The organism is Nibrella saemangeumensis (assembly GCF_039541915.1).
Lineage (GTDB): Bacteria > Bacteroidota > Bacteroidia > Cytophagales > Spirosomataceae > Nibrella > Nibrella saemangeumensis.
Genome location: NZ_BAABHD010000029.1, coordinates 115,343 through 173,013, shown reverse-complemented (window position 1 = coordinate 173,013; position 57,671 = coordinate 115,343). Strand labels below are relative to the sequence as shown.

Sequence of the window (57,671 nt, the reverse complement as noted above, 5' to 3'; positions counted from 1 at the left end):
GGGGCGGTGGCTTTTTACGGCTCGTATCTGCTGGGGGCCAATAATTTCTGGCTTTCTTTTGTGCTGCTGATCATTGCCGGTGGGGCTATGTACGCGCCCTACGGGCCTTTCTTTGCCATCATTCCGGAGATCCTTCCGAAAAACGTAGCGGGTGGTGCCATGGCGCTCATCAACAGCTTCGGGGCGCTGGGTTCGTTCGTTGGCGCCTATATCGTCGGCTACCTGAACGGCACCACCGGTGGCTTCGGTGCTTCGTATATCTTTATGGCTGGCTCGCTGTTGCTGTCGGCCCTTATCACGCTGGTGGCGGTAAAGCAACCCGGCGCGGCCGCCAAACCGGAGCCGGTCAAAGTGAGTATGCCGTAAATAAATAGCTGGTTAGCCGGGTAGCCGCTGATAACCTTGGCCGGAATTCGCGATAGACAGGTACGAAACGCATAACGCTGTCGAACCTTCTAATCGCGAACGGTCATGAATAAGCTTCTTTTACTAACCTTTGGCACCCTGCTGTGCGGCCTGTCGGCTCTGGCTCAAACTAAAACGAACACCTACCTCCGTGCCAAACTGAAACTCTCCCAAACGGCTCCGACTTCAGGGTCAACTACGGCTCCGTCCGCCGATGATGCGATTACCAGCCTGCCAATACTGACCCGGCAAACCTGGAAATACCTCGACGACGGCAACGATCCCGGCACGGCCTGGCGCCTGTACGACTACAATGACCAGTTGTGGAAAAAAGATACGACCCGGCTGGGCTATGGCGAACCGGGTGATCCCACCGCGGCCAATCCACCTTTTGTCAGCTATGGCGATCCCACCAACAAGCACATCACCACTTATTTCAGGAAAAAAATATCGGTGGATGATGTCAATGCCTATAATGGTTTTGAGCTGAAGCTAAGACGGGACGACGGCATCATCGTCTACATCAACGGCAAAGAGGTCTACCGGGAATATATGCCAACCCCACCGCTCAGCTATACGACGCTGGCCCTTGGTATGCCGGAAGCGGAGGAGCCACTCTGGAAAACACGCATGCTGACGATACCGGAATCGAATCTGAAAACAGGCACCAATATTATTGCCGCCGAAGTGCATCAGTCAACAAAGACCAGTTCCGATATGACGTTCGATCTGGAACTGCGCGGTCTGCCCCGGCCGGCGTTCAGCACGATTACCCTGACCCGAGGCCCTTACCTGCAACTGGTTACCTCAGGGAGCATGACCTTCCGCTGGAGTTCCAATGTAGCCGCCTATGGGCGGGTTATCTGCAAATCGTCATCAGGAGTAATCAAAGCCAGTACCTGGCAGCCTAACCGACCGGTGAGCCTCGTGTCGACAATTATTCACAGTGACAGCGTAACCATTGACGGGCTGGAGCCTGATACGCCGTATTCCTACACAATTGAAGCCAGTGCCAGCGCTTCCGGAACCGCACCGGTGGTTCTTCAGGGAGACGCCGATAACAAATTTCAGACGGCTCCCCTTACCGGAAGCGCCGACAAGCCGGTCCGGATCTGGGCGCTGGGTGATTTTGGCCGCGCATCGGCCACCAATCGTCAGGATAACGTCCGGAATGCGTTCAACAATTACCTGACCAGCAATGGCAACGAATACATAAACCTCTGGTTGTGGCTGGGCGATAATGCCTATGACTGGGGTACTCCTCAACAGTACCAGGACTTTGTTTTTGACAAGTACGACTCCAGGGTTACGCCCAAACAAAGGATCATGAAACAGACGCCGTTTTTTGCGACCCCCGGCAATCATGACTATAAAAATGACAGCCAGGATATCAATGATCCGTTTACCCGCCAAAGCCACAAGATCCACTATTACGATGTGATCAGCCACATCACACGGGGCGACAATAGTGGCGTACACTCGGGTCGGGAAGCGTACTATTCGTTTGATTACGGCAATATTCATTTTGTCAGCCTGGACTCCTACGGGTTTGAAGATTGCGTGTTGCAGGAGAACGGCACCTACACCTGCCCCAACGGCCGCAATATTCTTGATACCGAGCCGGGTCCGGACGGGGAGCCAAAGAGTGCCCAGGTCCGGTGGCTGAAAAAAGACCTGACCAAAGCCCAGCAGGACCCACGAATCAAGTGGATCATCGTGATTACGCATTACCCGTTCTACTCCATGGGTACCAAAGACTCCGATACCGACCCCGAAATTGTCCCGCTGCGGGAGAAGTTTCTGAAGTTCCTGGAAAGCTATAAAGTGGATATGGTTATGACCGGGCACAGCCACGTGTATGAACGCTCGAAGCCCATCCGGGGCCAGTACGGCAAAGAAAGCGATTACCTGGCCGACAGTGCCCGTTATCTGCCGCCGGCCGCGGAGGGAACCACTAGTGGCTGGTATGCCTGCGAGTCCAAGTCACTGGCGAACTCGATGATTTACTTCAAAAAATCGGCCGATCCGAATTACATCGTGCACGTGGTCAACGGGTCGGGTGGGGCCATGGGTGGTCAGCAATCCAGCTGGCCGCACGCGGTGATGCAACAGTCGCACGATATAGGCGGCTCCATGTACCTGGAGGTAAACGGCAACCGGCTCGACGCCAAATTCATCGCCGATGATAATAAGGTGTTGGATCAATATACGATCCTGAAGGACAACGGCGCGTTTGTGATCCCGGCTACCAACGGAACCACCTACACGCCGGACTGCGAATGTACCGATACCCGCCAGGCCAGCAATGCCCGGTTTACGCACTACATCCGGCGAAATCAGCCCGGCAACCCGGAGATGCTGCTGTCGATCCGGAAAAACGGAAACAACATCGGCAAAGTAGGCGATGGTATGTTTACTCTTAAACTGCAGGGACAGGCAGGCGCTACGCTGTTGAATTATACAGAGCCGAACGACTACCTGACAGCCATGACCAATGTCCAAAACCGCTACTGGACGCTCAGCGCGACGCATGAGATCACGACTCCGGTACTGGTCCGGCACTATTGGCAGAAAGGCGTCGACTTCAATCAGTTCACCAATGCCTATGCCGGTCCGTATGCCAATATGTTTGACTACAGCTACGAAACGGTGGTGATTAACGGAGATGGCAGCCCGACCGACCTGTATAACCGCAACCCGGTCAACTCCCGACCCGGTGGAAGCAGCGCTACGGGGCATTACGCGATCCCTAGAGCCAGCGATAATAAAGCCAATGGTGCCTGGCTCTATAACCCTGGCTCGACTCCCTCATCGGTGCCTTATTTCCGGTTTGGTTCCCTGTATCCATCCAGCTCCGGATCAGCCACACCTACCGCCTGGTATGCCGATTACAGCGAGTTTGAGGTTGGCCGGCTGAAAAACACAGGCGGAACCATTACCGGGGCACATGGTCCTTATAGCACCGGCAATGCCCGGCTGGCGGCCGCCCAGACCGAAGAGGTAGTGGTGAAAGCCTATCCGAATCCTACGCAAACCGGGAAAGTATTCTTTACCCCCGCACTGGTCTACGAGTCGTACATGCTTACGGGGCTCGACGGGCGGATAGTCCGGTCGGTAAGCCAGGCGGGCAGCCTGGAGGAACTGGATATAGCGACGTTGCCCGCTGGTACCTATATTCTGGTAAGCCAGGGACAGACAGGAGTCCGGCAGTTCAAAATGCTAAAGCTCTGAGTGTAGCCTCTGCCACGTGTAGGGTGCCGTCTACCGGGATAACCTGGGGCGGCACTCACCCTTGTTAGTGACCTTTAGGTAACGGGTTGACTATAGCTGACTGTCTGTGTAGCTTGCGCCCACTATGGAGTACAGACAATTAGGAGGCTCGGGCCTGCAGGTGCCGGTGCTTAGTTTTGGAACCGCCACATTCGGGGGCGGCACGGAGTTTTTCAAAGCCTGGGGCAGCACCCAGGTAGAAGAAGCTACCCGGTTAGTGAATCTATGCCTGGACGCCGGTGTCAACCTGTTCGACACCGCCGACACCTACTCGCAGGGGCTCTCAGAGGAGATTCTGGGTAAAGCCCTCTCGGGTCTGCGTGATCGGGTATTTATCTCTACCAAAGGTACCTTTCCGTTTGGGCAGGGGCAGAATAGTCAGGGATCATCGCGTTACCGGCTGATCAGGCAATGCGAGGGTAGCCTCAAACGGCTCAATACCGACTACATCGACATCTACCATATGCACGGCTTCGACGGTGTCACACCCGTTGAAGAAACCCTGCGGGCGCTGGATGATCTGGTGCAAAGCGGCAAAGTGCGCTACATTGCCTGCTCCAACTTCTCGGGCTGGCACCTGATGAAATCGCTTTCTACCTCGGAGCGCTACGGCTGGCACCGCTACGTGGCCCATCAGGTATACTACTCGCTGGTCAACCGCGATTATGAGTGGGAACTGATGCCGCTGGGACTTGACCAGAAGGTAGGGGCATTGGTCTGGAGTCCGCTGGCCGGTGGGCGATTGGGCGGCAAATATGGCCGCAACAAACCGGCTCCGTCTCAGGGCCGCGTAGTCGAAGGCGGCAGCCCGGTACCGCAGAAGGTGGTGGACGACGAAACGTTCTACCAGATCACCGATGCCCTGGAGGAGATTGCCGCCGAAACGGGTAAGTCCATCGCGCAGGTAGCACTCAACTGGGTGCTGCAACGGCCAACCGTTTCCAGCATCATCATCGGTGCCCGCAACGAAGAACAGCTCCAGCAGAACCTGGATGCCGTCGGCTGGAACCTGACCACCGACCAGATCAAAAAACTGGATGCTGCCAGCGACGTGCCGCCCATTTACCCCTACTGGCACCAGCGAAACAACCTGACCTTAAATCCAATACCAACGTTTTATTGATCACCTATCTGCCATGGTCCGCCACTGCAGGTGCGTTTACCGCTCTCCGCTCGTCCGCATTTGCAATGCGAGACGGGCGAGGTGATCCGTCAAACGCACCGATCATTACTTCGCTTTAGCCGCAGCGTTTCGCTTTCGGGTCTCAGCGGCTTTCTTTGCTGAGGCCGAACGCTGTTCGGGCGTGCGGGAGGCCGAAGCCGCACCGCCTTTTTTGCCGCCTGCCTTTGCCGGTTCCTTGTTTTCGGCTTTGCCGCGACCGGAACCACTCTTTTTTCCTCCGCCCGACGTTTTATTTACCGTTGCCCATGCACGGCGTTCCGCTTCTTCTTCGGATACGCCACGTTCCTCATAACTTTCCTCGATGTGTTCGGCCTGCCGCTTCTGCTTGTCGGTGTACGCCGATTTGTCTCCTCTTGGCATGACGATAGTTGTTTTACGTTGAAGGATGAGTGTCAATTCTATGACGGTCTATAAAACAGCTATCAGGGCCGAAGGTTATAGCAACAGTAGGGTATTGATTTAGAGGGAATTTGTAAAGCGTAGGCTCTGACAATTTGTGGGGTGCAAAAAAATTCTCTCTTTTTTAAAAACACTTTCCTGACGGGGCAAGTTATATATCTGTAAATCGTTGATAACCGGGGATGCTGTGAAAGGTATCTGATGATTTTTAGGAATTAACCGCGTTATTGGACGATCACAAGAAGCCAGACGACTTAGGTTGTCTGGCTTTTTTTTTTGCCTTTCCGTACCCTTACGTTACGTCCGGTTCATCTCTTCCAGATTGTTGTTCCGGCGCTTCTCATCGACCTTGCTGCCCCGGCTAAAATTATACCGCAAGGTAACCCCTACGCTCCGCCAGCGGAAATACTGGTCAAACTCGTTGACGTTCCGGTTGATGTTGGTGGTCCAGTAGTACCTGAATCCTTTGAACAAATCATTGGCGTTGACCGTCAGATCCAGCTTTTTGTTCATAAAGCTCTTTTTGAACGCAATATCAACCCGGTGCATAGGTGCCATGTGGTACAGGCCCGATGCCGCCGGTCCGCGGTACAGCAGGTTCATTTCCATCCGTATGTTCATCGGCAATTGCAGCGTGTGGTTGGATTGCAGCATATAAAACACCTGATCATTGACCAGCGGTCCTTCGTTCGATACCGTGGTGAACTTGTTGTACGAGAGGATCGTCGTATTCTGCGTGTCCCACCACCTGGTGATCTTGACCGGTGCTACCGCCGTAATACCCAGGTTATGCCCTTCGTTCAGATTGCCCGTAGTATAGATTGTGGTCGCGTTGGCGACATCCAGAATGGGAACTTCCGACATTACATCGCGGTGAAACTGGTAATAAGCCGACAGGTTATAGACCTTCCGGATCGTCTGGTTGATGCTGAACGCCTGCGTATACTGCGGGCGCAGGTAGGGGTTGCCTTCAGTATACGTGTACGGATCGCGGTAGTACCGGAACGGGTTCAGGTTGCCGTAATTGGGGCGCGTGAGCCGGCGGCTGTAGCTATAGCTGATCTGGTAGTCGTCGCTCACCTTCTGCTGCAGAAACACGCTAGGGAAAAAGTTGAGGTACTTTCGCTCGGTGACCTGCCCGGTTGTGTAGGAGTTACCGACCGACAGGGTTTGTTCGGCCCGCAGACCCGCCTGCATGGTAAACCGCTTGTTTAGTTTGCCGTTCCAGTTCAGGTAACCGGCGTAGATGCTTTCGCGGTAGTTGAAGTGGTTGGTCCGCTTGGGATCCAGCGCCAGCCCTTCGTTGTTGAAGTAAAACCGAAAGTCATTATCCGACACTACCCGGCTGGCCTTGGCACCCGCTTCCAGCTTATGTCCCGGCGACAGGGGCCGGGTAAAGTCTATCTTGGCGGATAGGATGTCGTAGCCGTTGGGCGTACTGGTATACAGAAAGTCACGGGTTTGCTGACCAGAAGCCAGGTCGGTAAAATAGTTGTAGAAGTTGCCGTCGCCCCGGTTGGTAATGCGGGCGTAGTCGAGGTCGGTCGACAGCGTAGTGCCCAGGGTATCCAGTTTGCCGGTATAGTGCAGGTTACTGGTAAAACTGGTGAAGCGATTGGTATTAATATTATCGGCATCGATGTACTGCGAGTACGTACGGGGCGCATTTCCTATGTATGTATCCGTCAGAAAATCACTCTTCGAAAAATTGGTGATGTAGTAGGCCGTCGCGCCGATGCTATGCCGGTCGTTGATGCTATAATCAGTGCCCATCCTGACGGAAGGAGGGCCTTCTGCCGCAAAATTTCCGGTGGCTACCTGATCAAAGTAGGTGGTTTTATCCGTACCATAGAAGATTCGGGTAAAGGTAGCTTCGCGACCGCCTACCCGGCGGGCGGCATCCAGATTCAGAAAGGAGTTCCACCGGCCGCTTTTGTAGTTCACGTTGCCGCCATAGGTATAGCCAAACTGTTTGAAGTTATTGTTATAGCTGGCGTACAGGCTGCCGTTCATGCCCTGCTGGGTATTCTTTTTCAGGTTGATGTTCAGGATACCCGAGGTACCTTCAGCATCATATTTGGCAGATGGGTTAGTAATGATCTCAATGTTTTTGATGTTTTCCGCCGGCATCCCCTCCAGCATAGTCCGGAGGTCGCGGGCCGAGAGGAAGGTCAGTTTTCCGTTCAGCATTACGGTAACGCCACTGCGGCCGTTGAGCTGAATATTTCCGTCCTGATCGATAAACACCCCCGGCGATTTGCCCAGTACATCATAAGCGGTGCTGCCGGCCGCCAGCGCGGTACCGGCAATATTTACCACCATGCGGTCAGCTTCCTGCGTAATGGTGGCCCGGCTGCTGCGCACGGTGACCTCCTTCAACTGCTTTGTGTTGTTTCGTAACGTAAGCGTGCCGAAATCTTTGGAAAAGGACGGGTCTGTTACGGCAAATGTCGGTGTTTCGAGCGTAGCATAGCCTAGCGCCGTAATGCGCAGGAAATACGTACCGGCCGCCGGTGTCTTAATGCTGAATCGCCCATCGGCTTCGGTGACAGCACCGGTTACAATGGCTTTCTTCGCGGTTTGCACCACCGCTACCGTGCCGAAGCCAACGCCTGTACCGGACGAATCGGTAAGGGTGCCGGTCAGCGTACCGCTAATCTGTGCCAGAGTAGTCTGGTGTAGAGCGAACAGACAGGTAAACAGTAAAAGAGAATAGATGTACTTCATCTGGTATTTATAAGAGAGGACAGGGTTTCTTTACGTGGTGACACAGACCGGGCCCGGATCAGTGTGCTTTCTGGTGTGGATAGAAATTCGGGATAAAGAGGAGATTCACAACGCGTACGTTGCATCTGCGTCCGTGAATCTCCCAAAAGTTTATTTAGCCTTACGAACATAGATATTACCCTGCATACTCTTCATCATCACTTCGGGGCCACCTCCGTTGATCTTGCCGTAAATCCAGTCCTCAATGCTAACCCGGTACATGCCGGTTTGATTCGATTTGGTTGTCTTGGGCTGACTCTTGTCAATGTTAATGTCGAAATCACTGTAAACCTCACCCCGGTCGGACTTCAGCTTTATATTGGCTTTAGCGTTAGCCGGGAAGGTCACATCCACGCGGCCGTTGAGGGTAGAGAACGCCATGGGCGCATTGGCGCTAAGATCCCGGAAGGTAGCTTTCAGATTGCCGTTGATGGTGTTCGCTACAGCCGAACCGCCCACATTATTTAGCTCGATCGGGCCGTTTACATTGTTGATTTCCAGTTCACCCGTTACGTTTTCGACGGTAATGTCGCCGTTGTTGACCGTACTCAGTTTCAGGCCAAACCGCTGCGGGACCTTGATTGTAAGGTTAACAGGGCGCACATGGCTGCTGGCGTCTATTTTAACCCGATTGTTGCGCTCTTCGGCCGTAACATCGAGACCGTTGTTTGGTGAAATGCGTCGCATGCCACTGGCGTTCTGGTCATCGTTGCGGGCCCGTTGCCGGCCTTCGAAAGACGACACATCAATAATCACGTCTTTACCGGTATGCCCCACCACGTGAATGAAGCCATTGACCAGGCCGACTTCAAGCGTTCCCGGCTTGCTGGGGTCAGACAGCGGGACAATCAGTTGTTGGTTGTCATTTTGGGCGAAAATTGGGGTTAGCCCCGTCAAGAGTAATGTTAGCAGGATTTGGATCAGCGTGTTCATGTTACTTACGATTTCTTTTTAATGTAAACGTTACCGTTGAATGTCTCGAAACGAAGGGTTTTTCCGCCGTTTCCGATGCGCACGGCTGTGGTTTTGTTAAGCTTGTAAACGGTTTTGTCACCCCGGCGCTCTTCGTTTTTGACGACCTGGACGGGCATAATTTCGGCCTGCGGGAAGTCGGTGTAAAATTCGCCCTGAAAGCTTTTGAACTGCAGGTCGGCCGACAGACTTGCGGGATACGTGACTTTAATGTCGCCGTTGAGTGTGTAGTAGGAGGAGGGCTCCAGCGGAGCGGTTACGTAGTTGGCTTCGACATTGCCGTTGATGGTGTGGACGTCGGTGGCACCTCTGGCGTTGGTCAGTTCAATGGCGCCGTTGACGTTGCGCAGCCGTAACGCGCCCGCTACATCGTTGACCGTGACATCGCCCCGGTTGACGGTGGATACCCGGACGTTCATCTGGCGCGGAACCTTCACGGTGTAGTCTACCGTAAAGTCATAGTCGATTTCCCGCCGGTTGTTCCAGTCCCGGCGTTCTCTGGATGGGCGGGTGTCGAACGGTTCGGCGATGTAAGCAAAGATGGTGTCGCCTTTCTGCTCGAAACCCAGTTTGAACTCCCGCTTCCCTTCGTCAAGACCTGCCTGCGTTTTACCGGTAATCTTCTTGTCGGCGGAAAAGGAAACCTTGTTGCCTGAGGTGCCTTCTACGTGGATAAACCCATTGATGTTGTAGATCACCAGCGTACTGGCACCGGCATTGGCCACGGTATATTCCTGGGTTACCTTTTCGGTCGATGCCAGGTTCTGCGCCGACGTTTGGGCACAAGCGAGTACCAGCCCCGCCAGAACGGGGATTAGTAGTGGTTTCATGGTTGATTGGTTAATTAGTTGATTAGGATATTTCTACGAGAGTTGCCGGATGGAATGCTCAATTTTACTCTTGACCAGATCGTTGATGCCTTCCTGCTGAAGCAGTTTACGCAAGGGTTTTATGGAACGCTTTTCCTGTAGTTTCACCATCACATCGGCCAGGGCCACCTGCACCAGGGGTGAGTCCTGCCGGCTCAGGGCATGCACCAGGCCCTCCCGCACCCGTGCATCGTGGCCTAGTTCAGCCAGCGCTTCCAGCGTCACCAATCTGACGTTTACATTCGCATCGTTGTTAAGCGTGGTCAGCAGCGCGTCGATCACCTGTCCGTCTACGTCGCTGATCTCTTTGGTGTAGCTCACCGCCCGCAGCCGTTCCGTGGCCGAGGGGTTTTCCAGCAGCGACAGCATCATCATCTGCCGCATTTCCTGCACCTGGCTGGAGAGCGTATCAATTTGTTGCTGATAAGCCAGGGTGGGTGTTTGCCGGCCTTGCTGCCAATAGCCCACCGCCACGCCAATGGCCACCAGTACCAGGCTGTAGGCCAGCCGGCCCATCAGGGCGGATGTCCAGAGGCCCTGAATCCGCTCCACAATGCCACTCCAGGAGCGTTTCTGCTTTGCCTGCTCAGCCTCCTGGAAGCTGTCGAGCATGGCGTAGAAGTTGGTGTGCAGCTGCGGACGCGGTTCCGGAGCAGTAACCTTTCCCATCCGTTGCCAGACTTGCCGGGTGCTTTCCAGTTCCTGCCGGCAGCCGGGGCACTGCGCCAGGTGCGCGTCCAGCCCGGCCTGTTCCGCAGCCGATAGCTGTTCGTTCAGCCGGTCGAGCAGGTTGGCCCTGACGTGTTCGCAGTTCATGTTATCGTTCGTGTTCAATGCTCAGGTAAATTTTCTTTAACTCAGTCAGTGCCCGGTGGACCCGCACTTTCACGGCCCCTTCTGTGGTATTCAAAATCCGTGCAATCTCCTCGTACTTCAATTCCTGGTACCGGCTCAGCACCAGTACCTCGCGGTATTCGTCGCTGAGTTTGGCCAGCGCGTTCTGGAGTGTCGCCAGCTCCTGTTCCTTGTGCAGCGCTTCGTCGGCGGCCATACCCCCCGCGATCTTTTCGGCATACTCGACCAGATCATAGTGGTGCGTCGACCGCTTGTTCTGCTGCGCCAAATCGATCAGCACATTGCGGGCCAAGTGGTACATCCAGGTCCGGAAAGCGCCGTCGCCGGTAAACGTGTGGCGGTACTTTAGCATCCGGTAAAACACCGTCTGTACCATGTCTTCACTGGCGTCGGACCGCCCGCACATGTGGTACAGGAAGCCGAATAATTCGCGATGATACCGCTCAAAGAGCAGCCCCATCTTGTTCAGATCGCCGGCTTTGACCTGAAGCATCAGCGCGTTGTCCGTCAGTGAATTCAACCGTGTAGTTAAGGGGTTTCGGGCATTTGGCGTGAAAACCGGGGGAATCCGGAAAGGTTACAGCCGAACTGAAAAATTTTTGTGAGGCAGCTCCCGGACGACCAGGATTACAGATCCTGGTGGTGCCTGCCAACGTATAGCGTTCCCTAACAGTAGGCTGCGCCTTAGTTACGCATACGCTTGGGGCCGTACCAAAGCCAAAATCCTGTTATGGTAAAGATTAACAGGGCAATCCCCATAATCGTGGTGTAAACCAGTTTGATCTGGCCATCACTGGTGCCAAGATAAAAGTCAAGCACAGAGCCGTCGTGTATCTTTTCGATATAGTCGGACCGCCGTTGCTCAATGTGCAACAGTTGTCCGGTTGCTCCGTCCAGCTGAATACCCCAGAAGTGGTCGGCGAAAACAAACTTCACCATGCCTTTGTCTTTGCGAACATCGATACGCTCCAGGTCGAGGGAGAGGTCGGCCGCAACCGAGTCGTGCAGGATTCTACAGGCGTTTTGGTGCAGGCTATCCAGCGGCAGCCAGTCTTTCAGATCGGTGGAGGTACCGGTATAGGATTTGGGTAAGATCAGTCCGCCACTGTGTTTTTTCCAGCCGAGCAGCAGGCCTGATACTGAAATGAAAAAGAAAAACACGAACAATAAAGCACCCGTTGTCCGGTGTATTTTTCTGAATGATCGCAAGAGTTTCGCCTGGCCTTGTCGTTTGGTGGTATTGGTCATACGGTGGGTTTTTCTGCCATGAGCGGCTATTCGCCTTATTATCAGCGCCCGGATGGACGCGTGAACAGGCGTAAAATTAACTATATAGGGATTCCTGATGAGGGAAAATCAATGTATAGCCCGCTTTTTGTATCTTTTCCGCCGATCCCGGCCGGGATGTTAGACAATAGCGTCAAAAGGAAGTTCTTCCAGAACCGGCAGGCTATAAATTTTAGTGTAAGCAAATGGTGCAACGACAGGTATACCGCATGCCCAAAGCGGGCTCCATCAAAGACTTAACCCTACAAACCGAGACGCTGCCTCCGCCCAACGCCGACGAAGTATGCGTGCGGGTACACGCCATCGGGCTGAACTTCGCCGACATCTTTGCCATGCAGGGCCTGTACAGTGCTACCCCGAAAGGGCCGTTCATTCCTGGTCTGGAGTTTGCCGGAGAGGTGTTGGCGGTCGGTGAAGCCGTGAAGGATTTCAAACCAGGTGACCGGGTTATGGGCGCTACCCGCTTTGGGGGTTATGTGTCCCATATTAACATCCACCACCGCTACGTAGTCCCCTTGCCAGAAAACTGGAGTTTTGCCGAAGGGGCCGGGTTTCTGGTGCAGGGACTGACGGCCTATTATGCCCTGACCGTGCTGGGTAATCTGCAACGCGGTATGACCGTACTCATCCACAGCGCAGCCGGGGGCGTGGGTATCCTGGCCAACCGCATCTGCAAAAAGTATGACGCCTATACCATCGGCACGGTGGGGAGCCCGGGCAAGGCAACGTTTTTACAGGAGGAGGAAGCGTATGATGCCGTGATAGTGCGGGACAACGATTTTTATGCTAAGCTGAAACAGGCACTGGGCAACCGGCCGCTGCTGCTGATTATGGAGTGCATCGGCGGGAAAATCCTGATGCAGGGCTGGAAAGCTATGGCCTCCATGGGCCGCATGGTGGTCTACGGCAACGCTAGTTTCACCAGCCATAGCGATAAGCCCAATTACCTCCAATTGTATTGGAAATACCTGAAGCGTCCCCAGATTGACCCCCTGCGGCTACCCACCCAGAATAAGTCGCTCATGGGCTTTAATCTCATTTACCTCTACGAACAGACCGATATGCTGCACCAGATGCTGCGTGAGCTCAAGGCGCTGCAACTAAAGCCCCAGCACGTTGGGCATGTGTACCCGTTTGACCAGATGCACCAGGCGATTCGACAGTTTCAAAAAGGGGAGACGGTGGGCAAAGTGGTGGTAACCGTGCCGTAGCCATTAGTTCCGGGGAATCTTCCGCCAGAGGGCTTGCAGAAAAGCCTGTTCCTGCCGGGAGATGCCTTCCTCGGCTCTGGCTGCCCGGAGCAACAGCTTAATAAAGCGCCGGCTGCTTTCTTCATTCACCTCCGAACGCCGGGCTCCTGCAGCTGGCTTTCCCCGGTCCGATGCCTGTTCGCCCGGCTGCGGGCTGCTCTCCCGCAGAAAATAAGCCAGGGGAGCCAATTGACCGGTAGAGTCGCTGGCCAGTAAGGCCCTCAGCGTCTGCATGTCTTCCCGTTGCTGATTTTTATCCAGCTTCGACAGGGCGTAGACCAGGTTTCCTAAACTCATGGTTAAATCAGGTGAATACATAGCGGATCAGTTTTAACGTAACGTTGATAATCAGGTTAAGCGTAGGCGCGGGCGGCTAGCTGATGAAACACCCGTTCATCTAAGCGGTAGCGGTCATTGAGCGTCAGGCTACTTCGGCTCGTAAACAGGGCGTAATTCACTGCATTGTAGATCAGCCAGTAGCTGGAACCGGTTTTGAGCAAATGCTCCTCGGTGCGGAGCCGTTCACGGGCCTGTTTGGTTAACTGGACCGGTACCGGCAGTTCCCTCATCAGATCTTCATCCCGCTCCTGCACCTGGGCCTGCTGTAGCTGCGTGTAGACAGTAGCCGTGAGCGTAGGCTCGGGATTCAGGTGATCGACCAGCACGTCATGAAGCTGCTGACGAAACATATCCTGCGTCAGCTGACGGTGGTGTATTTTCCGGATGGGCGAACCCGCCGGCCGCGCCGGCTGACCTTTGGCCGGCCGGCTTTTAGTCCCGCCGGCCTTTCCGGTAGTTGCCGACCACTCATGAAGCCAGGTCTGGTACGCCGGTATATCGGCAAACTGATCGGCCCAGCCCATGAGTCCGTTCTGGCATACCTGCCGGAACATACTACTGCGCAGGGCCGAATCGGGATCCTGTAACGTGAGCAACGTTTGCCCCTGAATGCTAAACGGGGTTTTGCCGTTGTAGCTGTTGGTAATGATCAGACTCCGTTGCAGGGATTCTTTGCCAAGCTGAACCCCTTCCGGCAGAATGATATTGATGCTGAACTCACCTGTCGGTGTATATTTAATTAAGAGTTGATAGCTGGCAATCAGCCCATCAATTACTTCCCGGATCACCGTATTGGGTATAATGGTATAGTCGGCACTCTGAATACCAAAGATGGTAGGACGGCCCCCACTAACCTCACCAACCACCAATTGCTGCCGGTCGGTGGCCACAATGTCATAGTCGGGCAGGAGTTCAGCCAGCCAGACCGGTTTGATCGGATAGCAGATGTCCTCCCAGGAGTCTGTAAGGCGTGGTTGTGAACTTAGGTATGTCATAAAAAATTTGTTTTATACTTTTGCAGTTGTAAATTTACAATTGCAAAAGTATAAAACCAATCAAATGTAAAAAATTGCGTCAACGTATGAGAACTCAGAACCCCTCTTTCGAACGACACCGACGCATAGGACAGGCAATTTGCCGGTACTTTATGGAAGCCCCCATACCGTTCAACCCTTCGTGGCAAGACTACCAGCAGTGGCTGGATACGCTCCCGAACGACGAGAAGATTTACTTCAGAGGGTTGGGATTCGAGGTATGCCTGGCCGTAAACGCGTTTAAACGACACTGGTACGAAGCGCACCACTACCGGTTGCGGGATTACCTGCTTCGGCAATTGAGCCGAGAGGATTTTGAGACGTATAGCCAGCTGCCAACCGTGAGCCAGCTCAGGGCGAACTGGTTGCAGGCATCCGGCGATTCCCGACGTATGGGCTCTGCTAACTAACTGAATGAACGAAACCTTGCTTTATTATCCATACGTAAGCATAAACCTTTTAAATAAACCAATTATGATTTCACCTGATATGTCTATGGGTCTGGGAAGTATAGTCTTTGCGCTGGCTAAAGCCGACGGATCTGTCCAGCAGGATGAGATACAGGCCGTTCGCGAAGCGCTTAGCCGGGAGCGCCACGGTGATGTGGCGCTGCACACGTTTTTTATCCAGACTAACTGCGGAGAAACGGCCGAAGACGCCTATGCCTTTGGGATGCGAAAGCTGCGTTACACGTCGGCTAAGCTCGAAAATGCCACGAAGAAATACCTCCTGGATGTGGTGTGTCAGGTTGCCGGTGCCCACAAAGCCATCTCGGTTCAGGAGGAAACCCTGATCGACCAGTTCGCTCAGGATTTAAAGCAACTGTAATAGAGAGGTACCTTTAATCCGATCCGGGGCTTACCGGCAACGGGCTGAGGCATACAAAACAGAAATGAATACCCACATCACTGCTAAACAGATTTCCGCCATGACCAACTTAATCATCAGTAAACTGGATTACCAACGACTTAAAGTCAGTGTAGGAAACGCTAAATCAGACCCCCGGGCCTCCAGCAATCAGGTCCGAACGCTCTGGAAGGGTGTTAATGAGGCAACCCTGCTGGAACCAAACGATATGCCGGCCGATGTAGTGACAATGAATTCCTGGGTGCGGATTCGATATATGGACACTGACAGGACCGTGTCGTTACGATTGGTATATCCCGAACAGGCCGATATTCATCAAAACCAGGTCTCCATTTTCGCGCCCCTGGCTACGGCCATTCTGGGGGTTAAGGTTGGCGATCTGATAAACTTGCCCACCCCGAGTCACACGGTGAAAATCAAAGTAGATCAACTGCTGTATCAACCCGAAGCCGCCGGGGATTTCTCCCTGTAAAGACCGCTTTTGCTATGGTGCAGGCCACCTGGATACATTTAAAGAACAGTGATGAGGAGACGGTCCTGGTAGAGGTAGGTCATCTGATTCGGGAAGCCCGTTTGAGGGCAAACCTTACGCAGCAGGAGTTAGCCGACAAATTGGGTGTATCGCCTGCAGTAATCAGTAGATACGAAAATCGGGGACATACAATTTCCATCGGAACGCTGTCCAGAATAGCGCAGGTGTTGCAACTGGAACTTCTGGTCGGATTTCAGGCCTGTGGTATCCAGCAATCAGCTACGAGGAATGGCCGCTGGATCGGAGAACGCTAACCAGTGGATGCGAGCCAGCAACGATGTTGAAGTAACAACCCGGCCGGCCGGAGGGTCCGGCGTTTGAATAAGTAGGGTGTGTGCCGGGTGGGTTTTATGCCTATTCCGGCCGGTCGGGATATCATTTTTACGAACAGGTCAGTGAAGGGTTCGGAGCCGGAATGCCAGCCCGCAGCCATAGCTTATCCTTTAAAGCAGTGGTATTTGTCTTCGTCGACCAGTTCAAGAAAGCGCTTCAGGTTACTCACCCTGGGCTTAGGTTCATACAACGTCCAGTTCATATTACCCCGCATCCAATACACTTTCCATTTGTTTTCGCTCTTCACATACGTGGCTTTGGCGTAGTCTGTTTCCATCTTTTTCTCAGGATTGCGGAATTGGGGGCGTGTCTCAAACAGAATTATACTCTGGTTGTCGATTCGATACCCAATATCAAGTTGCTCCCGAATGGATTCGGGAGGCCGGATTCGCTCCAGATAGTTCTCCATGAGCTCAATGATGTCAACGGTTTTAATCGGGTCGAGTGCCATAGTTGGTTGGCATAATAAGTATCAACGGGAATTTTTTCAACTTTTGCCGCTAACGTTCAGGGCCTCACGTTTTGGCGATACTCTGTGTTCCATTTGCTGACAGCGGTTTTATATCACGAGCTTCGGCCGCCTGCCAACATATATGTTTTATTCCAATCTCAATCACTCATTACGATTCATGGCTTTGACCTTGGTCAGGCTTTAATGACAAAAGCTTTCAATTCGGCCATTTTACCGTCGCGGAACCGCCATACATCACAGACCGAGTATTGGGCCTCGTTACCATCTTCATCCTTCAATGTTATGTCGCCGAGTAAGGTAACGAAATCCCCCTCAGCAATTAAGTTTTCGACTGTAAACTTCGACAATTCTGTGTACATCTCTGCTATGTATCGGCGAACGGATTCTTTTCCATCAAGAATTCGGTCGCCCACATACTTCCATTTCGTGTCTTCAGAACAGAACGACAGAAATCCTTCAAAGTCACCTTTGGCGAAAGCCGCATTTGCCTTTTCTAATATTGCTTTATTACTCTCAATCATGTCAACATCTTTTTACGTTTAAAACTGCCTTTTGCGAATTCTGTTTCGATGAAAAATTACCGCCAGCGGTCTGGGCTTTCTTCTGTGCTGATATTCTGTGGTTCGTCAGCCCGAAGCTGAGTAAAGTTAATGCTATTGCTCGGCATTATTCGTCGAGCCCGGACTGCAGATTATAAGCAAATGGGACGATCAGGGTAGGTTCGTCAGCCAGCATAGCAGGAAACCCCATGTTGGAAGCCGTTTTTCATTTTTAAAGTAATTGATTTTAAGTGCATGATCTCCGCTTATAAAATCAGCAACTGGCATTTGGGAAACTTTTAAAATTTAATGTAGGGTTATTTACTATTTATTTTTAACGTTTGGTCCAGCAGTATATCTGTGATCCACGGCAGCGCTAGTGGATTTCCAACCATCCGGAAAGCGTTGCATTTCCCAGACCCAAAAACCATAAGCTCTTGTTGTATCTCCATTTTCTTCAATTCTTTCGTGTTCCCACTCAACAAAATCCACTGCCGCATTTCTTGAGTAGACATGGACCTTATGATTTTTCATCTTCCACTTTGTGATTAATTTCCACTTAGGTAACCAAGTTTTCCATATGCTGTCTATCGTTGCATAATCACCCCAGTAAGTCCCGTCCCCATAAAGGACATAATCATCTTTTACATAAAATCGCATTACCTTATTGTAATCCCGACTGATTATATCATCAACATGTTTTTCAATACTAGATATCACTTCAGCCTTGATTTGTTCCTTTTCTTTTGGGTTCAAAGGTTTTTCTGTTGAATCACAGGAGACAACTAATGTCATAAAGACAAACATGGCAAACACTGATCTTTTGAATTTCATGATGCGACTAATTTGAATGTAGGTAACTATAAAATGGCTACCAACGGTCAACAAATTTATGCAGTTGTGGCATTCTGTATTCCAGCGCTTTAACTCTGCCTAAATGCTGAGTAAACATATTCTGTTGAGCCTATGTATTCAAGCTACAATTGCATGAACCTGCTGTTAGAAGCAGTGCTATTTTTTGGCAGTAGCGAACATTGTATATTCTTCATTTTGATATTTGTCTTGGATAAAATATTTGCCGAACAAATCGTCCCATGTCGACTTATGTTCCGCAAGTACTTTTTGAATCTCTTCACTCCAAGGTCCATTGGGTGGAAAATAGTGGTCTCTTGTTCGGGGGGAGTCAAAGAAATAAATGAGGACAAAATCGCCTTTTTCTTTGGCTGTGTTATCTGACTTTCCCCATTTGCCAGAACCTGTTGGTTCTCCAAGCTCTGCGTTCCAGCCTGAATAATACCGATATAGGGGAAGATATTCTTTCTCCATCCATTCTCTGGCCTGTTCTTTTGTGACGCCTTTTTGTAGCGTTAAAAATCGAGGGGCGATAATCCATTCTTTTTTGGGTATGGTTGTTTCAATTTTTTGAAAGAATCCATAGACAGCCAGTGCGGTAATTGTTGCCATAACACCAAACAAAAAATTTCTCATAATACATGGTTTTTTCGAATTACGACTGCATTGCTTCTAACTAGTAAATAGACGAATGTTTTACGCGTCAAGCCTAATATAGCTTGGTTGAGGTGAAAGCCTGAAAACATCAATTATTTTTTATGTGGGCCTGTTTATCAGTACTTTGGTCTTCCTTGTTTCGCATTGGCAATATAGAATGCGCATTGCGTATTTTGTATTGTCGAGTCAGTAAAACAATATAAAATGCGAAGGAGCTTTACGGCCGTGCTATTCTGCTTTTCCAGATAAACCTATTGGCCGTTTCTATCTAAAGCCCAGCATAGCATACGTAGTTGAATAGGTAGCGTCATGACGGTTAAATTACGACAATGGCTGTGGAGGTGGCGTACCCGCCGGGCGGGAGTTATCCTGCGGCAGGGGTACAAACTGTTCGTTGTCGTTGGGCGGCAACTGAATGCGACCGGCCTGCCAGTCGGCTTTGGCCTGCTCGATGCGCTCCGGGCGGGAGGAAACGAAATTCCACCAGATATATCGTTCGCCCAGCGGCTCACCGCCCAGCAGAATCAGGGTACTGGGCTCGCGGGCCACAATAACCGGGTCGGTGCCGGTGGTGAAGACCAGCAACTGGCCCATGGTGTAAGTGTGTCCGCTCACTTCCACGCTGCCTTTAGCGACGTAGATGCCCCGTTCCGCGTAGCCCTGCGGCAGTCCAAAACGGGCACCGGGCTGCAACACCACATGCAGGTAAAACAGGGGGGAATGGGTTTTTACGTCGTTGCGTAAGCCAAAAGCGTTACCGGCAATCAACCGCATCCAGACGCCGGGTTCGGTAAAGATAGGCAGTTCGTGGGGCTGGTAGTTGTCAAAAGCCGGGGCGCTTTCTTCATCGGCTTCGGGCAGAGCCACCCAGGTCTGAATCATCTCCAGCGAGTTGCCGGCCAGCGCAGCTGGATCTTCGAACCGCTCCGAGTGGGCGATGCCGCGCCCGGCCGTCATCCAGTTGACCTCACCGGGCCGTATTACCTGCTCCACGCCCAGGCTGTCGCGGTGCGTTACCTGCCCGCCGAACAGGTAGCTTACCGTCGATAAGCCGATGTGCGGATGCGGCAGGACGTCCATCGACGGTAGTTGCTCCGGGGCCACGGCCACGGGCCCGGCATGGTCCATGAAGATAAAAGGCCCCACCATGCGCCGTAACCGGAACGGCAGGATGCGCCGGACACTAAAGCCGTTGCTGATGGATGCCTGACGCGCTTCAATGACTATATCCAGCATAAGCGATCTGTTAAACGTAAATAGCCCGGAGAGGGGTTCCCCGGGCGAGACTGTCAAGCGACGTTTCGCTCCTGAGCGGCCCTAATGTACTTCAGCCAGTTCAGTTTTGCTAAATTCTTCGCTGATGCGTTTCTGCAAATCAGACGGCACCGGCGAATAGTCGGCAAACTGGCTGCGGACCTTGGCTTTACCCTGGCTCAGATTGCGTAAGGCAGGCAGCAATTTATCCAGTTCAGCCAGCGGGGTTCTGGCCCGGATCACCTGGCTATTTTTCTCGCTGTCGATGTTCAGGATCATGCTGCGGTGCGTCTGGAGTTCGGTCATCACGTCGCCCATCAGGTTGGCGGGTACCAGCACCTCTATATCGTGTACCGGCTCCAGCAACTGCGGTTCGGCCTGCAGGAAGGCCTCCCGGAAGGCCATCATACCCGCTATCTTGAAGGAAATATCGTTGCTGTCGACGGGGTGCATCTTACCGTCGTATACGCTCACCCGTACGTCGCGTACGTGCGAGCCCGTCAGTGGCCCCTGCGACATTTTCTCCATAATGCCCTTCATAATGGATGGCAGGAAACGGGCGTCGATCACCCCACCCACAATACAGTTGTTGAACACCAGTTTGCCGCCCCAGGGCAATTCTACCGTTTCGGTTTCCCGCACCGGGAAATCCTTTATCGGCGGCATACCTTCGTAGTACGGTTCAATTTTGATGAATACTTCGCCAAACTGCCCGGCTCCACCCGACTGCTTCTTGTGGCGGTACGACGACAGCGCCGGCCGCTGGATGGTCTCGCGGTAGGGTATTCTGACCCGCTGGAACTCGACGGGTATCTTGTGCAGGTTCTCCAGCTTCCATTTCGTGACGGTCAGGTGCAGTTCGCCCTGGCCTTCCAGAATTACCTGCCTGACTTCCTGGTTGTACTCAACGCTCAGGGTAGGGTCTTCCAGGTGAATCTCGTTCAGCATCTCGCTGAGCTTCTCGTCGTCCTGCTTGTTTTTGGCCACAATGGCTACCCGCGTTTTGGCCGGCGGAAACTGAATGGGCCGTATGTTGCCAGTAGCCCCCTTGCCGTTCAGGGTATGGCCCGTCGCGGTATTTTTAAGTTTTACGGTGCAGCCGATATCGCCCGCCTTAAGCCGGTCGATGGGGTTTCGGTTCTTGCCGTCCACGATAAACAGCTGGCTGATGCGCTCGGTGGTACCGGTTTTTTCGTTCTGGAAGTCCATGCCTACGGCCACTTCGCCGGCCATTACCTTAAAGAACGACAGGCGGCCCAGCCGGGGCTCTACCAGCGTTTTGAAGATAAATAACCGGGTCGGAGCCGCCGGGTCGCAGGGGACTTCCTGGCCGTCTTCGGTAAGTTCGCCCGCCGTATCAACAGCCGAAGGTGCTACGTTGTCGATAAAGCCCATCATCCGGCCGGTGCCCATATCTCGTTTCGCCGACAGGCAGAATACCGGAAACACCTGGTGTTTCATCATGCCGATTTTCAAGCCCTCCCGCAGTTCGTCCTCATCCAGACTGCCCTTCTCAAAGTACTGCTCCATCAGGGCCTCGTCGTTCTCCGCAGCCTTCTCCACCAGTTCGTTATGCAGTTGGTCAGCGCGTTCTTTTTCACTGGCGGGAATGGGCAGCTTTTCAGGCTTGCCACCGCCTTCGGGGAATTTGTACATCACCATTTTCAACAGGTCGATGATGCAGTTGAAGCCCGTTCCGGCGTTCAGCGGATACTGCATGATGGTTACCGCCGGACCAAAAAACGCTTTGGCTTCGTCAAGGGTTTGGGTATAGTTGGCTTTCTCGTGGTCGAGCTGATTAACCGCCAGAATGGTGGGTTTGTTATAATGATCGATGTAGTCCCAGAGCAGTTCGGTACCGACCTCTACGCCGTTCTGGGCGTTCAGCAGGATGACGGCGGTGTCGCAGACGGTAATGGAGGTAATCACTTCGCCGATGAAATCGTCCAGACCGGGGGTATCAATGATGTTAATCTTAAAATCGCGCCATTCGGTGTGCAGGGTTGTCGCGTAGACGGAGCTGCCTCGTTCGTGCTCTACTTCGTGATAGTCAGAAATGGTGTTTCTTTCTTCTACCGTTCCGCGTCTGGTAAGGAGACCAGCTTCGTAAAGCATGGTCTCAGCGAGTGTGGTTTTGCCGCTTTTAGCGGGGCCAATCAGTACCACATTTTTGATGTGTTTTTCGTCGTAAGCTTTCATAATAGCCCATGTTCTGAAAATGACTAATCGCTTAACAAACAGATCGGGAGCAGAAGGACTACCGATACCGCAACCCGGCTGTCACCTCAGTAAGGTAGGGCATTTTGTGAAAATTCCGAAGCGGAATCATGCAATATTATCTAATGAAAGTTCAAAAAGGCGAGGGGATAAAAAGAGCGGGGGAGGGTGTAAGGCAGGAAGCCGGCTATTGAATAGAGGGGTTAAACTTATGGGGGCATGAACCTGTTTAGGTATGTAACAACGTATACACCATGCGAAAAGAACCTGTAGTCTCTTCTCCCGCCCAACTAAAGCAACTGGATTACCTGGCCCGACTGATGGATGCCCAGTTCCGCGTGCCGGGTACAAACTTCCGGTTTGGGCTGGATGCGCTGATCGGGCTGATACCCGGTGCCGGCGATCTGTCGACGTTTGCTGTTTCGGGTTTTATGGTGTCGATTATGGCGAAAAACGGAGCCAGCGGCTTTGTGCTGGCCCGGATGGTTTTGAACATTGTCATCGATGCCTTGCTTGGTTCCGTCCCCATCATCGGCGATATATTTGATGTGGCCTTTAAGGCCAATATGCGGAACATGCGGCTCATGCGGGAGCACTACGTTGAAGGCCGGCACCGGGGCGGGGCCTGGAAAATTATTCTTCCGGTGATGCTCTTTCTGCTGCTGTTTATTGGGCTGCTGATCTGGGGGGTCTATAAACTCATTTTCACCATCTGGCAGTAGCTGCTCCTGCTGTCCGCTACAGTCCGTTCAATTCCGCCACGGTAAAGGCTTTCTGCCGGTCTTTCAGGCGCTGGCGTACGCTGGCTACCTCTTCGGTCGTGATCCGGTCGGCATTGTTCCGCCAGGAGCGCCGGATAAAGCTGAGCAACTGCGCAATGTCTTCGTTGGCCAGTTCCTTATTATAGCCGATACCAGGCATATCGCCGTTGATCTCCGGTGCTTTGTATAGGTGGCCGTTTACGTCGACGGGGCCCGTCAGGCCAAACAGCACAATCGCAATCAGTTTGTCTTTATCGCCGGTAACCCACTGCGACTGGTTCAGCGGGGGGGCGAGGGCTTTGATGCCGTTGCCGTCGGCCCCGTGGCAAGTCTGGCAGGAGGAGCTGAACAGGGCGGCTCCCTTCGGGAAGGCACGAGCCAACGCCTGCGGGTCGCGGTTGCCCCTGGCGTTGCGGCTGCCGGTAATAACCCGGTTTAGTTGGGTATAAACGGCCAGATCGGTGTTGGGCAGAGCCGCTGTCAGTTCCTGCTTAAAGGCTTCTTCGCGGTCCTGCAGGTTGCTGACAACCGCTCCGGCGACAAAGCGGTTGTCGGGGTATTTTTGGGCAATAGTGAGTACCAGCCGGTCGGCCGAGGCTTTGTCGAACGGGCGGAGCGCGTTTGCCGCAAAGGCTACATAGGGCGCTGCCAGGGTATCGTTCTGCGCAACCAGTTGCTCCAGTACCGGCAGGTAAGTCCGGTACGTTGACGAACTGAGCAAAGCCGGCAGTACACCCAGCGCCTGCATCCGAAGCGGCCAGGCGGCTTGTTTGGCAAAAGCCTGGACATCGTCGATAGATAACGCCCCCAATCCTTCCAGCGTCCAGAAGGCGTGGATGGCGGGCAGTGGCCGACTGATTTCTTTCGTTAGTTGCCGCAGTGCCGGAATGACCTGGGTGTGTTTACCGTCAATGAGCCGCTGCTGCGCCCGGTCGCGCACCCAGCCGTTGGGGTGGCTCAGCAGGCCGACCAGTTCTTCGGGTTTATCGGGCAGGGTTACCCGGCTGACCACTTTGTTTTTCGGGACGATTTTGTAAATGCGGCCGCAGGACAACGGCAGTGTCAGATCCCGGCGGGCAATCTGGCCTTTGAGGTAAGTGGTCAGGTAGGTTTTGTGCTGAATAATGCCCCGGTACATATCAACCACGTACAGGGCACCATCGGGACCGTTGTACAGGCTGACCGGCCGGAAACGCTCATCCCGGCTGGACAAAAACTCACGGCCCTGGTACGCCTGGGTGCCGTTGGTCACGTAGCCCTGTTCGGCCAGCCTGTTGCGTTTGATGAGGTTGGCCGATGGTTCGGCCACAAAGACGTTTCCGGCATAGTCGCTGCCGAAGAGGTTGCCACGGTATACCACCGGTCCGCAGGCGGCCGTAAACGTAGTCAGCCGAAGGCTGTCATCCAGAACGCCCTTCATATAGCCCCGGTTGACACCCGGTGTGGGACGGGCGGGGTACACCCGGTTGTCGGTGACGATCCGTTCGCTGAAGCCGGGAACATTCCGCTGGTTTTTGTTGGTGGCTCCCAGGCCCGGCATGAAGTAGTCGCCGAGCAGGTTAATGGAATTGTCGTTGTAGTACAACCGGCCGTAGTTGTCCTGGCTGATGCCCCACTGCCCCCGGTTATGCGTCTTCTCAATCAGCCAGGTATCGCCTTGTTTGCGGTACCGCTTGGTCGAATTGGCGCTGTAGATCCAGTTGTCCATGGCCCGCAGCAGACCATTAGGCTGGTGCTCTACATTGCCGCCTTCGGTGTATTTCGGATCGACTAAGGTGCGTTTGCCGGGTTTATCGTTCCGGATTTCGTAGTACCACAGGTTGGTGGGCTCTGCGACCAGAATACCGTCTTCGATGAGGCAGATAGCGCGGGGCAGTACCAGCGAATCCAGAAAAACCGTCCGATCATCGGCCACGCCATCGTTGTTTCTGTCGGTCAGGATAACAATTTTGCCGGTGGGCTGGTCTTCGCCGGTAGCCAGTGTATCAGGCATGTAGCCCTGCATCTCCACCACCCACATCCGTCCTTTATCGTCTACGCTCATGGCGACCGGGGTATTCACCAGCGGCTCGGCGGCCACGAGCTGAACGGCAAAGCCGTCTTCTACCTGCATGTAGCCGATCGACTGGCTGGCCGGTATAACGGGTGAATGATCCAAGTCGATCCGGGCCTGTTCGGGCGACCGGACCGGCTCCTGCGTGGTAGCGACGGAAGGAGTCCCTTTGGGCTTGTTGGTCTGGCAATAGAAGAGATTACCCGTTATGAACAATAACAGAATAGGATAAAGCAACTTCTTCATAGGTGGCGTTAGCGCGTAATAACTGAAGGCCGGTAACGTTACCCGCCGATTTATGGGAAAAGTACAACGTCTATAAAATATAACTGATTCTGCCGGTGAATATTTGATGTTTATCAGGGGATAACTCACACACTGCTCAGACCGTTCAGGCATCTGGCCGAAAATCACTGTTTTATGGCCGAAAAGTTAAAGCCCTTCTGCGGGTAGTCGGCGAAGTTTGTCCCAACCAATCAGGACAAACTTTTCGCTGCCATGACACGTACAATTACCTTCCTCTTCTTTTCATTCTTATCCATTCTGACTGTCTCGGGCCAATCCATTCGCGGAACCGTACGGGAGCACGACGGCAAAGCCATACCGTTTGCGTCCGTGTTGCTCCTCAGCGGCAAAGATTCAACGATGGTAAAGGGCGCGGTGACCACCGAGTCAGGCCAGTTCACCATCGACAACGTGCGGCAGGGTACCTACCGCGTGGCGGTCTCGATGGTAGGCTATCAGAAACGGTATACCGACCCAATCATCTTGTCGGACGCTACGCCGTATGAGGTACCCGAGCTGGTGCTGGCTCCCGAAGCCAGACAACTGGCTGAAGTAACGGTAGCCGCCAAGAAGCCTTTGTTTGAGCAGCACCTCGACAAAATGGTGGTTAACGTCGACGGCATGGTATCGGCGGCCGGCAGTTCGGCGCTCGACGTGCTGGAGCGTTCGCCGGGGGTGACGGTTAATCGCCAGCAGAACGCGCTTTCGCTCATTGGTAAGTCGGGGGTGACGGTGATGATTAACGGCAAGATCAGCCGACTGCCGCTTGATGCCGTGATCCAGCAACTGGCTGGCATGAACGCCAGTAACATTGAACGGATCGAACTCATTACCAGTCCGTCGGCTCGCTACGATGCGGAGGGCGACGCCGGCATCATCAACATCATTCTGAAAAAAGATGTGTCGATGGGTACCAACGGGTCGTATAGCCTGACAGCCGGCTACGGTTTTCACGAAAAATCGGCCGGTTCACTGAACCTCAACCACCGCAGCCAACGACTCAATGTCTTCGGTGATGTCTCGGGACTGTACGACCAGCAGCAGCATGATTTCTGGGCTAACCGCCGGTTTACCAGCAATGGAGTTGAAAACCAGTATGGGTCCTGGGTGCGGCACAAACCGCTGATGCAGAACTATAACGCCCGGCTGGGTATGGACTATACCCTGTCGGCACGGACGACTTTCGGTGGATTAATAACGGGTTTTGTCAACCAGATGTCGACCCTTAAAAACAGCCGCGTTACCTTACAGCAAGGATCGCTGCTCACCGAGCGGAATCAATTTGAGGACCGGGAAGTGAACCGGTGGACGCAGGGGATGGTCAACCTGAATCTGCGCCATAGCTTTGGCAAAGACCGTATGCTGAGCCTGGACGCCGACCGGCTTCAGTATTTCAATACCAATCCGCACGATTACCGCAGCCATTTTAACAACCTGCTGACGAACCAGCAGCGGCAGGAAGATATCAATAGCAGCAAGCTGACGCCCATCCGGATGTGGGTACTGAAAGCCGATTACAGCCAGCCGCTCGGCGCAAAAGCCAAACTGGAGCTGGGGGCCAAGAGCACCCGTACGCGGCTGAACAACGAGGTAATTGTCAACCGGCTGGTAGACACGAACTGGCAGGTCGACCCCGACTTCAGCCAGAACTACGCGCTCAACGACGATATCCGGGCCATTTATGCCGTTCTAAACCAGAGCTTATCGGCCAGAACCAAGCTTCAGGCAGGACTACGTTATGAACACACCCGCACGTATGTCAGTACGCGGGAAAACCCAACCCTGGTGAGCCGCAATTACGGCAATCTGTTTCCGAGCGTGTTTCTGTCGCATGACCTGGGCAAAACTTCCGGCCTGCAACTGTCGTACAGCCGCCGGATTCAGCGACCCGACTATACCCTGCTGGCGCCCTGGGTGGTTTTTGTGGACCCTCAGACGTTCGTAACGGGCAATCCGGCGCTGCTGCCTACGCTCACCGACATCGGGCAGGCTACGTACCGGTTCCGGAGCAGTTGGCTGCTAACCGTTCGCTACAGCCACGACCGTAACGCACTTGACCGATTCCGCGTCCGTTTCGACTCGACGCTCAACCGGTCGCTCACCACCCCAGAAAATGTACGCTCGTTTCATACCGCATCGGCTTCGTTCAGCTTTCCGCTGGTGCTGACCCAATGGTGGCAGGTACAGACCAACCTGATTGGCATTTGGCAGATGGCGAGTACCGAGATTAATGGCCAGTCGGTGGCGTATGCCAACCGCTATGGCAGCGTCAACCAGATTCATTCCGTTAAGCTGCCCAAAGGTTTTACGGGTGAACTAAGCCTGTATTACCAGTCGGCGATGCTGTGGGGACTCGGAAGGGTTCATCCGTTTGGCAGCGTCAACGTGGGCGTCCAGAAGAAGTTTAACGATAAGCGAAGTTCGCTGGCGTTGTCGGTCAGTGACCTGTTCTGGACCAACCGCCGGGCCATGGACGCTTACGTCAGCGGAGGAGCCACCGGGGGCTACGGGTACCGCACCGAACCGCGTACCGTACGACTGACCTACAGCCGCAGTTTCGGCAGCCAGACCGTCAAAGGCACCAGCCGCCGGGCCACCGGCTCCGAAGAGGAGCGCGGTCGGGTTTCCACGAGTAATTAGTGACCGGTAGTTTAATAGCCGTTGGATACATGGTATGACTTTGCGTATTTTAAGTCAATATCGGACATATTGCTCGTTATTAATATCTTTCAAACAGGAGCGACAACATAAGCGATGGAATACTTTCAACTGCGACCCGATTCAGTAGCTATCCTGGCCGAGTTCATGCTGAGTGCGGTGCTGGTGCTGTATTTGCTAAGTTTGAAAAATAAGTCAAAAGACGCATGGTTGTTTACGGGCATAATCAGTCTGTTGATGGTGTATTACGCCACGGATTTTATTCATGGTGCGTTTAGCCGGGCTTCCTGGACGGGATCTGTCTGGCTGCTGCATGACTGGGTACTTGGTGGCTTTCTGATTTATGTGGTCTGGTTTAGCTATGCGTACCGGCACAATCCGTACCAACGGGAAATGTTTGCCGTGTTAGTAATAAGTACCGGACTGATTACTTACACCCTGCTGACGCAATGGAAACCTGCCATCTGGGCTATTGTACCCTTGCCGATAGCCATAACCGCCTGGTGTGTGTTGGTGCATATCCGTAAATTTTTCCGGATTTCCAGGTCAGATAACCACCCACAGGAGCACCAGGACAGAAAAGCATTCCTGGCCTTTATTCTGCTAAAAACCCTGGGCTGTTTTGGCTTCATCAATGCTTTTCTGGCCTTTAATGGGTATCATCCTCTCGACAATCTGTGGGGAGTTTTCCATCATACCATTCTACTCATCTATACGACCTGGTGGTTTATCAACTACATCAACTTTGCTCAGGAGCGTACCACTTTTCAAGCTAAGTTAGTGGGACTAATCCTCTGCGTGGTGCTGCTGGTGCTGGGAATTTCCGGTGTGCTTATTGATCTTGTTCCCTCTTACGGTCTATTGCAGCAGCCAACTCAATATTTTTTGAATCTGTTAGCCTGGGCCGAACTGGTTATGACTGGGCTTATCCTATCCCTCTTTCCGCTATTTTTTCGTAATACGTTGCTTCGTCCACTGAATGCTGTCTTGAGTGGCGTTCAACAGGTCAATGCGGGTAATCTGGCCGTAACAGTACCCTTCACCGTTCAGGATGAAATCGGCTACCTCGCTCAGAACTTCAACCAGATGACCGAGTCGCTACGGCAATCAAAAGAAGCGTTGATGCAGTATGCCGAAACTCTGGAGGACAAAGTAGCCGAACGAACTCAGGAGTTAGAGCATTCCCTCGACACACTGAAAGCCGCCCAAACACAACTGATTCAGAAAGAGAAGATGGCTTCGTTGGGTGAACTGACCGCCGGCATCGCCCACGAGATCCAGAACCCGCTCAACTTCGTCAACAACTTCGCCGAGGTCTCTGTCGAAATGGCCGACGAACTTCAGCAGAGTGTGGAGAACGGGGACATGGTAACCATAAGTGACCTGTCGATGGAGTTGAGGGAGAACATGACCTATATTGTGGAGAACGGCAAGCGGGCGGCCTCTATCGTGCGCTCGATGCTGGAGCACAGCCGCAGCAGCACCGGTGAACGCCGGCCTATCAACCTCAACGAGCTGGCCGACGAATACCTCAAGCTGGCCTACCACGGCATGCGGGCGCAGGACCCCGACTTTCAGGTACAGATCTGTACCTGAAAGTCGGGGAATTAGCGCCGGTGATGATAGCCCCGCAGGACATCGGGCGGGTGCTGCTGAACCTGTACAACAACGCCTTCTATGCCGTGCGGCAGAAGCAGGGCCAGCATGTGGATTATCAGCCGCAGGTGGTGGTCTGTACCCGGCAGATCAATGGTCATGTTGAACTACAGGTAAAAGACAACGGTACAGGCATATCCGACAGCATGCGCGACAAGATATTTCAGCCCTTTTTCACCACGAAGCCGACGGGACAGGGTACGGGTCTGGGGTTGAGCCTGAGCTATGACATTGTCACCAAAGGACATGGGGGTGAGATGGCGGTGGAGAGTGTAGAGAACGTGGGGACTACGCTTGTTGTAAAGCTGCGGAGTTGACCATTCTGTTTTAACAAAAATCCGATTAACCGCTTACACAAAGCTATTCGGTTCAGTTGGCCGAAAATCACTATTTTATGGCTGGAAAGTGAAAGCCGGACTCCGCGCTTTGGCCGAAGTTTGTCTGGCGGCAGCAACTGCTTTTTGCTCCCTTATCCTGTCCCTTACTATGAGCCGTCGGATTCTATCTCTGCTTCTTTTCTGGCTGGCCATGTCGGTAGGTCAGGCACAGACCGTGCTTCGCATCGATAGTTTGCCGCCACAAGGCCTGTTGCTCGACAAAGGCTGGCTATGGCACGAGGGGGATAATCCGGACTGGGCCAACCCAACTTTTGATGACTCACAGTGGGAACGGATTGACCCTGCGAAAGACATTATGGAGTTACCACAGGTGCGCAAAGCCGGTATAGGTTGGCTTCGATTGCACCTTCAGACGGATAGTAGCCTGGTTCTACCGGAAGCGTTAATTTTGCTGGTCCGTCAGATGGCGGCTTCTGAGCTGTATATCAATGGGCGTTTTAGTAAACGATTCGGTACGGTCTCCCCAAATCCAGATCAGGTGGAAGCTGTTCATGCCTATTTTCAGCAGGTTAGCTTACCCGCACCGGGAGAATCAGCGCTTGTACTGGCTGTGCGGATTGCCTGGCAGCCCGGTCTGCCTTACAACAGGTTTGCGGCTGCCGCCAATTCGTTATATGGGGTAACGGCTACTACAGTCAGCCGTCTCAATAGTTATATTGTATATCGCAACATTACCAATATCTACGTATTCTCGAAGGTCGGCGTCTTTTTTATCTTAGCGCTTCTCCACGTCCTTTTGTATATTTTTTATCCTCCGCAACGAGCTAATCTGTTTTTTTCCATTTCATCACTGGTCTTCTTTCATCACTGGCTGGGCTTGGGATTATGGACCAATGGGCTGCTTACCGATTCAGGAACCATCATGTACCTGGGTCTGATCAGAGCCTTACTCTATCCGGTTGGTTACGTTTTCCTGGTTACAGCCCTTTATTCAGCTTACGCATTTGCCAGATCAATTTACTACCGGATCAGTCTTATAACCTGCGTTTTACTCGCTGTTATCTATTGGACAGACTATCAGAACGGGGTTCTCTGGATTGAAATAGGCTCGACTATTGTCATGACAGCCGAAGCCCTGCGCGTTACGGTGGTGGCTGTCCGGAAAAAGCAACGGGGAGCAACGATCATTTTAATCGGAATGGTGCTTTCCCTTATTGGTCTTAGCCTGCGGTATCTGCTTATGTTTACACCTCTGTTTATTTCCAGGTTCCCATTCTCTGTAGCCCAGATTTATAGTAACTCATTCGAAACGTTCGGCACACTATGTATTCCCCTGTCTCTGTCGGTTTACCTGGCCACCGAATTCGCGTTTACCAGTAAAAGCTTAGCGGCCCAGTTGGCAGCGGTGAAACTGCTATCGGCCCAGACACTGGCTCAGGAACAGGAGAAACAGCTCATGCTGACCCAACAAAACGAAACGCTGGAAAGCAAAGTAACGGAACGAACAGCCCAACTTCAGCAATCGTTGGATACGCTCAAAACCACCCAGGCCCAGCTTATCCAGAAAGAGAAAATGGCCAGCCTCGGCGAACTGACGGCGGGCATCGCCCACGAAATTCAGAACCCCCTGAATTTCGTTAACAACTTTGCTGAGGTCAGTGTCGAGATGACCGAAGAGCTCAGGGAGAACCTACAAAAAGGTAATATTACCAATGCTGTAGAACTATCCGAGGGGCTAGGCGAGAATATGAGCTACATTGTGGAGAACGGCAAGCGGGCGGCCTCCATCGTGCGCTCGATGCTGGAGCACTCCCGCAGCAGTTCCGGCGAGCGCCGGCCGACCAATCTCAATGAACTGGCTGAGGAGTATCTGAAGCTGGCCTACCACGGCATACGGGCGCAGGACCCCGACTTTCAGGTGCAGCTCTGCACGCAGTTTGACGATAAGCTGCAACTGGTAACGGTAGCTCCGCAGGACATCGGACGGGTGCTGCTCAATCTGTACAACAACGCCTTCTATGCCGTTCGGCAAAAGCAACAGCAGCAGGATAATGGCCGGGACTCGGCAGTCTACCAGCCGCAAGTCACAGTCAGTATCCGAGCTGACCAGGACGCGATTGCTCTGTATGTAAAAGACAACGGCACCGGTATACCTTCCACCATCGTCGATAAAATTTACCAGCCATTCTTTACGACCAAACCGACCGGGCAGGGGACAGGTCTAGGCCTAAGTTTAAGCTACGATATTATCACCAGAGGGCATGGGGGGGATATGCGGGTAGAAAGCTGTGAAGGTGAAGGAACCGAGTTTGTTATCCATATACCGCTTAATTAACCAAAAATATGCCAAAGAAAATCTTAGTTGTCGACGACGAAGCCCAGATGAAGCCGTTGTTTGAAGCCCGGTTCCGGCGCGAAATCAGCAGCGGGGAGGTACACCTGGCCTTTGCCCGCTCCGGCGAAGAAGCCCTGACCGTGATGCCCGGCTCCGGCGTGGTGCTCATTCTCTCAGACATCAATATGCCCGGCATGAGCGGCCTGGAACTATTGCGCCGGATTCGGGCCGTAAATCCGCAACGGCCGCCGGCGGTGGTGATGATTACGGCCTACGGCGACCAGAACAACCGGCAACAGGCCAGCCACTACGGAGCCGACGATTTTCTGACGAAGCCCATTGACTTTAAACTGCTGAAGGATAAATTAACCGAGTTCGTTGTGGATGACCAGCCGTCTGCCTCATGAAGACAAGAATCCTGGTTGTCGACGATGAAGTACAACTCCAACCGCTGATGCAGCAGCGATTTCGGCATAAGATTCGGGCAGGGGAGTACGAATTCCGTTTTGCGGTGAGTGGGCATGATGCCCTGGAGTCTATTCGGGAAGATGCCGATATTGATGTGGTACTGCTCGATATCAATATGCCCGACATCAGCGGACTCGCCCTGCTGGCCCAACTGCCCGACCTGCTGCCGCTGAGCCGGACGGTAATGGTCTCGGCCTATGGCGACCTGAACAACATCCGGGTGGCTATGAACCGGGGTGCATTCGATTTTGTGATGAAGCCGATCAACTTTCAGGATCTGGAGGTGACTATCGATAAAACCGCCCGACACGTAAGCCAGCTGCGCGAGTCTGTCCACGCCAAAGCCGTAGCGGAACTGAAAGCCCGTTTTTTCGACAACATCACCCACGAGTTCCGGACGCCCCTGTCGCTGATTCTGGCCCCGGTGGATACCCTGCTGCAAAATCCGCAGCACGACAACCGCACCCGGCACAGCCTGCTGACCATCCGCCGGAACGGCCGGCAATTGCTGCACCTGATCAACCAGTTGCTCGACCTGGCTAAACTTGAAGCAGGTAGCCTTCCGGTCATTGAATCGCGGGGTGATGTGATCCTGTTTGTGGCGCAGGTGGTAGATTCGTTTCGGGTTATTGCCGACCAGAAAGAACTGGCGCTGCTGTTTTCGTCCGATACTGCCGGGCTCGAAGCCTTGTTTGACGGTGATAAATGGGAGAAGATTCTGAAAAATCTGCTGTCGAACGCCATCAAGTTTACCTCCGCCGGTGGCCGCGTATCCGTTAGCTGCCAGGTACAGGAGGACCGTGTCACGCTAACCATCAGCGATACGGGTATCGGTATCCCGGCCGAACACCTGCCCCACATTTTCGACCGCTTCTACCAGGTGGATACCTCGCTGACCCGAGCGTACGAAGGGTCCGGAATCGGGCTGGCGCTGGCCAATGAACTGACCCGGCAACTGGGCGGTACAGTATTGGTTGAGAGTGTTCCAGCCGTTGGTACCACCTTTACGGTGGAGCTGCCGGTTCATTCCATACCGGAAGCCGCCAGGGTGGAGGAGCAGCAACCAGTTTCGGCTGATGCCGAGCCCTGGCTGTTTACCCGCGGGCAGGCTGAAGCCGACGAAGCCGATGCGACGAAGCCCCTGATTCTGCTGGTGGAGGACAATGCCGAACTACTGGCGTTCATTGCCGAGTCGCTGGCAGGTACATACCGCGTATTGACAGCCACCAACGGCCGTGAAGCCCTGGACATCGCCCAGCGCGAACTGCCGGATGTAGTCGTCAGCGATGTGATGATGCCTGAACTGGACGGCTACCAGCTGACGCGTCACCTGAAAAATAACCCCACCACCGACCATATCTGCGTGGTGCTGCTGACCGCCCGGTCGGCCGCAACCAGTCGTCGGGAAGGTCTGGCCGAGGGTGCCGACGATTACCTGACAAAACCCTTTGATCTGGACGAACTGCGCCTGCGCCTGCGGAATTTGATCAGTCATCAGGAAAAATTACGGGAGCATTATGCGCGGCAGGTGGGGAGCCTGGCACCAACCAACGGAACCGACGAAGCACCGCCAGCAACGGTGCAGGACGCTTTTCTGACGAAACTCAACCAAATCATTGAAGTGCACCTGGACGATTCCAACTTCCGGGCCGAGTCTATGGCCGACGAAGTAGCCATGAGCATCCGGACCCTAACCCGAAAACTCACCATGCTGGCGGGTATCAGTCCGGCACGGCTGATTCGTACCTACCGGCTCCGGCGGGCCATTGATCTGCTGCGGCAGGGGCATCCCGTTTCGGAAACGGCCTATATGGTCGGCTTTGAGAATCCGTCGTATTTCACCCGAGCCTTCAAAGAGATTTATCAGCAAACGCCTTCGGAGTATCTCATGGCGGGGAATCGTTGGCCTTGAGACAGCAGTTGGTTCTGTCCGGAAAAGGATAATAATTGGCCAAAAATCAATCGTTTGTTTATAGGCTATTGGCGAGGTTTGTATCACTTCAAACAAGTTAAACCTCTTCAAAATCATGAAAAACGGTTTTGTTTTCTCTGTTCTGTTGATCGCTGGTCTGCTGACCTATGCTGCTTCCGCTCAAATCCAAAAAGTGCCCCGTCAGAGTGACATTGTAACGTTCGGGCCCAACGCAGATCGTGACATTGCCATGGTTACGCAGTATGCCAAAGACATCACCGCTGGCAACACCGGGCAGGCCCGCCGGCAACTGGCGGCCAATTACCGGAGTTACGGTCCTGGTGTGCGGGATTCGGCCAATGCGGAACAGTGGCTGGCAATGTGGAGTGAACGGTACAAAATGCAGCAGGATCGTAAAATGACTGTGTATGCCTCTTTATCGACTCGGGTGAAAGAAGGACCGCTGAAAGGAGACTGGGTTATGCTTTGGTTCGATTATTCTGCGCTGTCTGTCAGCGAAGGCAAAACAATAACGGTGCCCGTACAACTCACTGCAAAATTAGATAACGGTAAGATCGTTCAGGAACGGATATACTACGACGGCCTCTCTCCGCTTATTAGTTTGGGCTGGACGGTGGCCCCTCCTCAGACCGCTAAGAAGTAACACGCCTACGGTTGCTGGTGCATCTATAATTTTGCGTACCTTACTGGGTGACAGGTAAATTTATCGGATGACCCAGCCCATACCAGATTCGCTCAATGCCGTTTTGGCTGCACCCGACCACCACCGGGTTGTTCTCGACAATGAACGCGTTCGGGTGCTTGATACCCGCATCGCTCCCGGTGACCGTACGCCCGTGCATACCCATCGCTGGCCCGCCGTGCTGCACGTACTTAGCTGGAGTCCGTTTGTGAGGTATGGTGCCGATGGAACGGTTATGGTAGATTCCCGGACCATTCCCGCCCTGCAACAGCCACCCAATGTGTTGTGGAGTGAACCGCTGGAACCGCATGCCCTGGAAAATGTCGGATCAGTCGATTTGCATATTCTTTGTATCGAGTTGAAACCCTTATAACCCATGAAAAAGCTATTCCTGCTGCTCATGAGTTGATTACCTTAAAATTCTACAATGAACCCGAGCGTTGGGGTAACAAAAGGGTCGTTGTTGGAAATAATCGTGGGAACCCCGTTGCTGCCGTCGGGGCGCAGCGGCTGGTCATCGGTGGTCACGAAACCCGCATTTTCGGGTAGCCGCGCCAGCACAAATTCGGGGTAACCGGGGGTAGGCAGAACAAAAGCGTTTTGTACATCCAGGAACACATCAATGGTTGTACGGCGGAAGTTCCACTTCTTGTCCAGCCGGAAATCAAACTGATTGAGGGCCTTGAGCCGGAGGCTGTTCAGGCTGTTGACGTCGAGCACGCCATTACCCAGCGCCAGGAAATTCTGCTGTGAAGCCGCCAGATCGAACGGGGTGTAGGGCGCTCCACCCGCGTACCGGTACTTCAGCCCCATTTCCCATCCGCGTTTGAATTTACGACCCAGCAGGCCCGAAAACAGCACCTGATTATCCCATGCCGACGGAATGAGTACGTTGTTCTGGCCGGCAAACAAACTCCGCACAAACGTCAGCGAGGCTACCGCGAAGATATTTTTGACCAGTTTTTGCTGAAAGAAAAACTCGACTCCGTAGGCCTGTCCGCGTCCGGTACTGGTTATGGGTTCATTGCCAATGGCCGTGAAGTCGGTCGACTGGTTGGCCAGGGAGATGCCCCTCAACAGCGACACCGGGTAGTCGCTGTATTGTTTGTAGAAACCTTCGACCGTAAAACGCGTAGTAGCAACGGGTGTATATTCTATTCCGGCAACGTAGTGATCTGCTTTGATGTACTGCGCGTTGCGGTTAACCAGTTGACCGGCTTCGTTTCTGAACCCAAGAATGGTGTTGATCGGGATTTTGGTGTAGCGGCCTACGGATGCATTGATGTTCCAGCGATCCGTCAGGGCGTAGGAGAGGGCAAGCCGGGGTGATAAGGTCTTTATTGGATTGTTGCCATCGGTGGTCAGGCTGTTCATATCCGTCCGGATGCCGGCAGAGACCCCCAGCCGCTTTCCCAGAAAGCTCTTGTTAGCCTGCACAAATGCTCCATAACGCCAGAAATCAAGGTTCGAGCGCGATCGGAGGGTTATGGCGGGAAAAAGTTCTGTGCCATCCGGCCTGAGTACCTGATTGCGGACGCGTGCCTGCAGATTATTGTCGAACAGTACGTTCTGCACGACGCCACCGCCCGAGAGTTGCCAGCCGTTGATACGTTGGCTAATGTCGAAACGCAGCTTGTTTTCGGTCTCGCGGGAGCGCAGCCGCAGCGTACGGGTCGATTCGGTCTGTTGCCGCGAATCTTCGAAGCGATCCAGGGAATTGTCAAACGCAGTCCGGCTCAGCGCTACGTTCAGATAGCCCCGCTCAATGAGCCGGCGGACCGATACCCCTACCGTATAGTTCCACTGCTGGATGAGCGGGTTGCGGAGAATAGCATATTCTTTATCGGGCGTTTTTTCGCGGGTAGGCGCAAAACTAAAATTGTCGATGGCACCCACTCCCAGCGTAGTAAGGGTTGTTTTGGGGTTCAGCTTGTGGGTTACCTTATACTGAAAATCCCAATAGTCGGGCCGGATGGGCAGGTCGATGAGTTTAAAGAAAAACTGGAGGTAAGACCGGCGGGCTGAGGCCAGGAAGGTGGTCCGGGAGGTCAGTGGCCCCTCGGCCGTCAGTGCCAGTTCGGTACCGCTAAGCCGGAAGTTTCCCTGAAGCCGGTTAGGGTTGCCCTCGCGTTGCTTAAATTGGAATACTGAGGCCAGTGCATTGTCGTACCGGGCGTCGAAGCTGCTGGAAGACAGGGTGACATCCTCAATAAACGACACATTCAGAATCCCCTGAGGGCCACCCGTGCCGCCCTGCGTCTGGAAGTGATTGATAACCGGAATCTCGATACCATCGAGGTAGAATACGTTTTCGTTGGGCGCGCCCCCGCGAATAACTATGTCGTTGCGCAGCCCGCCGACGGAGCCACCCACACCGGGGAGGGTCTGAATAACCCGCGAGACGTCGAAGTTACCTCCCGGATTGGTTTTGATTTCGTCGGAAGACAGGCGCTGAATGGAGTTGGGAGTGTCAATGGTCGTTACGGCGGCAACTGCCCGGTTGGCCTTGACCACCACTTCACTGAGCCGCTGATTCTCTTCCTGTAGTTCGAAGTTGATTTCGTTGGCATTACCAGCGGTGACAATAACATTAAATTTGATCAGGGGCTGATAACCAACGTAGCTTGCCTTCAGATTGACGCTGCCCACCGGCAGGCTAAGGGTGTACCGTCCGTCGGTGTCGGTAATTGTGCCAAGGGTGGTATTCTCGACCTGAACGGTTACCCCAACGAGCACTTCCTGAGTATTTTTGTCCCGGACAGTTCCGGTAACGACGCCCGTCACCGACGGGGTTTGGCTCATAGTAAGCCTGCTTACGAGAATTAACGTAATGATAAAGACAAAGCGTGATGACATGACGGTGGTTGTAGTACTTTTCCCTACTACCTGAAAAAGTGTTTTTTTGTTTTAAAAATTTTAAAATAGAACAATATTGTACTTTATATACTTACATGGTATAAGTGGGTTAACTGCCATCTGAACCCACGGTGATTCGTATGAAATACACCCTGATCTGGGAATTACTCCAACTGGTAGATAAGTTTGAGCGTCAGCAACCCGACGCAGGTAAGCAGACCTTGTCTGAATTTATAGCATGGCTGTTGCGGCAGGGTAATCCGGTTGCGGAAACTCCTGGCAGTCAGTGGCAGGAGCCGGCTTCGACAGGCATCAGCCGTTTGCTGTTTTTCGGTCAACGCTATGCACTAGTGTATATGCGGCAGGTGCTGGAAGGTACACCGCTGACCACCATTGATGATTTTACCTACCTGATTACCTTGTTGTACCGGCCTGGCCTGACGAAGATTCAGCTCATTGAAGACCATATCCATGGTAAAACAACGGGTATGGAAATCATCCGCCGGCTGCTCAGTGCGGGATTTATCCGGCAGCAGGATAGTGAGGTCGATAAACGAAGCAGGCTTCTTTTTATCACAGCCGCTGGCGAAGGACTGGTGAAGCAACTGGTGGGTAAACTGGTACAGGTAGGCGAGGTGGTGGTAGGAGACCTGAATGAACAGGAGCAGGCGTATCTGCTTTATATGCTCACCCGGCTGCATCAGTATCACAACCCTATCTATCGGGGTGGGCCAGCTGAGGTAGAGCGGGTCCTGAAAGAAAAAGGGGTGCTCTAGGGCTCGGGTTCAGAAAAACCAGATGTTTCTGGTCGCCCTGATCGTTCAGGCACCATTCGGAAAATGCCATCAAAACATGCAGATTGATATTGCAGGTTCGTCATTATGCCGGCTTAATTTGGCTAGTAGACTAACCGGGGTGTTATCAGATTCTCCGTCGCCTTCCGTGGTAACTGATACAGTTCGCCTTTTTTGTTCGTAAAATACAGGTATGACTCAGAAGGCTTGCGCCCGTGCCCGTCGGCCCAGAGGCCGTAGAAGTCGGGGTGGGCGTTTTTGGGCCGGCGGACGTAGCTGTGGTTGCGCTCGCTCTGCCGCGTTATCTGTTTTTCCATCGTCCAGGTAGTACCGCCGTCCCGGCTCGCCCACATGGCGACTTCACCTCCGGGATTGTAGCCTTGGGGCCCATCCTGCGTAGGGCCTATGACTTTGATAACGGTACCGGATTCCGGGAAGATAGAGCCCATATCGTAGTTGCTGTCGGAGGTAGTGACGACATGGTCCGCCCATTGATTATTCCGGAACTGAAACAGCCGCCAGTGCCGCGGATTATTGCCCGGCCCGGCCTCGTACCCTTTGCTGGAAATCACCAGAATAGCCGGGTTGCCACGGGTGTCGAAGTCAATGTCCAGCAGGTAGCAGTTCAGCTTTTCGCTGACGTAATCTTTGACTACAGCAGGGTTATTGATTTCGGTCAGGGGTAGCTGCACCGTTTTTCCGGTGGCGGTATGCCAGCTCTGGCCGAAGTCGGTCGTCTCCAGGTAGTGCAGGTTGGTGCGGTAGTTAAGTCCTTTCCCCGGCGGATGAAAGTCGAAAGCTACGCCTATTTTGCCGTTTGACTCGGCGCTGATCTGGTAGTGGCCTTCGCCGATGTGGGCCAGTACGTTCCACTCGTTCCAGCGGATGCCGTCTTTGCTGGTGTTGTAGCCGATAACCCGGTTACCGCGCTGGTTATACTTGGTGAACAAGGCCAGAAAACCTTTGCCTTTAATATGGTACACCTGAAAGTAAGAGAAGTTGGTAAATGGCTTCTCCTGTCCGTTTACCAGTTCGGTAGCGTTTATGGTCTCAAACTGAGCAATATCATACGGCTTTTTACTGCGGTGAATGTAGGAAGGGCGGGTGGTACCGTGGGAAGTAGAAAAAATCCAGATGTACCCCTGATCGTCCAGCGAAATGACCGGGTTATCATGGGCGTCGGTGGTGTGTTTGTCGAGCAGTATGGTTGGGTTGGCTACTTTTTTGGTCTTGTGGTCGAAGTAAGAGACATTATGATAAAGGGTTGAATTCGTATCATCGGTGCCACCGAAGCAGAAGAAGGTTTTGTCCACTTCTTTGGCATAGATAGCAAAGGGGCGGTGGTTGGCGGGGTACGTAGCCAGGCCTCCGCTGTATTTATACACGTATTCGTCGTTGGAGGGCTGATTCATGTACCAGATGCCCTTAAAACCATTGGCTTTCGTCTGCAAAACCTCTGCTTCGGCGTATCGGTTATCCGGGTGAACAGTCTGCTGTGCCTGTGCACCGGCAAGCGCAAGAAAAAATGTAATGGCTGGGAGGGCGGTGATTCGGACAGTCATCACTTCTGGCTGATTTGTGGTTTCAGTAAAGAGGGGTTTAATTTATACAGTGTCTGCCTGAGTTCGTCTTTCTTTGCCTTGTGATCAGGATTGCCGGCAAGGTTGGTGTACTCCCTGGGGTCAGTCTGGTGGTCGTAGAGTTCTTCGGCTCCCTGGCCGTTCAGCCACACGGTATAGCGCCAGCGTTCGGTCCGGATGCTGTAGCCCATGGTGCTGCCTTTGCGGTTGATCTGCGTAATGGCCGGGTAATTCCAGTCCGCCTGCGGGTTGCGCAGCAGCGGCCGTAGGCTCCGGCCCATCAGGTGACCGGGCGCGGGCAGGCCGCACCAGTCGACCAGCGTAGGGTACACATCCAGCAGCTCAACGGTGCGCGAACTGACTTTCCCGTTGCCCCGCTCCCCCGGTGCGGCTATCAGCAGCGGCATCCGGGCCGATTCTTCAAATAGGCTGTTTTTCTCCCACTGGTCGTGTTCGCTGAGCAGGTAACCGTGGTCGCTCCAGAACGCGATGATGGTGTTGTCGGCTTCACCGGACTGTTCCAGCGCGTCGAGGACGCGGCCCAGTTGGGCATCCATAAACGTGATGCTGGCGTAGTAGGCCTGGAGTATCTTCCGTTTGGTGGAGTCGGGAAACGACCAGTTGAAGCCCGGCAGGTACGCATCGGGCGGTACGTCGCTCATGTCGGGGTCGCGAGGAGGCAGCTGGATCTTGTCAGGGGGGTACAGGTCGAAATACTTCTTCGGCGCTATATACGGGCAGTGGGGCCGATAGAAGCCGACTGCCAGAAAAAACGGCCGGTCGGCCTCCTGGCGGGTTTGCGCCAGCAGCTTAATGGCCTCGGTCGCCACCATACCGTCGGTCTGCTCATCATCGGTGCCGTCGGCCGCCAGCCAGGCCAGCGCGGAACCCAATCCCATTTTGGGTGTCAGGTTGGTCAGCAGATGCTCTTCGGCTTTGTCGCGGCCTTTCGGATTGCGCACCGTATGCCACGATAGCGTATCGTCCAGCCCGTTGGTACCGATGCCGCCGGGTACCGAGTAGTGGTAGATCTTGCCGACCCGGGCGGTAAAATAGCCATGCTGCTTAAACAACTGCGGCAGCGTGACTACGTTTGGAACGGTCGTTCGGAAGTGGGTCTGCAGGTCATAGATCTTCACCGAATCCGGCCGAAGTCCCGTCAGCATGGAACTTCGGCTGGGGCTACACCAGGGAAACTGGCAATACGCCCGCCTGAACCGAACGCCCCGTTTGGCCAGCCGGTCCAGGTTGGGCGTTTTGACCAGCTGATGTCCGAACGTGCCGATATGATTGTTCAGGTCATCGGATGCAATCAGCAGCACATTGGGCCGGCGTTTGACCGGCGCGTTGCTGATCCGGTTACCCCGTTGTTGGCCCCAGGTTGCGGTTGAGCAGGCAAGGAGCAGCCATAACAGGAGCAATAGTTGATAGTTTCGAAATCCTGGCATAGGAGAAGCTAGAAAAAGTATGAGTACTTTTCTCTTATAAAGAAGTGAATACTTGTAGCAAAATACCTTTTATTTCTGAATGACCGCATCACCACTCTGGGAGAGTATCCTTATTTCGGCGGGAGTGAGTGCCCGGTTGTACACGGCCAGACCGCCGATCAATCCATCAAAAAAGTTGTTCATTTTACCATGAGCTGAAACGGCACCTACTGTAAACGGTGCTCCGTCGTTGCCTCCATCAAAAATGCCGTCCGGGTAGTAGAATGGGTTGTAGTTGGTTTCCGCATCCAGTTCGCCATTAACATACACCCGGCTATAGGCACCATCGTATGTCATGGTGATTACCTGCCAGGTGTTTAACGGAATAGTCGTTTTTCCTGATGAGTAGGTAACACAGCAACAATGGCCGGGTGTGGACCTGCCGATTGCGGATACATGTCCGTGTACCAGGTCCCGGCAGGGATAGCGCACCATCTCCTGGTTATGGGTGCGGCTGGTCGCATTCAGAAACAGGCAGTACTGTCGCTTCCCACGAGTTTCGTCCCAGACGCCGGCTATAGCCTGCCAGGCTTTGGGGTTTTGTCGCTTCACCCAGGCTACTACCGTTACCTGCGCTTGTTTGCCGTGGATGTTGAGTTTGTTCAGCTCGGCACGGGGCAGCAGAAAATGCTTCCCGTCGGTGAGCCGGGCGGAATAGGAACCAAGTACGCCCTCGGTGGCTCGTTCTACCGAACCACCCTGTTCGCGCAGGCGGTAACCACCGGTCTTCGACACCCTGTCCTGACCGGCGGGCTCCTGAAAATCCCAGAAAGCAACCAGACCGGGAATAGGGTCAGACAGCAGATTGAGACGATCCGTAGTTGGTTGTAAACAGCCGGTCAATGCCGCTAAAAGCAGGTAAAGCTGTATTGTATTCATGTTTTTAGCAAAAGCCGTTAATCACCGAATGTCAACCGGTGATTAACGGCAAAGCGGATGGGTTAATAACCGGGATTCTGTTTAATAACGGTCGGGTTGATGTCAATTTGGGTCTGAGGAATGGGATATAATAATTGTTTTCCCACTCTTCCTTCGAACTGCGGGAAGGCAGCCCTCATAACCTCTACCGCACGGCCGGTCCGGAGCAGATCAAACCAGCGGTGATTCTCAAACGCCAGTTCCACCCGCCGTTCTTTTTCAATGGCTAACCGGAGCGCCGGCTGCGCTAACTCCGTCAGCGCAGCCAACCCTGCCCGCTGCCGAATCTGGTTCAAATAGGTCAGTGCTTCGGCCGACTTGCCCGTTTCGTTCAGCACCTCGGCATACATCAGCAGCACATCCGCATAACGGAGTACCATAAAGTTGTTGTCGGTATCACCCGCCACAGTAATCGGCGTAGACGGTATCCATTTCCGAACATAGGGAGCCGCCACGAAACTTCCGTTGCTGCCGGTATAGCCGGTGGCCATGGAAATCTCCTTACGGAGATCACCTGTTTCAAAAGCCCGCTCGATGTCGGCGGTCGGTTTGTTAAATCCAAGTCCGCCACCGGTTGCAATGATGGAGGTGGGAATACCCCTGGGGGCAAAGTTGTTGGCCCAGTTGAGGCCCTGCCCAATGCCGCCCGCTTTGAACTGAACCTCAAAAACAGACTCTTTGTGATTGCCGTTGCTGACGGCAAAAACATCCCGGTAGGCCGGTAGCAATTCGTACGTACGGGAGTCAATTACCTCCTTCAGTTTGACCGCAGCTTCGGTGTACTGTTTCCGGGTCAGGTACACTTTCCCCAGCAGCGTTTTGGCGGCTCCGCTGGTAACCCGGCCTATATCGTTGTTGGCGGTATGTCGCACCGGCAAAGCCGTTTCAGCCTCTTTCAGATCGTTGATAATCTGAGTGTATACCTGCTCCGCCGGCGTTCTGCCCAGCCCGTAGGCGTCTTCGGTATTGGTAAATTCTTTGGTGGCCAGGGGGACGTCGCCGAATAGCCGGACCAGGTTGAAATACATCAGTGCCCGCAGAAAACGGGCTTCTCCGCCCACTTGTTTCTTTCTTTCCTCCCGCATAGTAACGCGGTCAATCCGGTCCAGAATCGCGTTACTCCGGGCAATCACCACGTAATGGTCCCGCCAGGTATTGGCAACAACCGAGTTGGTAGCATCGAGGTCGAACCGGTCAATCTGTTCAAGCGGAAGGGATAGGCCGGTACCGCCGGCGTCCTGTTCGGTATTATCTGACCGGACCTCCGCCACCCAGAATATCTCGCGGTATACGCCCGTTGCCTGCAAGCCGGCATAGGCTCCATTGATGGCCGCAATCATATCAGCTTCGCTGTTGTAAAAAGATTTGACGTTCGCGTTTGATAGCGGTTGAAGGTCCAGAAAGGATTCCCGGCAGGCGGTCTGCCAGGGAATAAACAGCAGAGTTAACAATATTTTTTTCATGTTGCTTCAGACGTACGGTTAGAAGGTAGCATTGATACCAAGAGTATAGGTGCGGGCTACGGGATAGCCGCCGTAGTCGACGCCGGGTGCCAGCGGGTTGGCTCCTTCGGTATTTACCTCCGGATTATAGCCCTTATAGCGGGTAGAGGTCAGGGCGTTCTGAACGCCCCCGTAGAGCCGGACACCCTTCAGGTGCAGGGCTTGCTGCCAGGCCTTGGGAAACGTATAGCCAAAGGTGATGTTGCGCACCCGCAGAAAAGACCCGTCTTCCACAAAAAAGGACGTCAGCGCCGTGTTGTTGCCGGTAGCCGACCGGTTGGCTCTCGGAATTTGCCCGTTGCCGGGGTCCTGGGGTGAACGCCAGCGGTTTACGTTTTCCTTGAGAACGTTGGAGTTGGCATTGGCGGCAATAAACCGCCGGGACAGATTCAGAACCTCATTTCCCTGCACACCCTGAATCAGGATGTTCAGCTCAAAGTTGCCGTAGGAGAAGCGGTTGGTCATACCGTAGATGACATCCGGCAGCGGATTACCCAGAATCGTCCGGTCGTCGGGGGTGATAATGCCGTCGCCGTTCACATCTACAAACCGGAGGTCTCCGGGGCGGGAGTTAGCCCAGGAGTTGTTGGGCCTGATGGCGTCCTGATTCATCAGCACACCATCTACTTTGTAGCCGAAAATATTGCCGAGCGGTTGCCCGATTTCGGTTTTGTGGGAATTGGCTAAGCCCGTGTTGGCAAAGATAGGGTCGCCCGTGGGCCCCAGCGAGAGCACTTTGTTGCGGTTGAACGTAACATTGACGTCGGTACTCCACTTAAAGGCATTCACCAGGTTACGGGTACTCAGCGAGAATTCCCAGCCTTTGTTCTCGACGGAGCCGATATTTTTCAGGACCGTTGTAAAACCGGTTATCTGCGGCACGTTTACGTTCAGCAACAGGTCTTTGGTAACGCGCTGGTAATACTCGGCAATCAGAAAAATCCGGCTGTTCCAAAGCCCCAGTTCCATGCCGGCATCCAATTGCCGCGTCGACTCCCAGCCCAGGCTCTGGTTGGAGAATGAAGAAGGACTGAAGCCGTTGACGATGGTGCCCAGGGCCGGACCGAAGTTATAGTTGGTGGCACTCAGCAGGCCAATGGAGCCGTAATTCGGAATGGCGTTGTTGCCGGTTAAGCCGTAGCTGGCCCGGAGTTTAAGTTCGTCGATCACGGAAATGGTTTTGATGAACGGTTCCTCCGTTAAGCGCCAGCCTGCCGATACGGAAGGAAAAGTACCCCAGCGGTTATTGGCCCCGAACCGCGACGAACCATCGCGCCGGATGGTAGCCGTCAGCAGGTATTTTTCGGCGTAGCTGTAATTGAGTCTCGCCAGCATCGAGAGCAACCCCCACTGTGACCGGCCTGAACCCGTGCCGTTGGTCTGGAATGTGGTAGCGACATTAAGCGTCTGAACCTGGTCGTTAGGCATTTGATTACTCCGGATGTAGTTGTTCAGGTAGTCAGACTTTTGGGAGGTATAACCCACCAGCCCCGTTACTGCATGTTTACCGCTAAAGGTACGGTCATAGGTCAGGGTGTTTTCCCACAGCCAGTCGAACGCATGAAAGGAATTATCGAACGCAGAGGGGACCGACGGTGCCGGTGCGGAGTCGAACCCCAGGATAGACGGCCGGAAATAATTCTGCCGGGCGGTGTTGACATTGACCCCCAGATTGGTTTTGGCGGTAAGATGCGGGAGAATCTGCCATTCCGCAAATGCCGTACTGATCAGTTGAAACTGCTGGCGCTGATTGGTGGTTTCCAGCGCGATGGCCACCGGATTCTCCGGCTGGATAAAGCGGTAACCGAAATTGGTTTGTGTACTGTAGGTGCCGTCCGGATTATAAACCGGCAGGGTAGGGGAGTACACCAGAGCGGCATTGATAACGGCATTCTCTGACGAACCAAAATGCCCCTCCGCATTGACAATCCGGCGAAGCGTGTAGCTGGGGCTCAGGTTTACGCCGACTTTGACCTTAGGGAATAAATCGGCATCTGTGTTAACCCGGAATGAGTAACGCTCAAACCCGGAATTAATGACTAGTCCTTCCTGCTTCAGGTACCCTCCGCTGATAAGAAACCGCGACCGGTCGTTGCCGCCTGAGGCTGTCAACTGGTAGTTCTGCATGGGGGCTACCCGAAAAATAGCGTCCTGCCAATCGGTACCTTCGCCAAAGCCGGCCGGATTGTTGAAACCCGGCGGTATATCGTTCTGAAACCCGGAGTTGGTATGCGCATCACGTACCATATCGGCATACTCGGTAGCATTCATCATCGGAATTTTGTGGGATACCTCCTGCCAGCCGGTGAAGACATCCAGATTCAGGCGGGCCTGACCGGCCTTACCCCGTCTGGTGGTGATGATAATAACGCCGTTGGCTCCGCGAGAACCATAAATAGCGGTGGCCGAGGCATCTTTCAGCACCTCCATGGATTCAATGTCATTGGGGTTAATCTGCGCGAGCGGATTGGACGTCTGGTTGTAGCCCACTTCCAGCGGAAAGCCATCGATGACGTACAGGGGCTCGTTGCCGGCCCCTATGGAGCCGGTACCCCGGACCCGCACGGTAATGCCTCCGCCGGGTGCACCGGTCGTCTGCGACACTTGTACCCCTGCTACCTGTCCGGCCAATGCCTGGTCAAGACCCGTTACCGGTTGATCCTTAATGTTTTGAATAGGTACGGAAACAACAGAGCCGGTAATGTTGGTGCGCTTCTGGCTACCGTAGCCTACTACCACCACCTCGTTCAGCGACTTGGTGTCGGTTGCCAGCGAGACGTTCAGCAGCGTCTGATTGCTCACCGCTACTTCCTGTTTCTGGTAGCCGACAAAACTGAAAACCAATACACTGTTTCCGTCCGGAGCGTCAATCTGGTATTGCCCCTGGGCGTTGGTCGTGGTGCCACGCTGGGTGCCTTTCAAAACCACACTTACACCGGGTAAAGCCGCTCCTGCTTCGTCGGATACTGTGCCCGATATAATCCGGAACAAGGCTGCCGGCTCAGCAGCTTGGGTGAGACCCGTACGTTCTTCGTCTGCCCGTTCTGTTCCGGCAACGGCATGGAGCAGAATCTGGCCGCCCACCATCCGGTAGGCAATATTGAGTGGTTTAAAAACGGTTTCGAGCACATCGGACAAACGCTGGTTGGAGACGCGCACCGAGATTCTCCGGTCGGCACCGATGGCCCGCGGGCTGTAGACAAACTTGACGCCGGATGATTTTTCCAGGGTGTTCAGCACACGTTTGATTTCAGCGTTCTCCATACGGATGCTCACCAGGCGCTCCAGCACATCCTGCGCCTGGCCGTCGCGGGAGAAGGCCACTGACGAAAAGACGAGGATTAACAACAATTGGTGGAGGGCACTTTTCATAAGAAACCACAGTAGGGATTGGTACTGTAAGCGGTTTTGCATAGTTTTAACTGTTTTTGTGTGATTCGCTCGAATTGGCAAAAACGGGCCGGGCATCCCCTGGCAGGGATGGTAAAACTTGACAGGTTTTTCGGCCGCAGAGAGGTCGGCACTGGGAGAGACGGTGCCGGCTTTTTTTATGGCGTGTACAGTACAGGTTATGGACTCATAGGCTACAAGGGTTTTAGGGAACAGTTTAGCGACAACCTTTGCCGGTAATCAGGATTTTGGTGCCGCGGACTTCATAACTGGCATTAATTGTTCCGCAGACCATATCCAGCTTCGTAAAGAGCGGCTGGTTGGCAAGGTTACCCGTGAAGGTGCATTCGCCCAGCACCGGCCGTTCCAGTTCAATGTCAATGCCGTAGGTGTCTTCCAGCAGATCCAGCACCGTGGTCAGTGGAGTCTCTTCAAACGCAAAGGCGTTTTGTGCCGTTGGGGTATTTGGCTGAGGTTGAATAGGTGCCGGCTTTTCCACAATGCCGGCTACAAAATGTTTGTTGTCGGTGTAGTAGGTGGCTTTCTGGTTAGGGGTCAGGATTATGCCCGAACTGCCGGAGGTCTCTTTCTCCTTCATCTCATTTTGGGAGCGGTAAACGGTCACTTTGCCGGACTTAACCGCTACCTCCACGGTTTCGAATCCCGGAACGGAATGTATCATAAATTCGGTGCCTAATACCCTGGTAGCCACTTCGCCGGAATAGACAATAAACGGCTGGCTGGTATTCCGGCGCACGGCAAAGTTGGCGGTACCCTCCAGCCTGACTTCGCGGTTGCTGCGGTTAAACAGGGGAGAAATGGCCAGTCGGGCGTTAGGCTCCAGCGTAACATGGCTGCTGTCAGGCAACACGATTACCATTGCCTGTGTACCGGTGTTGGCCCGCTCGGTCCAGGTGAAATCTAAAGGAGTATGGGTGGCGGCAAGGCCCGGCTGGTTGCGTTGCGGATTTTGGTTCAGGTAGGAGAGAGAAAACCACAGGATACCCACTACGGCTGCCGCAGCGGCACCGCCTGCTGCCCAGCGTCTCCAGAGGGGTTGCACATTAACTTCGGGCTCGGCGGTTTCGACTTCCAGTTGCGGTTGCTGCCGGAGCAGTTGCTGCCAGATACGCTCTTCTAATTGTTGGTATTCCGCTTCGGTCAGCGCCTGAGTCGATTCTTCGCCCAGCAGTTCATACCACTGCTCGACCAGTTGGCGCTCGTCCGGCGTACAGTCATTGTTGACATACCGTTGCAGTAAGTCACGCAGTGTCTTCCGACTCATGGATTTAGGGGCTTGTTATCCATTACGTCAAAAAAGCAGTGGCAAGCCGTAAACGAATTTTATATGTTCTTAGAAAATTTATATAGTAAGTGAGTTATTCGCCGGAAGTTCCTGTGATTATGATAGAAGCTTCAGAGGAGAGAATTGACCGGCAACTGGCCTTAAAATACTACGTAGTCTCACTTGAGAAACAGCAATAAACAAAACGTCAGGAACTCTTTGAGGTGCAGGCGTAGGGAGCGAAGGGCCTGGGTGATGTGGTATTCGACGGCGCGTTCGGTGAGGCCGGTTAGCTCAGCAATTTCGGCAGTAGTTTTCTGGTCGAACCGGCTCAGGCGGAAGATGTAGCCGGTCTTTTCGGGGAGATGCCGGATACCCGCTTCGAGCGCCGTAGCTAGCTCGGCTTCCCGAACAGGCACGTCGGCGGCCACGGCCATCGGCTCATCAGCCAGTAGCTCAACTTCCGTTGGTTGCTCCCGACCCAGTTTGTGTTTGATATGGTTAATAACTGAATAGCGCAGAGCCGTGAACAGGTAGGCTTCCAGATTACCGATGAGCGTATGCTGCCGATTTTCCCAGAGTTTCAGAAAGATATCTTGTACCAGTTCTTCGGCTATAGTCCGGTTCAACGTTCTGCGGTAAGCCTGGTTGAATAGCGGTCGCCAATAACGGACGTAGATAGTCCGGAATGCCTGTGCGTCGTCGGCTCGCAGCAGTTTCAGCAGAATTTCTTCCGGGAGGTCCGTATACATTATCCTCACTCAAAAAAACAACCGGTTCTTCAGCTTCTCGCGGAGGTTTTTAATGCCTTTGTAAATCAGGTCGCGCACGGTCTGGTACTGCAACTGCATTACCTCCGTGATCTCCGGATACGACAGGTCCTGAAAATATTTCAGGTAAATGGCTTCCTTCTGGCGCAGGGGCAGCCGGTTCAGTTCCTTCGTTAGCTCAGAATGGGTGTGTTGCTCCGTTTCTTCAAGAATCAGGTCGCTCTCAGGCGATGGGGCGCTGGTATAATTTTCGGCTTCGTCATCTACCGAAAAAAGCGGCTCCCGGCGGTGTTTCTTCAGGTTGTATAGAATCTTCCGGCGGATTGATACCAGCAGGTAAAACCGGACGGACTGAACATCGGCCAGGTGTTCGCGATCCTGCCACAGATCCAGAAAAAATTCCTGCAGGGTATCTTTCAGAAAGTCGCGGTCGGCAAACAGGTTGTAACCATAATTGTAAAGCGTGCGGTAGTGGGCAAAGTAGATGCGGGAGAACGCTTCCTGGCTGCCTTCCTTGAACCGCTTCCACAGGAGTACGTCGTCTGCTGTATGTTGCCCCGAATCTCTCAACCGTATGTACCGATTACCACAAATAAAACAGGCGGCCGGCAGACATTGCGCTGCCGGCCGCCCGAATATATACAATTTTTTGCTGAATTATGAATACTGTGCCGGTGGTCGGCCTCATTTACAGACTTTTCAGGTAGGCAATGCTCTGCGGTACCTGCTGCTCAACCAGGGGGCTCTCGTCCTCAATGTAATAGTACTTGATAGCTGTTTTCTGGGCAGCTTTCAAAATAGCTGGCAGGTTAAGCTGACCGGTTCCCAGCGTTACGTCGTTCTCCGGTGGGGTAGAGCCGGAGAAGTCCCCCTTTACGCCTTTTTTCAGGTCTTTGATGTGCATCAGCTTAAAGCGCTTCGGGTATTTCTTCAGCAGCGCTTCCGGATCGTGGCCGGGATGGAATACCCAGAGAATGTCCATTTCGTAGCTGACATTATCCGGATTAGTATTCTGGACAATGTAGTCGAACAGGGTCCCGTCCTGATAGGGCTGAAATTCGAAGCCGTGGTTGTGGTAAACAAACGTGAGTCCGTTTTCTTTCAGCTTCCGGCCAAACTGGTTGAAATCCCCGACAGTCCGTTTCGCATCCTCCAGCGTAAAATCACCCTTGTGCGGTACACCCGACAGCCGCACAAACTCAGCCCCCAGGGTTTTGGCATTGCGGATAATGGAGTCCGGGTTATTTTTTAAGGCATTGTATTGGACACCGTAACTGGAGCAACGCATACCCCGTTCATCAAGGTATTTCCGCATCTCGGCAGCCGATTTGCCGAACAGGCTGGACATCTCCATGTTGGTAATGCCCATGGCTTTGATTTTGTCGAGTGTGCCGGGTACATCTTTGGCAAAACTGGCTCGCATGGTGTACGATACCATACCCGGCGTTTCTTTCAGCAGCTTGCCAAATTTTTTTGACTGCGCGATGGTGGTAAGGGCCAGCAGGCAAAGCAGCAGTGATAAACAGAGGTTCTTTTTCATAATGGTTTTGTAATCCCAGCGGGATAGTCAAGTTTACTAATCAACCAGTTCACCAATCAACAACACCTGACTGGCGTAGCCGGCGTTCTCGGCGTACCGGCGCGGATCGTTGATGGCATTGCCCCGTTTTTGCAGAATGGCTGCTTTGTCGAGGGGTTCATCTGATAAAGTCAACTCGACGGTGTGTATACCGTCCGGGAGTTCGGGCAAGAGGAAATAATTGGATCGGTAATAGGTGCAGTACTCGTCAAAACGGGGGTACTTTCGGGCCGGTTGGCCGTCAATGCTGACGCTGTACTGTCCGCAACCGGGGCCCATTACATCGTATAGCCCCAATTGGGTGCCTTTGAACCGGATTGTCATCTTTGCACCTGCCTGATTGGCCTTCACCAGGTACGTAAACCGGTTTTGCAACTGCCTGGCTACAGTGTCCGTTGCTGGCGTAATCTCCTGCCAGTGTGCGCTTCGCGATACCACCCGAACCGGCGCCATGGCGGCTCGTTCCCAATTATCGGCGAGTAATGGTTTTGGGAGTCGGTGCATTTGGGGCTGGCCCTGGTTCTGCAGGTGCTGGATGGCGCGGGCAAAGGCTTCGGCGTAGAGCCGGTGACCGGTAGTTGGGTAGGGGTGTACATTATCGTTCGAGAACACCAGCTTATCCGGGTACGCTTCGGGTTTGCCCCGGTAAACCAATTTTCCGTTCTGCGCCAGTTTCACCACTTCTAAGCCCATATGGATGGACGGGATGCCATAGTAATCGGCTACCTTCTCCATCGCGGTGGCCGATGCGGGTAGCTTACCCTGCTCCAGTATGGGAGCCATAGCGGCTGTCAGCGTGTACACAAAAGCAATGTCGGTGCGGGGGAACTGCCGCCAGATTTGCCGGACAATACCCTCCATGGTGCGGTGAATCAAGTCTGGTTGCCTGCCATTATCATTTACCGCAAACTCCACCAGAACCAGGTCGGGCGCGTGGTCGAGAACGTGCTGCCGCAGCCGGAACGCACCCAGGTCGGAGCCGGTCCCGCCGATAGCGGCATTGATGTGGGTAATGGCCGATTTCGGGTAAGCCTGCTGCAAGCCTTTCAGCGATTGCTCCCGCCAGCCATTACCGGCCTCGGTGATACTGCCACCGAAGTAAGCAATCTTTACCGGTTGCCCGCTTTTGAGCTTCTGAAAGAAGGTAGGCAGGCCGGAACGGACGGTACACTCCCGCGCCGGTGCCAGCGAGTCGGGCTGGGCGTAAAGGGGCGGGAAGCTGACAAAAATTAACAGGAGTATAATCGGAATTGGACGCATAAGGGGATAGGTGGAGTACGAAAGGGCTCCTGCTTTACAAAGTCAGGATGATGGCTAACTTACCATTATTTGCTTATCTTGCTACGGTAATCCAGTTACAAAAGCGTAAGGTGTACTCCGTAACGTGACTTCTTTTTCCTTCGATTTTCCTGAAAACCAACTACCGTTTGGCCTGATGCGCTGGGAGCCGGTGCCGGGTGCGGAGCCAAACGATTTTCGCTGTGTAGCCGCAACGCCGGTGGCCGGAAAGCTGCTGGGCGTCTCTGTTGAGGGGTTGACGGACCAGCGGCTTCGAAGCCTGTTCCCCGATGCGGCTGGTAATCTGGCCGGCGACTGGCAGCGGGTATGGCAGGAAAACAGCACTAGCCGGCTTGACCTGTTTTATCATCACCCGCAGGAGACTACCGGGCACTGGCTGGAACTTACCGCTGCCCGATCTGATACGCACCTGATCGTAACCCTTTACGACGTTTCCGATCGGATTGCCAGCCTTCACACGATCCAGGATAAACTGGAGACAACGACCCAGCAGCAGCAGCGACAACATGCCTATCAGCGGGCTTTGCTCGACGGCGCTATCAACGGTATTGTCTCGCATAACGCCATCAGGAATGCGGAAGGGAAGATTGTTGATTTTGGTTTTCTGTCGCTCAATAAAGCGGCCGAATCGCTGATTGGCCGGACCATCAACGAGTTGGCGGGGCATACCATGCTGGAGTTGTTTCCCCGCAATAGGGAGTTGGGGCTGTACGATATGTATGTGCAGGTGGTTGAAACCGGGATAGCCAATCGAACCGAAGTGTACTACCAGGGCGATGGGCTGGATTTCTGGATTGCGGTGTCAGCCGTTAAGCAGGGCGACGGCTTTGTGGTAACGTTTGTCGACGTAACCGAAGCCCGGCAGACCCGCCAGAGGCTCGAATTTATGGTGCAGCAACTCCGGCGCTCCAACGATTACCTTCAGCAGTTTGCGTATGTGGCTTCGCATGATTTACAGGAACCCCTACGCAAAATTCACGCGTTTGGCGATGTGCTGCAGAAACAATTCGGTCCGATGCTTGGCGAAGCCGGAAGCGACCTCATTCATCGAATGCAAAAGGCGAGCGGGCGCATGCAGGCACTGGTTCGAGACCTGCTGGCCTACTCCCGCCTGAATACCCAACCCAAAGCGGCTGTAGCCGTTGATCTGAACATGCTGTTTGCCGAGATACTGAACGATCTGGAACTGGCTATTCAGGAAAAGCAGGCCAGGGTTCAGGTGGCTCCACTGCCGTCGGTAGCCGGCAGCCTGACGCAACTGACTCAACTGTTTGTCAACTTGCTGAGCAATGCGCTTAAATTTCATAAACCTGACCAGCCCCCGCAGGTGACAATCACTGGGAAAGTCATAACCGGCAAAGACCTGCCCGAACTAAAAGCCCTGAATCCACGCCAGCGGTACGGATGTGTTCAGGTAAGCGATGAGGGTATCGGCTTCGACGAGCAGTATAGCGAGCGGGTGTTTCAGATGTTTCAGCGACTGCATGGCGTTACCAAATACCCCGGTACCGGTGTGGGTCTGGCTCTTTGTAAACGCATCATCGAAAACCATGGCGGCTGGATAACGGTCCGGAGTCAACCCGACCGGGGAACTACTTTTACCGTATATTTGCCCGTCGAGATGAATGACGATCTGCTTTTTTAATTCCATCCATTCGTGCAGTTACAAACTATAGATACCGGATTCTTTAAGTTAGACGGCGGTGCCATGTTCGGTGTGGTACCCAAAACACTCTGGAACAGGCTCAACCCGGCCGATGAGCAAAACCGCTGTACCTGGGCCATGCGCTGTCTGCTGGTCGAGGACGGCAAACGCCTGATGCTGGTCGATACGGGCATTGGCGACAAACAGGATGAAAAGTTTTTCGGGCACTATGACCTGCATGGTGATGCCAGCCTATTGGGGTCCATCCGTAAAGCCGGCTATTCAGAATCCGATATTACCGACGTATTGCTGACGCATCTGCATTTCGACCACGTAGGGGGCGCTGTTCGCTACGATGCCGCTCACACCCGCCTGGAACCTGCCTTTCCGAAGGCGACTTACTGGACGCACAGCATGCACTGGAACTGGGCCGTGATGCCGAACCTCCGCGAAAAAGCGTCCTTTCTGCGCGAAAATATCCTGCCCCTGCACGATAGCGGGCAACTGAACTATGTCGATCAGGGTAGCTTTTCGTTCCCGGGCGTTGAACTCCTGTTTGTGAATGGTCATACCGAGAAAATGACGCTGCCCAAGTTCCGTATCCGGGGCCGGACCATCGTGTACATGGCCGATCTGATCCCGTCCTCGGCCCACATACCGATGCCCTACGTAATGAGCTACGACATCCGGCCGCTGGAGACCATGGAAGAAAAAAACTGGGTGCTGGAACGAGCTGTGGAGGAAAACTGGATTCTGGTATTTGAGCACGACCCCGTCGTGGAGGCTGCAACCGTTATGCCGACCGAAAAAGGAATCCGGATCAAGGAACAGGGGCGTCTGGCCGACCTGCTCTAGCCGGTATTGGCAGTCTATTCCCGTCCGGCATAACTTATCGGGCTAGTTAGCCGTTTTAGAAAAGTAACTTGTGACGGGCCAACAGCCTGACCACCATTTAGTCGGAAACGGAGCCATGAAAGTTGGATTAGTGTTGTCGGGCGGAGGGGCCCGTGGAATTGCGCACCTGGGGGTAATAAAGGCCCTGCAGGAGCAGGGAATTCAGATTGACCGCATTGCCGGTACCAGCGCGGGCGCTATTGCCGGCGCTTTGTTTGCCAACGGCTATTCGCCGGATGAAGCCCTGAAAATTGTTGAAACGTCTTCGTTTTTCCGGCACCTGCGGCCGGCCTGGAGCCGCATGGGCCTGCTCCGGATCGACACGGCCATTGAGTTATACAGGAAATACCTGCCCCACGATTCGTTTGAGGGTCTTAAAATTCCCCTGCACGTAGCCGCCGTTGACCTGAACGAAGGCGATCTGGAGATCTTTGAGCAGGGAGAACTCATCCGGCCCGTGCTGGCGTCGTGTTGTTTGCCTGGTATCTTTGAACCATTCTACCTGAACAGGCGGCAGTATGTAGACGGGGGAGTGCTGAACAACCTGCCGGTCGAAGCGCTGGAGAACAAGGTTGATTTTATCATTGGATCGCATTGTAATCCCTTTCAGCTCCGTAAGCCGATCAGTTCGATGCGGGGGGTTATTGAACGGAGTCTGATTTTGGGTATTCAAAGTAAAACAAAAGACCGCTTTGCTAAATGCAATGTGCTCATTGAACCGCCGGAGTTGGCAAACTTCGATGTATTTGACATACGCCGGGCCAGGGAAATCTTCAGGGTAGGGTACCAATATACGCATCGACTGGAAGTACGACTGGCCAAAGCATCTGAGGCCGAAGTGTAGCCGGTGTACCGCACTATTGACCATATAAAAGCCAGATTCTAGCGGAAGAATCTGGCTTTTATAGTATTTACCTGATCCATAGGGTATTCCTACTATTCATAGTTCATTTCAACTATGACCGGCATAGTAGCGGCTAAAAGATATGTAGCTTATTGTCCAAAAAGTACAAGACTCCCTGTAACCATTGGTAACAAACTAAGTATTTATAGTAAAAATACTTAAGTAATATAAAATGAATGCCAGAATTAAAATAAGGTATAAGTTTGAATAAGCAGAATAATTTATAAGTCATTAAATTTTATGCAGACCATTTGCATTGTTTCTCCTTCTGGTTATGTTTGTGGCTAAGAAACAAGTTTTCTTAACCTAAAACTAAACGTACATGAGGAAAAATCTACTGTTGAGCATGCTCTTGCTATGCTCAAGCTGGGCCGCTGCATGGGCTCAGGAGCGACAGGTCACCGGCAGGGTTACGCTGTCTGAAGACGGCAGTCCTATGCCGGGCGTTTCCGTGGTCATTAAGGGAACCACCCGCGGGGCTAATACCGACTCTGAGGGTAATTACGCCATTATGGTTCCTGCCTCCGGCGGCAAGCTTATTTACAGCTTTGTGGGGATGGCGTCTCAGGAAGTTGAAATTGGTAATCGGTCCGTGATTGATGTGAAGCTGGCGGCTGATACCCGTCTGTTGTCAGAGGTGGTTGTCACGGCCCAGGGGATCGTCCGCGAAAAACGGGCTTTGGGTTACGCCGTTACGGCCATTGAGAAAAAGCTCATCGAAGATCGTCCGCAAGCCGATGTCGCTCGGGTTCTTCAGGGCAAAGTTCCCGGTGTAAACATCACTGCTACATCGGGGGTATCGGGTACCGGTACCAACATCACCATCCGGGGGTATTCATCCATTACGGGTTCGGTGCAGCCGCTGTTTGTGGTCGACGGGGTGCCGTTTAACTCCAGTACCAACCAGCGGGGTGGTTTTACTAACGGGGGCCAATCGGCGTCCAGCCGCTTCTTGGATATTGATCCCAACAACATCGAAAACGTTACGGTGCTGAAAGGCCTGGCGGCTACGGTGACCTACGGTGATCAGGGCCGGAACGGGGTGATTCTGATTACGACCAAAAACGGCAGTAAGAAAGCCCGGAAGACCGAGTTTACGCTGACCCAGTCATACTTCACCAATACAGCCCACCTGCCCCGCTATCAGAACCGGTACGTAGGTGGTTTCCAGCAGAACTTAGGGTATTTCTTCAGTAACTGGGGGCCTACCCTGGAAGAAGCACAGATCTATCCTTCTCAGAATACAA

The 57,671-nt window shown here is 53.4% G+C and carries 49 protein-coding genes (2 of these 49 running past the window's edge); 22 read left to right on the top strand and 27 right to left on the bottom strand.

Annotation, left to right across the window (positions count from 1 at the left end; all coding sequences use genetic code 11):
* The 3 genes from ABD949_RS13825 to ABD949_RS13815 form a co-directional block, all read left to right on the top strand.
* Positions 1–366 carry the 3' end of an MFS transporter gene (locus ABD949_RS13825; RefSeq protein ID WP_345244374.1) on the top strand. The gene continues 930 nt to the left of window position 1, outside the view, so only the last 366 of its 1,296 coding nucleotides appear in the window; its start codon lies off the left edge, out of view; it ends in the stop codon at positions 364–366.
* 105 nt (positions 367–471) lie between these two features.
* Positions 472–3,636, top strand: a complete 3,165-nt coding sequence (locus tag ABD949_RS13820; protein WP_345244372.1) for a metallophosphoesterase — start codon at positions 472–474, stop codon at positions 3,634–3,636.
* 124 nt (positions 3,637–3,760) lie between these two features.
* Positions 3,761–4,798, top strand: coding sequence for an aldo/keto reductase (locus tag ABD949_RS13815; protein ID WP_345244370.1), 1,038 nt, complete (start codon positions 3,761–3,763; stop codon positions 4,796–4,798).
* Between the two features lie 105 nt (positions 4,799–4,903).
* Here the strand turns inward: ABD949_RS13815 and ABD949_RS13810 are convergent, their stop codons facing one another.
* The 7 genes from ABD949_RS13810 to ABD949_RS13780 form a co-directional block, all read right to left on the bottom strand.
* Complete coding sequence (locus ABD949_RS13810) at positions 4,904–5,218, bottom strand: plasmid stabilization protein (protein WP_345244368.1); 315 nt, start codon at positions 5,216–5,218, stop codon at positions 4,904–4,906.
* 336 nt (positions 5,219–5,554) lie between these two features.
* Complete coding sequence (locus ABD949_RS13805; protein ID WP_345244366.1) at positions 5,555–7,984, bottom strand: TonB-dependent receptor domain-containing protein; 2,430 nt, start codon at positions 7,982–7,984, stop codon at positions 5,555–5,557.
* Between the two features lie 150 nt (positions 7,985–8,134).
* Entirely contained in the window at positions 8,135–8,956 is an 822-nt protein-coding gene (locus ABD949_RS13800) for a DUF4097 family beta strand repeat-containing protein (RefSeq protein WP_345244365.1), read from the bottom strand.
* Positions 8,957–8,961: 5 nt separating this feature from the next.
* On the bottom strand, positions 8,962–9,825 hold the full coding sequence (locus tag ABD949_RS13795; protein ID WP_345244364.1) for a DUF4097 family beta strand repeat-containing protein: 864 nt from the start codon (positions 9,823–9,825) through the stop codon (positions 8,962–8,964).
* Positions 9,826–9,858: 33 nt separating this feature from the next.
* On the bottom strand, positions 9,859–10,680 hold the full coding sequence (locus tag ABD949_RS13790; protein WP_345244362.1) for a HEAT repeat domain-containing protein: 822 nt from the start codon (positions 10,678–10,680) through the stop codon (positions 9,859–9,861).
* 1 nt (position 10,681) lies between these two features.
* Positions 10,682–11,212: an RNA polymerase sigma factor gene (locus ABD949_RS13785; protein WP_345244671.1), complete on the bottom strand. Its 531-nt coding sequence runs from the start codon at positions 11,210–11,212 to the stop codon at positions 10,682–10,684.
* 191 nt (positions 11,213–11,403) lie between these two features.
* Positions 11,404–11,967 (bottom strand): PepSY domain-containing protein, encoded by a 564-nt coding sequence (locus ABD949_RS13780; protein WP_345244360.1) that lies wholly within the window; start codon positions 11,965–11,967, stop codon positions 11,404–11,406.
* Between the two features lie 224 nt (positions 11,968–12,191).
* Between ABD949_RS13780 and ABD949_RS13775 the strand changes: the two genes are divergently transcribed.
* Complete coding sequence (locus ABD949_RS13775) at positions 12,192–13,217, top strand: synaptic vesicle VAT-1 family membrane protein (RefSeq protein WP_345244359.1); 1,026 nt, start codon at positions 12,192–12,194, stop codon at positions 13,215–13,217.
* Positions 13,218–13,220: 3 nt separating this feature from the next.
* On the opposite strand, the gene ABD949_RS13770 is transcribed toward ABD949_RS13775, so the two are convergent.
* Both ABD949_RS13770 and ABD949_RS13765 read right to left on the bottom strand, forming a co-directional pair.
* Positions 13,221–13,553, bottom strand: a complete 333-nt coding sequence (locus ABD949_RS13770; RefSeq protein ID WP_345244357.1) for a TerB family tellurite resistance protein — start codon at positions 13,551–13,553, stop codon at positions 13,221–13,223.
* A 56-nt stretch (positions 13,554–13,609) separates the two neighbouring features.
* The gene (locus ABD949_RS13765) at positions 13,610–14,590 is read right to left on the bottom strand and encodes a hypothetical protein (RefSeq protein ID WP_345244355.1); all 981 of its coding nucleotides are present in this window, start codon (positions 14,588–14,590) and stop codon (positions 13,610–13,612) included.
* 86 nt (positions 14,591–14,676) lie between these two features.
* Here ABD949_RS13765 and ABD949_RS13760 point away from each other — a divergent pair, with 86 nt between their 5' ends.
* The 4 genes from ABD949_RS13760 to ABD949_RS13745 all read left to right on the top strand — a co-directional run bounded on the left by ABD949_RS13760 (position 14,677) and on the right by ABD949_RS13745 (position 16,282).
* Positions 14,677–15,039 (top strand): hypothetical protein, encoded by a 363-nt coding sequence (locus ABD949_RS13760; RefSeq protein WP_345244353.1) that lies wholly within the window; start codon positions 14,677–14,679, stop codon positions 15,037–15,039.
* 64 nt (positions 15,040–15,103) lie between these two features.
* Complete coding sequence (locus ABD949_RS13755; protein WP_345244352.1) at positions 15,104–15,457, top strand: tellurite resistance TerB family protein; 354 nt, start codon at positions 15,104–15,106, stop codon at positions 15,455–15,457.
* Between the two features lie 100 nt (positions 15,458–15,557).
* Positions 15,558–15,968, top strand: coding sequence for a GreA/GreB family elongation factor (locus ABD949_RS13750; protein WP_345244351.1), 411 nt, complete (start codon positions 15,558–15,560; stop codon positions 15,966–15,968).
* A 14-nt stretch (positions 15,969–15,982) separates the two neighbouring features.
* The gene (locus tag ABD949_RS13745) at positions 15,983–16,282 is read left to right on the top strand and encodes a helix-turn-helix domain-containing protein (RefSeq protein ID WP_345244349.1); all 300 of its coding nucleotides are present in this window, start codon (positions 15,983–15,985) and stop codon (positions 16,280–16,282) included.
* A 182-nt stretch (positions 16,283–16,464) separates the two neighbouring features.
* On the opposite strand, the gene ABD949_RS13740 is transcribed toward ABD949_RS13745, so the two are convergent.
* The 6 genes from ABD949_RS13740 to ABD949_RS13715 all read right to left on the bottom strand — a co-directional run bounded on the left by ABD949_RS13740 (position 16,465) and on the right by ABD949_RS13715 (position 22,334).
* Complete coding sequence (locus ABD949_RS13740) at positions 16,465–16,812, bottom strand: DUF3024 domain-containing protein (RefSeq protein WP_345244347.1); 348 nt, start codon at positions 16,810–16,812, stop codon at positions 16,465–16,467.
* Positions 16,813–17,006: 194 nt separating this feature from the next.
* Positions 17,007–17,354 (bottom strand): nuclear transport factor 2 family protein, encoded by a 348-nt coding sequence (locus ABD949_RS13735; RefSeq protein WP_345244345.1) that lies wholly within the window; start codon positions 17,352–17,354, stop codon positions 17,007–17,009.
* Positions 17,355–17,696: 342 nt separating this feature from the next.
* Positions 17,697–18,206 (bottom strand): hypothetical protein, encoded by a 510-nt coding sequence (locus ABD949_RS13730; protein ID WP_345244343.1) that lies wholly within the window; start codon positions 18,204–18,206, stop codon positions 17,697–17,699.
* Positions 18,207–18,383: 177 nt separating this feature from the next.
* On the bottom strand, positions 18,384–18,860 hold the full coding sequence (locus ABD949_RS13725) for a hypothetical protein (protein ID WP_345244341.1): 477 nt from the start codon (positions 18,858–18,860) through the stop codon (positions 18,384–18,386).
* Between the two features lie 342 nt (positions 18,861–19,202).
* Entirely contained in the window at positions 19,203–20,117 is a 915-nt protein-coding gene (locus tag ABD949_RS13720) for a pirin family protein (protein WP_345244339.1), read from the bottom strand.
* A gap of 81 nt (positions 20,118–20,198) precedes the next feature.
* Positions 20,199–22,334, bottom strand: coding sequence for an elongation factor G (locus ABD949_RS13715; protein ID WP_345244337.1), 2,136 nt, complete (start codon positions 22,332–22,334; stop codon positions 20,199–20,201).
* Between the two features lie 272 nt (positions 22,335–22,606).
* Between ABD949_RS13715 and ABD949_RS13710 the strand changes: the two genes are divergently transcribed.
* Entirely contained in the window at positions 22,607–23,074 is a 468-nt protein-coding gene (locus ABD949_RS13710) for a DUF4112 domain-containing protein (RefSeq protein WP_345244335.1), read from the top strand.
* A gap of 16 nt (positions 23,075–23,090) precedes the next feature.
* On the opposite strand, the gene ABD949_RS13705 is transcribed toward ABD949_RS13710, so the two are convergent.
* Positions 23,091–25,412 carry a DUF7133 domain-containing protein gene (locus ABD949_RS13705; protein WP_345244333.1) on the bottom strand — a complete coding sequence of 774 codons (2,322 nt, stop codon included), beginning with the start codon at positions 25,410–25,412 and terminating at the stop codon, positions 23,091–23,093.
* Positions 25,413–25,664: 252 nt separating this feature from the next.
* Here ABD949_RS13705 and ABD949_RS13700 point away from each other — a divergent pair, with 252 nt between their 5' ends.
* The 8 genes from ABD949_RS13700 to ABD949_RS13665 all read left to right on the top strand — a co-directional run bounded on the left by ABD949_RS13700 (position 25,665) and on the right by ABD949_RS13665 (position 35,894).
* Positions 25,665–28,091, top strand: coding sequence for a TonB-dependent receptor domain-containing protein (locus tag ABD949_RS13700; protein WP_345244332.1), 2,427 nt, complete (start codon positions 25,665–25,667; stop codon positions 28,089–28,091).
* Positions 28,092–28,205: 114 nt separating this feature from the next.
* Positions 28,206–29,705, top strand: a complete 1,500-nt coding sequence (locus ABD949_RS13695) for a HAMP domain-containing protein (RefSeq protein ID WP_345244330.1) — start codon at positions 28,206–28,208, stop codon at positions 29,703–29,705.
* A 23-nt stretch (positions 29,706–29,728) separates the two neighbouring features.
* Positions 29,729–30,082, top strand: coding sequence for a sensor histidine kinase (locus tag ABD949_RS13690; protein WP_345244328.1), 354 nt, complete (start codon positions 29,729–29,731; stop codon positions 30,080–30,082).
* A 169-nt stretch (positions 30,083–30,251) separates the two neighbouring features.
* Positions 30,252–32,438, top strand: a complete 2,187-nt coding sequence (locus tag ABD949_RS13685) for an ATP-binding protein (protein ID WP_345244326.1) — start codon at positions 30,252–30,254, stop codon at positions 32,436–32,438.
* Between the two features lie 8 nt (positions 32,439–32,446).
* Entirely contained in the window at positions 32,447–32,845 is a 399-nt protein-coding gene (locus ABD949_RS13680; RefSeq protein WP_345244324.1) for a response regulator, read from the top strand.
* Positions 32,842–34,818, top strand: coding sequence for a response regulator (locus ABD949_RS13675; protein ID WP_345244322.1), 1,977 nt, complete (start codon positions 32,842–32,844; stop codon positions 34,816–34,818). The genes ABD949_RS13680 and ABD949_RS13675 overlap by 4 nt, the downstream gene beginning before the upstream one ends.
* A 115-nt stretch (positions 34,819–34,933) precedes the next feature.
* Entirely contained in the window at positions 34,934–35,482 is a 549-nt protein-coding gene (locus tag ABD949_RS13670; RefSeq protein WP_345244320.1) for a nuclear transport factor 2-like protein, read from the top strand.
* A gap of 67 nt (positions 35,483–35,549) precedes the next feature.
* Positions 35,550–35,894: a cupin domain-containing protein gene (locus tag ABD949_RS13665; RefSeq protein ID WP_345244318.1), complete on the top strand. Its 345-nt coding sequence runs from the start codon at positions 35,550–35,552 to the stop codon at positions 35,892–35,894.
* A 41-nt stretch (positions 35,895–35,935) separates the two neighbouring features.
* On the opposite strand, the gene ABD949_RS13660 is transcribed toward ABD949_RS13665, so the two are convergent.
* Positions 35,936–38,323 carry a TonB-dependent receptor gene (locus ABD949_RS13660; protein ID WP_345244316.1) on the bottom strand — a complete coding sequence of 796 codons (2,388 nt, stop codon included), beginning with the start codon at positions 38,321–38,323 and terminating at the stop codon, positions 35,936–35,938.
* A gap of 194 nt (positions 38,324–38,517) precedes the next feature.
* On the opposite strand from ABD949_RS13660, the gene ABD949_RS13655 reads away from it, so the two are divergent.
* Positions 38,518–39,153, top strand: a complete 636-nt coding sequence (locus ABD949_RS13655; RefSeq protein ID WP_345244314.1) for a MarR family winged helix-turn-helix transcriptional regulator — start codon at positions 38,518–38,520, stop codon at positions 39,151–39,153.
* Positions 39,154–39,275: 122 nt separating this feature from the next.
* Here the strand turns inward: ABD949_RS13655 and ABD949_RS13650 are convergent, their stop codons facing one another.
* From ABD949_RS13650 to ABD949_RS13605, 10 genes are all read right to left on the bottom strand, one after another.
* Complete coding sequence (locus ABD949_RS13650; RefSeq protein ID WP_345244312.1) at positions 39,276–40,733, bottom strand: BNR-4 repeat-containing protein; 1,458 nt, start codon at positions 40,731–40,733, stop codon at positions 39,276–39,278.
* The gene (locus tag ABD949_RS13645; RefSeq protein WP_345244310.1) at positions 40,733–42,199 is read right to left on the bottom strand and encodes a sulfatase; all 1,467 of its coding nucleotides are present in this window, start codon (positions 42,197–42,199) and stop codon (positions 40,733–40,735) included. Before ABD949_RS13645 ends, ABD949_RS13650 begins: the two co-directional genes overlap by 1 nt.
* Before the next feature lie 69 nt (positions 42,200–42,268).
* Entirely contained in the window at positions 42,269–43,117 is an 849-nt protein-coding gene (locus tag ABD949_RS13640; RefSeq protein ID WP_345244308.1) for a LamG domain-containing protein, read from the bottom strand.
* 62 nt (positions 43,118–43,179) lie between these two features.
* On the bottom strand, positions 43,180–44,619 hold the full coding sequence (locus tag ABD949_RS13635) for a RagB/SusD family nutrient uptake outer membrane protein (RefSeq protein ID WP_345244306.1): 1,440 nt from the start codon (positions 44,617–44,619) through the stop codon (positions 43,180–43,182).
* Positions 44,620–44,637: 18 nt separating this feature from the next.
* Positions 44,638–48,030 carry a TonB-dependent receptor gene (locus tag ABD949_RS13630; RefSeq protein ID WP_345244305.1) on the bottom strand — a complete coding sequence of 1,131 codons (3,393 nt, stop codon included), beginning with the start codon at positions 48,028–48,030 and terminating at the stop codon, positions 44,638–44,640.
* 235 nt (positions 48,031–48,265) lie between these two features.
* The gene (locus ABD949_RS13625) at positions 48,266–49,333 is read right to left on the bottom strand and encodes a FecR domain-containing protein (protein ID WP_345244303.1); all 1,068 of its coding nucleotides are present in this window, start codon (positions 49,331–49,333) and stop codon (positions 48,266–48,268) included.
* Between the two features lie 179 nt (positions 49,334–49,512).
* Positions 49,513–50,085 (bottom strand): sigma-70 family RNA polymerase sigma factor, encoded by a 573-nt coding sequence (locus tag ABD949_RS13620; RefSeq protein WP_345244301.1) that lies wholly within the window; start codon positions 50,083–50,085, stop codon positions 49,513–49,515.
* A 9-nt stretch (positions 50,086–50,094) separates the two neighbouring features.
* Positions 50,095–50,673 (bottom strand): RNA polymerase sigma factor, encoded by a 579-nt coding sequence (locus tag ABD949_RS13615; RefSeq protein WP_345244300.1) that lies wholly within the window; start codon positions 50,671–50,673, stop codon positions 50,095–50,097.
* 118 nt (positions 50,674–50,791) lie between these two features.
* Positions 50,792–51,643 carry a sugar phosphate isomerase/epimerase family protein gene (locus ABD949_RS13610; RefSeq protein WP_345244298.1) on the bottom strand — a complete coding sequence of 284 codons (852 nt, stop codon included), beginning with the start codon at positions 51,641–51,643 and terminating at the stop codon, positions 50,792–50,794.
* Positions 51,644–51,679: 36 nt separating this feature from the next.
* The gene (locus tag ABD949_RS13605) at positions 51,680–52,942 is read right to left on the bottom strand and encodes an SGNH/GDSL hydrolase family protein (protein ID WP_345244296.1); all 1,263 of its coding nucleotides are present in this window, start codon (positions 52,940–52,942) and stop codon (positions 51,680–51,682) included.
* 124 nt (positions 52,943–53,066) lie between these two features.
* Here ABD949_RS13605 and ABD949_RS13600 point away from each other — a divergent pair, with 124 nt between their 5' ends.
* The 4 genes from ABD949_RS13600 to ABD949_RS13585 all read left to right on the top strand — a co-directional run.
* Positions 53,067–54,626, top strand: coding sequence for a sensor histidine kinase (locus tag ABD949_RS13600; protein ID WP_345244294.1), 1,560 nt, complete (start codon positions 53,067–53,069; stop codon positions 54,624–54,626).
* Between the two features lie 12 nt (positions 54,627–54,638).
* Positions 54,639–55,481 (top strand): MBL fold metallo-hydrolase, encoded by an 843-nt coding sequence (locus ABD949_RS13595; RefSeq protein WP_345244292.1) that lies wholly within the window; start codon positions 54,639–54,641, stop codon positions 55,479–55,481.
* A 115-nt stretch (positions 55,482–55,596) separates the two neighbouring features.
* Positions 55,597–56,364: a patatin-like phospholipase family protein gene (locus ABD949_RS13590; RefSeq protein ID WP_345244290.1), complete on the top strand. Its 768-nt coding sequence runs from the start codon at positions 55,597–55,599 to the stop codon at positions 56,362–56,364.
* A gap of 382 nt (positions 56,365–56,746) precedes the next feature.
* A protein-coding gene (locus ABD949_RS13585) for a SusC/RagA family TonB-linked outer membrane protein (RefSeq protein WP_345244288.1) crosses the window boundary here: on the top strand, positions 56,747–57,671 show its 5' portion. 2,273 nt of this gene lie beyond the right edge of the window; the window shows 925 of its 3,198 coding nt (coding positions 1–925); it begins with the start codon at positions 56,747–56,749; the stop codon falls past the right edge of the window.

Coding starts and splice junctions, on each gene's coding strand:
- ABD949_RS13820 (WP_345244372.1), top strand. CDS start 472: ATGAATAAGCTTCTTTTACTAACCTTTGGCACCCTGCTGTGCGGCCTG.
- ABD949_RS13815 (WP_345244370.1), top strand. CDS start 3,761: ATGGAGTACAGACAATTAGGAGGCTCGGGCCTGCAGGTGCCGGTGCTT.
- ABD949_RS13810 (WP_345244368.1), bottom strand. CDS start 5,218: ATGCCAAGAGGAGACAAATCGGCGTACACCGACAAGCAGAAGCGGCAG.
- ABD949_RS13805 (WP_345244366.1), bottom strand. CDS start 7,984: ATGAAGTACATCTATTCTCTTTTACTGTTTACCTGTCTGTTCGCTCTA.
- ABD949_RS13800 (WP_345244365.1), bottom strand. CDS start 8,956: ATGAACACGCTGATCCAAATCCTGCTAACATTACTCTTGACGGGGCTA.
- ABD949_RS13795 (WP_345244364.1), bottom strand. CDS start 9,825: ATGAAACCACTACTAATCCCCGTTCTGGCGGGGCTGGTACTCGCTTGT.
- ABD949_RS13790 (WP_345244362.1), bottom strand. CDS start 10,680: ATGAACTGCGAACACGTCAGGGCCAACCTGCTCGACCGGCTGAACGAA.
- ABD949_RS13785 (WP_345244671.1), bottom strand. CDS start 11,212: ATGCTTCAGGTCAAAGCCGGCGATCTGAACAAGATGGGGCTGCTCTTT.
- ABD949_RS13780 (WP_345244360.1), bottom strand. CDS start 11,967: ATGACCAATACCACCAAACGACAAGGCCAGGCGAAACTCTTGCGATCA.
- ABD949_RS13775 (WP_345244359.1), top strand. CDS start 12,192: ATGGTGCAACGACAGGTATACCGCATGCCCAAAGCGGGCTCCATCAAA.
- ABD949_RS13770 (WP_345244357.1), bottom strand. CDS start 13,553: ATGAGTTTAGGAAACCTGGTCTACGCCCTGTCGAAGCTGGATAAAAAT.
- ABD949_RS13765 (WP_345244355.1), bottom strand. CDS start 14,590: ATGACATACCTAAGTTCACAACCACGCCTTACAGACTCCTGGGAGGAC.
- ABD949_RS13760 (WP_345244353.1), top strand. CDS start 14,677: ATGAGAACTCAGAACCCCTCTTTCGAACGACACCGACGCATAGGACAG.
- ABD949_RS13755 (WP_345244352.1), top strand. CDS start 15,104: ATGATTTCACCTGATATGTCTATGGGTCTGGGAAGTATAGTCTTTGCG.
- ABD949_RS13750 (WP_345244351.1), top strand. CDS start 15,558: ATGACCAACTTAATCATCAGTAAACTGGATTACCAACGACTTAAAGTC.
- ABD949_RS13745 (WP_345244349.1), top strand. CDS start 15,983: ATGGTGCAGGCCACCTGGATACATTTAAAGAACAGTGATGAGGAGACG.
- ABD949_RS13740 (WP_345244347.1), bottom strand. CDS start 16,812: ATGGCACTCGACCCGATTAAAACCGTTGACATCATTGAGCTCATGGAG.
- ABD949_RS13735 (WP_345244345.1), bottom strand. CDS start 17,354: ATGATTGAGAGTAATAAAGCAATATTAGAAAAGGCAAATGCGGCTTTC.
- ABD949_RS13730 (WP_345244343.1), bottom strand. CDS start 18,206: ATGAAATTCAAAAGATCAGTGTTTGCCATGTTTGTCTTTATGACATTA.
- ABD949_RS13725 (WP_345244341.1), bottom strand. CDS start 18,860: ATGAGAAATTTTTTGTTTGGTGTTATGGCAACAATTACCGCACTGGCT.
- ABD949_RS13720 (WP_345244339.1), bottom strand. CDS start 20,117: ATGCTGGATATAGTCATTGAAGCGCGTCAGGCATCCATCAGCAACGGC.
- ABD949_RS13715 (WP_345244337.1), bottom strand. CDS start 22,334: ATGAAAGCTTACGACGAAAAACACATCAAAAATGTGGTACTGATTGGC.
- ABD949_RS13710 (WP_345244335.1), top strand. CDS start 22,607: ATGCGAAAAGAACCTGTAGTCTCTTCTCCCGCCCAACTAAAGCAACTG.
- ABD949_RS13705 (WP_345244333.1), bottom strand. CDS start 25,412: ATGAAGAAGTTGCTTTATCCTATTCTGTTATTGTTCATAACGGGTAAT.
- ABD949_RS13700 (WP_345244332.1), top strand. CDS start 25,665: ATGACACGTACAATTACCTTCCTCTTCTTTTCATTCTTATCCATTCTG.
- ABD949_RS13695 (WP_345244330.1), top strand. CDS start 28,206: ATGGAATACTTTCAACTGCGACCCGATTCAGTAGCTATCCTGGCCGAG.
- ABD949_RS13690 (WP_345244328.1), top strand. CDS start 29,729: ATGATAGCCCCGCAGGACATCGGGCGGGTGCTGCTGAACCTGTACAAC.
- ABD949_RS13685 (WP_345244326.1), top strand. CDS start 30,252: ATGAGCCGTCGGATTCTATCTCTGCTTCTTTTCTGGCTGGCCATGTCG.
- ABD949_RS13680 (WP_345244324.1), top strand. CDS start 32,447: ATGCCAAAGAAAATCTTAGTTGTCGACGACGAAGCCCAGATGAAGCCG.
- ABD949_RS13675 (WP_345244322.1), top strand. CDS start 32,842: ATGAAGACAAGAATCCTGGTTGTCGACGATGAAGTACAACTCCAACCG.
- ABD949_RS13670 (WP_345244320.1), top strand. CDS start 34,934: ATGAAAAACGGTTTTGTTTTCTCTGTTCTGTTGATCGCTGGTCTGCTG.
- ABD949_RS13665 (WP_345244318.1), top strand. CDS start 35,550: ATGACCCAGCCCATACCAGATTCGCTCAATGCCGTTTTGGCTGCACCC.
- ABD949_RS13660 (WP_345244316.1), bottom strand. CDS start 38,323: ATGAGCCAAACCCCGTCGGTGACGGGCGTCGTTACCGGAACTGTCCGG.
- ABD949_RS13655 (WP_345244314.1), top strand. CDS start 38,518: ATGAAATACACCCTGATCTGGGAATTACTCCAACTGGTAGATAAGTTT.
- ABD949_RS13650 (WP_345244312.1), bottom strand. CDS start 40,733: ATGACTGTCCGAATCACCGCCCTCCCAGCCATTACATTTTTTCTTGCG.
- ABD949_RS13645 (WP_345244310.1), bottom strand. CDS start 42,199: ATGCCAGGATTTCGAAACTATCAACTATTGCTCCTGTTATGGCTGCTC.
- ABD949_RS13640 (WP_345244308.1), bottom strand. CDS start 43,117: ATGAATACAATACAGCTTTACCTGCTTTTAGCGGCATTGACCGGCTGT.
- ABD949_RS13635 (WP_345244306.1), bottom strand. CDS start 44,619: ATGAAAAAAATATTGTTAACTCTGCTGTTTATTCCCTGGCAGACCGCC.
- ABD949_RS13630 (WP_345244305.1), bottom strand. CDS start 48,030: ATGAAAAGTGCCCTCCACCAATTGTTGTTAATCCTCGTCTTTTCGTCA.
- ABD949_RS13625 (WP_345244303.1), bottom strand. CDS start 49,333: ATGAGTCGGAAGACACTGCGTGACTTACTGCAACGGTATGTCAACAAT.
- ABD949_RS13620 (WP_345244301.1), bottom strand. CDS start 50,085: ATGTATACGGACCTCCCGGAAGAAATTCTGCTGAAACTGCTGCGAGCC.
- ABD949_RS13610 (WP_345244298.1), bottom strand. CDS start 51,643: ATGAAAAAGAACCTCTGTTTATCACTGCTGCTTTGCCTGCTGGCCCTT.
- ABD949_RS13605 (WP_345244296.1), bottom strand. CDS start 52,942: ATGCGTCCAATTCCGATTATACTCCTGTTAATTTTTGTCAGCTTCCCG.
- ABD949_RS13590 (WP_345244290.1), top strand. CDS start 55,597: ATGAAAGTTGGATTAGTGTTGTCGGGCGGAGGGGCCCGTGGAATTGCG.